This window comes from Streptomyces lavendofoliae (assembly GCF_014649735.1).
GTDB classification, from domain to species: Bacteria; Actinomycetota; Actinomycetes; order Streptomycetales; family Streptomycetaceae; genus Streptomyces; species Streptomyces lavendofoliae.
Genome location: NZ_BMTP01000016.1, coordinates 113,370 through 171,040 on the forward strand (window position 1 = coordinate 113,370; position 57,671 = coordinate 171,040).

Consider the following 57,671-nt stretch of genomic DNA (forward strand, 5'->3'; position numbering starts at 1 on the left):
TCCCCCGCGACCGGGTGCAGCGGGCTGCCGACGCGGACCCGGACCCTCGTTCCGTCCGGCCGAGGCAGCCGGCTGCCACGCGGTATCACCGCATGTGCTCCGCGCAGTGCGACCGGGACGAACGGCACTCCGGCCTCCAGGCAGAGGCGGGCGGCTCCGGTCTTGAAGGGCCCGAGGCTGCCGTCCGGTGAGCGGGTGCCCTCCGGGTACAGCAGGACGTGCCAGCCCTGCCCGAGAAGCAGCTCCGCGTCGCCGCGCCACTGGCGAGCGGCACCCCGCTGCACGGGGAAGGCGTTGAACACCAGTGCCGTGGCGGCCCCCGTCAGGGGCGAGGCGAAGAAGTAGTCCGCCGCCGCTCCGACGGCGACACGGCGGGCGAGGTGCCGGGGCAGGGCACCCAGGATGAGCGGGGTGTCCAGATGGCTGCTGTGGTTGGCGACGAACACCGCGGGGCCGTCGAGCTTCCCGAGGTGTCCGACGCCGTCGACCAGTGGCCGCGCGCATGCCTGGACGCACAGACGGAGAAAGGAGCGCTGCACGGCTTCCCGCACGAGTCGGGCCGTCGGGGTGCGCGCCCACGCCGTGGGAGCGCCCGGACGCCCGACAACAGCAGCGCCGGTACGGGGTTCGCCGCGTTCCGTGCTGCTCACCGCACGTCGGCCATCGTGATCGGTGGCGTGTGCAGGCAGGTGATGCTGGGGCTGGAGCCGACGGTGTCGGCGGCCATCTCCAGGGCCTGGGCGAGGTCCGGTGCGGCACGGAAGCCCATACGGCTCGCCGTGGCCGGGTCGGCGCCGACGAAGATGACGTCACCCAGGTGCTGCATGGCGTGGGCACCCCAGTACCACATGTAGAACGGGTGCACACCGTGGAAGGCGTAGCCGGTCCGGTACTGATGGATGTACCAGGGGTCGGAGGCGAACTTCTCCTCGTACGCGGTCTCCATCGCCTCCGGGTCGGTCGTGGCGCTGAGCACTTCCTCGAAGAAGTCGATATAGCTCGGGTGGTGCACCGGATGGAAGACCTTGGGGAGGGGGTGGAAGAAGATCGCCACTCCGCCCCGTCGCACGATCGGTTTGTTCAGGTAGAAGTTGAAGAGGTAGCCCAGCGCCATGCACATCGCCAGCACCGGGTTCATGATCGAGTTGACGTTGTACGGCCCTACGTAGGGCACGCCGAACACCCCGACGTCCGCCTGGCCGTCGATGCGCGTGACCTGTTGTCGATGCACGTTCTTCAGAGTGTGCGGATGTACGGCCGTGGGTGTGCCCGCGTTGACTCCCGTCACGCCGTACGGCGCCTTGAGGGAGTTCAGCAGGCGGCGTCGAAGCGTGGGTGGCAGGATTCGGTTGCCGTGACGCACACCGAGGAAGCCCGCTCGGTCGACGGCGTTCCACTGCCACTCGTGTTTGTTGAGGAAGGTCATCGCGGTGGGAAAGGAGTCGCCGTTGACCGTCGTCTCGACCGAGAAGATCTTCACCTGCCCGCCGATGACGTCGTGCATGCGATGAAAGGAACGGTGGAGCGCCGAGTTGGGAGGATCGTTGAAGGAGCGGGAGTGGCGCAGCGTGTGCGTGTTGTGGTGGTGGCGCAGACTGCGGTAGCTGGCGAGGCCCACCGACACGGACTTGGGGCCGCCGTTGAGGGCGATCAGGTTGACGTTGACGTACACCAGCAGATCGCTCTCGGCCGCTCGGCGGTTGATCTCGACGTCCTCGTGCGCGCCGGTCAGGCCCAGGTGGACGAGGTTGTCGTGGTCTTCCGCGTCGTGGTTGCGCAGACGCTCGGGGAAGTAGGCACGGAACACGCGCTCGCCCACGACGTGTCGGAGTTCGGAGGGCGTCATTCTGCGGTGCAGGGCGTTCGCCACGATGAGTTCGATGTCCTCCACGCCTCGCCGGGCGGCGAGTTCCAGGACGTGTTCGATGACACGGCCCCGGATGTCCGGCCGGCACATCGAGGGCAGCGGAAGGGACACGTCGTCGAAGACGATGGTCAGCCGCATCCCCGGCTGGAGCAGCTCGGGCAGGGGTTCGATGCCGTGCGGGTGCAGCAGTGCGTGCCGGATCGCGGCGTCCACGTCCTGGATGCCGGGCAGTGAGGCCGGCGGATAGATCACCCGGCTGCCTGGAGGAAGCCGTTGGACGCGGACGTTCTCACCCTCGAACAACAGGGTAGGGGCGGTCCGTTCATCGACGTCGAGGACGAAGCCTGGCTTGCTCACTGCGTATCCTTCGAGGTGGGGGGCGCGGGCCGCCCCGCGGGTGGGGGAGTGCGGTCGCCCGCCGGCGGCACCGCCGCTGCGAGCGCCGTCCAGCGGCCGGCGGTGTGGGCGCCCCAGCGGGCCACCGGCCAGCGGTGGCGTACGGCGTGACGGAGCAGCCGGGCGTCGGGGTCGACCGCGCAGGGCCGGCCCACGCTTTCGAGGAAGGCCCGGTCCGAATAGCTGTCGGCGTATCCGTACGCGCGCGCCAGGTCCAGTCCGTGGTCGGTGGCGTAGCGGTTGAGCCACAGGGCGCGTGCTTCTCCCACCGGAGGAGGAGCGGCCAGGGCGCCCGTCATGACGCCCTCCCGGGTGTGCAGACGGGAGGCCGCCACATCGTCGAACAGCGGGCGCAGCGGTGCGACCAGAGGCTCGGGGGTGCCGGTGACCAGGATCGTGCGGTGACCGGCGGCCCGGTGTTCCCGGATCCGGCGCACGGCCCGGGGCCGGACCCGGTGCAGCAGTGCGTCGCCGACGGTCTTCAGGACCACCTCGCGCAGGACGGCCTCCCCGGTTCCCGCGTAGCGGCGGAGGAAGGCGTGGACGAAGTCGGACCTGCCTCGCCGTTCGGCCATCAGATAGCCCGGCAGGTCGCGCGCCAGCGACATCAGCTCCGCCGGCCAGGCCCGGCGTGGGAGCAGCGCGAGGCGCGTCCACACGTACGACTCCACCAGGTCGGAGGCCAGTACCGTGCCGTCCAGGTCGAAGACGGCACTCGCCCCGTCCGCCCGGGTCAGCGGGCCGGGTCGCACTGAGAGGGCGTCCTTCCGTGCGACCGGCTCGCCGAGGCGCCGCGCCGCCCGTGCCTGACGCACCGCGTCCGGATACGTGCGCCAGTCGATCGAGCGCACGTCGAAGTCGTACAGCCCCGAGGGCGCCGCCGCCTCACGGAGCGCCGTCATCTCCCGGTCGTCGTAACCGACGTGGGACGGTACGTAGACGCCGCGCGGGCCGGGACTCCGGTGCGGCCGGTCGCGCTCCTGTCCCCGCCAGGGCGGAACGGCCGTGCCCGCCCCGAAATGGAAGTAGTGCGGTCTGCCGGGCTTCGGCGCCGTGGCGGCAGCGGCCAGGACCGCGTCGGCCACCAGGTCCGCCGGCACGATGTCCACCACTGCGCCGGGCCCCGACACGGACGCCACCTCCGGCGGGTACGTCATCGCTCGCCCCTCCGACCAGCCGGGGTAGGGGCGGCGCAGGGCGGGGCCGATCAGGGACGGGCGCAGGATCGTCAGCCGGTGTTCCCCCCAGAGCTCCTCGGCGGCTCGTTCGGCCAGCGCGGCGGCCAGTGCCGCGGTGTCGGACATGCCCAGTGCACGAGCCCGGCTCTCGCCCTGCTCACGCAGCCGCCGGTGGACCCAGGCCCGGCGCAGGGACTCAGCCTCCCGCGCCACGATGCGTGGCCCCGCCGTACGGTGGGCGCGTCGGGCCGCGCGCAGGCGCCTCCGGGCCGGCACGGGCCGGTGGGAGGAGCGCTCGGCTTCCTCGCGGGCCGCGCGTGCCAGAGCGAGTTCGGCCCGCCAGTCGGCGTCGTGCTCCCATCGGCTCTCCGGGACCGTGCCGCGTTCGGTGCCGGAATAGGCGGCGAGGGACACGAACAGCAAATGCGGTGGACCGGGCTGTGCGGGCAGGCGATGGTACAGCTCGGGGAGCGGCAGTACATGCCTGGCGAACGCGGTGTCCGGGCAGAAGGGCGGCTCGAGTGCCGGGGCACAGTGGATGATCACGTCCAGCGGGCCGGCGAGGGTCGGTCCGGGTTCCGCCACGCTGACGTGGCAGCCGGGGTGTGCCGTGGACAGGCGCTCCAGGAGGGCGAGTTCGAGCCGCTCGTCCGCGCCGGTCAGCAGGACGCGTGTGCCGTTCAGGTCGCCGACCCGGTAGGTGCGGGGCATCAGAGGACAGGCCCCTCCGTGGACGGTGACGCGGCCAGGGGGTCCGCGGACGACCGGGGAGGGGGCGGACCCGCGATCCGGCCCTCGCGCCAGGACGTCGCCGCCGCCTCGCACACGGTCCGGACGGGCCAGCCGAGGGCGACCGCGGCTCGCTCGGCGTCGGACAGTTCGGGCTGACAGGAGAGCGTCCCGTCCGGCCGCTCGGCGACCTTCACCTGGACGGAATGGCCCCCGCCCGGGGGCCCCACGCTGACGGCGACCGAGTGTCGTGGCAGCACCAGGCGCTGGTGGACGGACCAGCGCACACCGAGGGTGGTGGTGTGGCGGAAGAGGGCGTCGGCGACGGCGTCGCGGAGCGGGCCCGGGCACAGCGCGGTGACCAGACGGCCGGGCCGGCCGTGCCGGGCCACGATCTCGCTGGTCCAGCAGTCCCAGGCGCCCGCCGCACGCAGGGCGCGCAGGACGGACGGCCACAACCGGGGGTCGAGGTCGTCCACGGTGCTCTCCACCACCAGCACCTCGTCGTGGCCGGGACGGGCTTCCTCCGCGGAGGTCTGCCCGATCACGACCCGGGTGACGTTCGGGCGGTCGGGGGTGTCCCGCCGCCCGCCTCCGACCCCCACGGCTCGTACGGTCATGGGGTGAGCCGGCCGCGGCACGGCCAGCGCGCCCAGGAGCGCGGCGCCGGTCGGCGTCGTACGCTCGCCCGCCAGATCGCCGCCGGTGAGCGGCAACCCCGTCTCGGCCGCGATGTGCAGGACCGCGGGGACGGGCACGGGCACGCGTCCGTGCGCGCAGTCGACGCTGCCGCTGCCCGCGGCCAGCGCGGAGCAGGTCACCGTGGCGTCCGGGGCCAGCAGCCCGAGGTCGTCCAGCGCCGCGGCACAGCCGACGGCGTCGGCCAAGGCGTCGTACGCCCCCACCTCGTGGAAGTGCACCCGGTCGGGCGTCGTGCCGTGAGCGGTGGCCTCGGCGCGGGCGAGGAGCTCGAACACGCGGGTGGCGAACGTGACCGCCGCCGGGCCGAGGCCGGTGGCGGCGGTGAGGTGGTCCAGGATGTCGGGCAGGTGCCGGGCGCGGTCCGGTACGGGCGGCCGGGTGACGTGCACGCGCGCACACGCGAATCCCCCGCGCCTGGCCCGCTCCACCGAGATGTCGAGCCCGGGCACACCGAGGGAGCGCACCCCCTCTCCCACGGCCTCGGTGCGCGCGCCCGCGTCGATGAGGGCGCCGAGGAGCATGTCGCCCGCCACGCCGGCGGTGCAGTCGACGTGGGCGACCGCGCGGGCGGGGGCCGTCACCGCTCCGCCCCGCGACCGTGCACCGCGGCGACGATCTTCGCCGCGTGGGAGGCGGCGCCGAAGCCGTTGTCGATGTTGACGACGGTCAGCCCGGGTGCGCACGAGGACAGCATCGACACGGCGGCGGCCAGGCCGCCCGCGGCGACGCCGTATCCGACGCTGGTGGGGACGCCGATCACGGGGGCGCGGACCAGCCCGGTCACCACGCTGGGCAGAGCTCCGTCCATCCCGGCGACGACGATGACGACGTCGGCGTCACGCACCCGGGGCAGCTGTGCGAGCAGCCGGCCCAGGCCCGCCACGCCGACGTCGTCGACGAGGTCGGCCCCGGCTCCGAGCACCGCGAGTGTCGCGAGCACCTCGCGGGCGACCGGCAGGTCGGTCGTGCCGGCGGTGAGGACGGCCACCGTGCCACGAGGTGCGGGAAGGTGGCCCACGGCGACGGTGCGGGCGAGGTGGTCGACATGCACCGGAACTCCGGTGAACCGGCTGGGCGCGGTCTCCAGGACGGCGTCCGGGCAGCGGGTGGCCAGGGCGGGCGAGCCCGGATCACGCTCCCGCAACTCGGCGAGCAGCCGCAGGGTCTGCTCCGGTGACTTGGACTGGGCGAACACCACCTCGGGCACCCCCGTGCGGCGTCGCCGCGAGGCGTCGAGGCGGGCGAAGTCCCCGGTCCGGTGGACCTCGCAGTCCAGCAGGGCGGTGAGGGCGTCGGAGTCGGTCACGGCCGCACCGCCTCCCGCCGGGTCCGGCCGGCGAGGGCGGTGAGGGTGCTCACCGCGCCCGAGCGGTATTCGGCGATGGTGCCGTCACCGGTGCGTGCCATCCGGGCGATCCGGCCGAGCAGGGCGTTCGCCTCGGCCGGACGCCGCTCCAGCCACTGGTGGACGACGGCGTCGACCTCGATCCGGAACCCCTCGGGCAGGAGCCGGACGCGCACGTCGCGGGCCTCCACGAGGCGCCCGTCGAGGAACGTCCGGACGGCCGCCTCCGCGTGCTCGATCAGCGCCAGCCGTTCACGGCTGACCGGTACGCCCACCGCGACCCGGGAGGCCAGGCACGGAGAACCGGGCTTGTCGGCGACCGGCAGACCCCAGGCACGGGCCACCGCCCTGACCCCGGCCTTGCCCAGGCCGGCTGTCACGAGCGGCTCCACGACACCCAGCTCGCCGGCGGCGCGGAGGCCGGGGCGGTGGGCGGAGCGCCGGTCGTCGGCGTGGGTGCCGGTCGCCACGTGGGCGTACCCGCGCTCCGCGGCCAGATCGGCGACACGCGAGAGCACGGTCCGCTTGCAGAAGTAGCAGCGGTCTCCCTGGTTGGCCCGGTAGCCCGGCACCGCGAGCTCGTCCGTGGCGAGGACCGCGAGCTCGGCGCCCAGCTCCGCCGCGGTACGTCGGGCCAGGGCGAGTTCGTCCCTGGCCAGAGCCGGGGAGTCGGCCGTCGCCGCGAGGGTCCGCCGTGGTCCCAGGGCCCGTACGGCCGCGGCGAGGACGACGGTGGAGTCCACCCCACCGGAGAAGGCGACGACCAGACCGTCCAGCCGGCGGACGGCGGTCAGCAGGGCTTCCGCGAGCTGTTCGGGAGGCACTTCTTTTTGAGGCGTGCGGGTCATATCGCGTCGTGCCTTGTCTGTTCAGGACGCCCGGTGCAGGGCGCGGGCGAGACGTTCGGTGAGGCCGTCGATGCTGCGGGCGGCCATGAGTTCCATGAAGGGCAGGTCGTAGCCGGTTCCCCGGTGCAGGGCGACCTTCAGCTCGGTGCCCATCAGCGAGTCGATGCCGAGGTCCGCGAGGTCGGCCGCGCGGTCGACGCGGTCCGGCGTGGTCTGCAGCACCGACGCCACCAGTCCCGCGAGCGTGTCCGAGATCAGCGCGGTTCGTTCCTCGGCGGTGCCGGCCTTGGCCAGCCGGTCCCGGAAGTCCTCGGCGCCGGTTCCCTGCGAGGTCGCCTCCCGATCGGCCAGCTGCGCCGCGAAGCGCGGCGCGCGCAACGCGGGCAGCATCCGCGCCATCCGGTCCCAGTCCGTCAGGCCGACCACGGCCGTTTCCTCACCCCGGGCCAGCACCTGGTCCAGGGCCGCGCACGCCGCTTCCGGCGGGAGCAGGCCCAGTCCCGAACGGGCCATGGTCTCCCCGAGGTTGTTGCGCGCGACGTAGCCCGTTTCCCCGATGCCGCCCCAAGCGACCGCCGTACCGGGCAACCCGGCGGCGCGGCGCGCCCGGACGAGTGACTCCAGGTACAGGTTGGCGGCCGCGTAGGGCGCTTGATGGAGATTGCCGACCAGCCCGGCGACCGAGGAGTAGACGACGAAGAAGTCCAGGTCGCGGTCGCGGGTCAGGGCGTCCAGCACCGAAGCACCGTGGACCTTGGGCGTGAGCACCGCGGCGAACCGCTCCTCCGTCAGTTCGTCGAGCGGGGCGTCGTCCAGGTGCATGGCGCCGTGAACGACCCCCCGCACCGGGCGGCCCGAGGCGTCGGCCTCTTCGAGGACCCGCCGCATGGCGTCCGGGTCGGTGACGTCGACGGCGTACGCCAGGGCATCGACTCCCTGGCCGGCCAGCTCCTCCAGCAGCGCGGGCGCCTGCGGTGAGGCGCCGCCCCGGCGGCCGACCAGGGCGAGGCGGCGGGCTCCGCGCCGGACGAGATGACGGGCGGTGGCCGCGCCGAAACCGCCCAGGCCACCGGTGACGAGGTAGGTCGCCGAGGGATCGAGCGCCGCGAGGGCGTCGGGCTGTTCCACCGGCATCGGCTCGTCCGGGTCGAAGGCGACCACGACCTTGCCCAGATGACGGGAGTGCCGCAGGGTCCGTAGCGCCTCGCCGACGCGGGTGGCGGGGAAGGTCTGGTGCGGCAGGGGTGAGTAGGTGCCGTCACCCACCCGTTCGGTCACCCGCGCGAACGCCGTGGCCGACGCCTGAGGGGCGTCCGCGACCAAGCGGGTGATGTCCACGGCGTAGTAGGCCAGGTTGTTGCGGAACGGTCGCATCAGAAGCGGCTGGTTGGCGTAGATGTCCCGCTTGCCGAGTTCGACGAAACGCCCGCCGGGCCGCAGACACTCCAGTCCACGGGCGATCGCCTCTCCCGCGAGGGAGTTCAGCACCACGTCGACACCCTCTCCGCCGGTGATCTCCTTCACCCTGTCGGCGAAAGCCAGGCTCCGGGAGTCCAGCACGTGGTCGACGCCGAGGGTACGCAGCAGGTCCCGCTTGACCGGCGACCCGGCGGTGGCGATGACACGCGCACCCGCGTTCCGCGCGTACCGCAACGCCGCGAGACCGACACCGCCCGCTCCGCCGTGGACGAGGAGGGTCTCTCCCGCCGCCAGCCCGGCCAGGCGCTCAAGGCTGTGCTGGACGGTGAGGTACACGGCGGGCAGGGTGGCCGCCTCACCGTAGGACATGCCGTCAGGGATGGATCCGCTCTGCTCGACGCGTACGCGGACGTGTGAGGCCATCGTGCCGTGCCCGAAGGCGAACACCCGGTCACCCACGGCACGTCCGGTCACGCCCGGTCCCACGTCGACGACGTCGCCGGCGCACTCCAGCCCCAGCGCCGGGCCTCCCGGCACCGGGGGCTCGGCACCCGGCGGCAGCAGTCCTGCCGCGAGCATCACGTCGCGGTAGTTCAGCGCGGACGCGCGCACCCGAATCACGATCTCACCCGGGCCCGCCGCCATCCGCGGTGCCGGCGCCCAGACGAGGCGGTGCCCGGTACCGGGTGCGCGCAGTCGCAGTGCGCAGGGCCCCTCCGCCGGCCGTACCCGCGGCGTGCAGTCGGCCAGTCGGGGCACGAAGCGGCCACCCGCCGCGAGGACGATCTCGTCCTCGGAGCCGCCGTCGAGGATCTCCGCGGCGAGCCGTCGCGCGTCGGTGGCCACGTCCGGCGAACGGGTGAGGGACAGCCGCCGTACTGCCGATCCGGGCCGTTCGTTGGCCACCACCCGTGCCACCCCCCACAGAGCGGCGTTCGCGGGATCTCCGGCCCGGCCGGGCGCCGGGGACAAGCCCGTGTCCCCGGTCACCAGCCACAGGCCGCGGTCCGCCGCCGCGGCCGCCGCGGCCCGGATCAGCCCCGCCCGGCGGGTGGTGACCGCACCCGTCCCGTCCTCGGCCGGCTCGTCGTCGAACAGCAGGACCACTCCGTCCGGACGGTGGTCCGGGAACCGGACCTCGCCGTACCAGCCGTCGGGGGCCGTGCTCGCCACGGCCTCGGCGGCGCCCGCGGCCGTCAGCGCGTCGCAGAGCGCCGCCCCGAGCCGAGCGGTCCGCCGCTCGCAGACGATGCGCCACCGGGTCCCCGATCCGGTGGCCGGCGGCCGGTCGGCGGAGGTCTGCCCGGACCGGTGGCGCGCGAGCAGCACCGAGTAGTCGCCCCGGGCGACGGGGCACGCGCTGCCGATCTGCGTCACCTCGCCGAACCCGCAGCCCTCGAGCAGCGGGGCCCATTCCTCCCGGGGCAGCAGAGGTGTCGTTCGCACGTCCTCGTCGGTGAAGGACCAGAAGCCGTCCAGGAGCCCGAAGCAGGGACCGACGACCTCGTCGTCGTGACTCTCCAACGCCAACAGGATTCCGCCGTCCGCCAGCAGGGTGCCGACCCGGCCGACGGTGGCCCGCAGATCGCTGGTGGCGTGCAACACGTTCGCCGCCACGACCACGTCGAACTCGCCCCGGGAGAACCCCTGCTCGATCGGATCGCCTTCCAGGTCGAGCGTGCGGTACTCGACGAAGTCATACCCGGCGAACCTGGCCCGGGCGCGCGGGAAGAACGCGGCGGAGACGTCCGTGTAGACGTACCGGCTGAGGTGGGGCGGGAGGACCGGCAGCAGCACGCCGGTGGTACCGCCGGTGCCCGCACCGACCTCCAGGACGCGCAACGGCCTGTCGGCCGGCCAGTGCCGGACCGCCTCGGCCAGCAGGGCACGGGCGTAACGGCCCTGCAGGCGCTGCTGGGGCGTGTCGGTGTAGAACGCCTCCACATGGTGACGATCGGCCTCGGAGAACAACAGCTCACGAGGATCGGCATCACCGCGCAGCACGTCCGTCAGGTGCGTACCGCACCGGTTGTACACCGCGATGGCCGAGATCCACTCCGGGTGGCGCTCCACACAGGTGCGCGTGAGCTCCAGCGGGCGGGGTGTCCCCGTACGCCGTAGGCGCCCGCCGGCGGACTCGACGAGACCCGCCTTCTGCGACAGGTTCAGCAACAGCCTCAGGTAGGGGGCGTACTTCGGTCGCACTCCCGCCGCCAGCAGGGTGGCCACATCGCAGTCGGCCCCATCGGGGACGAGTTCGTCGAAGGCGCGGGCCGCCCAGTGCCCCACCGTCTCCTTGATCAGCGGGACGAACGAGGCGTAGCGGTCGTCGGAGCCCTTTTCCAGAGCCGCTCGCTCCGACCGGGTCGCGGCGACGAGCTCCCCGGGGGCCGGCAGGGGGACGGTGTCGCCGGGGGGCAGGTCACCGGCGCGCGGCGCTGCGCGCAGCACCGGAACGAGTGTCCGCGGCGTGCCGTGGCCGTGGTCCGAGGCCACGCCGTGCAGGCGGCAGCCGGTCAACTCCGCCGTCACCCCGCCGTCCTCGTCCGTGAGGGTGACGTCCACCACGACGTCCTGGGCGGTACGGGAGACCAGGCGGACGTGGATCAGCCCACGCGGGGCGGGGGAGGCCCAGACCCGTACGGCGCCGACGGCCGTGGGCACATAGGCCCTTCGCTCACCCGGCAGGTGCGCGATGAGGGGCGAGGCCGCCTGCAGCGCACCGTCGAGGACGGTGGGGTGTGCTTCGAAAGCCGTCTCCTCCTGGGGGACCGCGTAGGTGTAGTCGGCGAGCACCTCCGCCTCTCCGGCGCGCAGTTCGGTGAGCACCTGGAAGCGCGGTCCGTATGCCAGCCCGGCATCCGCCGCCCGGGCGTAGTGGCGCCGCGCGTCGATCCTCGGCCCGGTGAGCCGCTCACGCACGCCGTCCACGTCGAGTGGGGCGGGCCGGGCGGCGAGCAGGCGGCGTACCCGTCCGCGTGCGTGGATCTGCCAGTCCGGTGCATCGCCGGCGCGGGAGGCGACGCGAACCAGGCCGTCTTCCGCCCCGAGGGAGGTCTGCAGCAGGACCTCGCCGGGCTCGTCGTCCCGGGGGAGGACGAGCGGGCGGACGATGTCGAGGTCGGTGACCTCGGCGGCCGCCGCGTGAACGGCCCGGCCGGCGGCCAGCGCGGCTTCCAGATAGGCGGTTCCGGGCATGACCACCGCGTCGTCGACCGTGTGGTCGTACAGCCAGGGGAGCCGCAGCGCGCCTACGGTCTGGTGCCAGGTCGGTTCGGCGACCGCCGCCCGTCGGCCCAGCAGCGGATGGACCAGGGTCTTGTCCTGGGGTACCTGAGCCCACCAGTCGGGCGACCCGTTCCAGTGGCGTTCCCGCTGCCAGGGGTAGGCGGGCAGTGACACGACCCTTCCGGGGCGGGGGAAGTAGTGGTCGTCGGCGCGGACCCCCATGGCCAGCAGTCGCGCGACCGCCGCGCGCACGGTCTCGGTGCCGTCCCTGCCGCGCCGGCAGGTTCCCACCGGGCTTCCGGCGGGCACCAGCCGGCGCAGGTACGGGGTGAGGACCGTGTGCGGCCCGATCTCGACGAAGACCCCGCAGCCGTCGTCGACGAGAGCCCGCACGGCGTCCGCGAAGAGCACCGGCTCCCGGACGTTGCGCCACCAGTAGTCCGGACCGAGCAGTTCCCCCCGCACCGGACCGCCCGTGACCGTGGAGACGAAAGGGACGCGGTGGGCCGTGGGGGTGAGCCGGCCGAGCGCGGCCCGCAGCGGTTCCTCGGCGCGGTCCATGGCCCTGCTGTGAAAGGCATAGTCGAGGTCGAGTTCGCGGAAGAAGACCTCACGTGCGGACAGCTCATGGCCCAGTCGCGCGAGCGCCCGCGGATCACCGGCGAGCGTCACGTCGGTCGGACTGTTGATACCGGCGACTTCCAGTCGGTCCCCGTAGGCGGCGATCTCCTTCTCCGCGTCCTCGGGTGACAGACCCGCGGCAGCCATCCGGCCCAGGCCGGCCGTGAGCGCCTGTGCCCGGCTGCGTTCGGCGACCACCCGGCAGGCCGCCCCCAGGTCCAGGGCGCCGGAGACATGGGCCGCGGCGATCTCACCGACACTGTGGCCGACGACGGCGTCCGGGCGGACGCCGTGCGACGCCAGCAGGCGGACGAGGCCGACCTGCACGGCGAACAGCAGTGGCTGGGCGACCTCTGTCAGCCGCAACCGGTCCTCGTCACCCGCAAGCTCCCGGACGACGGACCAACCGAGCAAGGGGCCGAGTACGGCGTCGGTCTCCTCCACCGCGGCGCGGAAGACGGGTTCGTGGCGCAGGAGATCCGCCGCCATGCCGTGCCACTGGGAGCCGTTCCCGGAGAACGCGAACGCCACTTTGCCCTGGACCGCCTGGACCGGCGGCTCCTCACCGCCCGCCACCGCGTACAGCCGTTCGGCCGCCTCCGCCCCGTCCGCCGCCAGCACGGCGGCGCGGTACTCGTGGCGCCCGCGCCGCACCGCCGAGGTGTACGCCACGTCGTAGAACTCCCCCGGCTCCGCGAACTCCAGCCGCTCCGCCATCCGGTCGGCCGCCGCGCGCAACGCGTCGGCGGTGCGTGCCGAGACGACGACCGGCACGCGCCCGGTCGGCGTGGCGGGCGCGGCGGGCATGCCGTCCTGCGGCTCGGGGGGAGCCGCCAGGACCACGTGCGCGTTGGCCCCGCCGAAACCGAAGGAGTTGACACCCGCGTACGGCCGGCCGTCGGCGGCCAGCGGCTCGGCCCGTACCACCGGGCGGATGTTCCAGGCATCGAAGTCGATGGCCGGGTTGAGGGGTTCGGCGTGCAGGCTCGCGGGGATGGCGCGGTGCCGGAGCACGAGCATCGCCTTGAGCAGTCCGGCGATGCCGGAGCCGGCCTCCAGGTGACCGATGTTGCTCTTGACCGACCCGACGGGCAGCCCACCCGTCGTACGGGCGACTCCCAGAGCCCGGCCGATCGCCTCGCACTCGATCGGGTCGCCCACCTGGGTGCCCGTGCCGTGTGCCTCCAGGTAGGCCAGCTGGTCGGGTGCGACGCCGCACCGCGCGTACACCTCGCGAAGCAGTGCCTCCTGGGCCGCTGCGCTCGGCAGTGCGAGCCCGGGCGTCCGGCCGTCGTTGTTGGTTCCGGTGCCGGCGATCACCCCGTGGATCCGGTCGCCGTCGGCCAGCGCGTCGGCCAGCCGCTTCAGCAGGACGATGCCGCCGCCCTCCGCTCGTACGAAACCGTCGGCGTCGGCGGAGAAGGCGCGGCAGCGACCGGTCGGCGAGAGCATCGACGCCTGGGAGAAGGCGGCGAACCCCTGCGGATTGATCAGGATGTTGACGCCGCCGGCGAGCGCGGTGCGCGAGCGTCCGGAGAGCAGGTGCTCGTACGCCTGGTGCACGGCGGTCAGGGCGGAGGAGCAGGCGGTGTCCACCACGACGCTCTGCCCGTGCCAGTCGAAGAGGTGGGAGACCCGGTTGGCGACGTTGCAGCCGGCCATGCCGGTGATGGTGTACGGGTTGCCCGACTCCGGTCGGCAGGACTGCAGTTCGCCGTAGTCCCGGCTGGAGCAGCCGACGAAGACGGCGGTGTCCGACCCCCGGGTCCGGCCGGAGTCGACCCCGGCGTCGTCGAGGGCCTCGACGGCCAGCTCCAGCAGCAGGCGCTGCTGGGGGTCCATCCGGGATGCCTCCCGGGGGGAGACACCGGTGAAGTACGAGGTGTCGAACCCGGTGATGTCGTCCAGGAAGCCGCCGGCCACCGTGTAGCTCCTGCCCGGCCGTCGTCGGCGGACATCGGCGAAGTCGGCGGCGGGGAAGCGGTCGTCGGGCACTTCGGTCACTACGTCGCGGCCGACGGCGAGCACGGTCCAGAGGTCTTCCGGAGTGCGGATGCTGCCGGGGAGGCGGCACGAGGCGCCGATGATCGCGACGGAGGATCCGGTCTCGTGGGGCGGCTGGCGGTGCTGACGCAAGTGCGGTCTCCGGTCGAGGTCGGTCAGAGTGCGAGGGTGGTGTGCGGGACGAGAGGCGGATCCGGCACCGGGCCGCCCTGGACGGTGCCGCTGCCCAGCGCACGGACGAGGTACCCGCGGTCCACCGGTGGCGGGTCGGTGAGACCGCCGGTCAGCGCGAGCGTGCCGGTGCGTCCGTAGGTGCGGGTGTGGCGCGAGTAGCTGAGAAAGCCGCTGATCCCCGTCGCGATGGAGCGCTCCGCCGGCGTGGGATCCGGCAGCTCGCCGACGCACGTGATCGACAGTCCGGGATAGCGGTTCTCGACGGCTTCCACGATGAGGCGCATCGGGGTCTCCGACGGGTGCACGATGTGGAAGGTCCGCACGCCGGGGGCGGGATGCGGAGCGTCCTGCCCGATGCGCAGCATCGCCTCCGTGGCGTAGTCGTCCTGCACGATGTTGATCGACGCGTCGGCGGGTACGCACAGACGCAGCCGCATTCCGTCCCGGTGCCGTACCGCCGCTGTGGGCATTCCGGGGCCACCGCCGGCCGCCACGGCGTCCAGCAGCCTTCCGAACACGTCGAGCGGATGGCCCGGAGCGCCTGCGGGCAGCTCGGTGTCGGACGCGACGACACTCGGGCGCAGTACGACCGCGGACCGGTCATGCCGCCGTGCCCATGCCCGGACGAGCACCTCCGCCCGGTATTTGGACTCGTCGTAGTGCGTCTCGAAGCCGTACGCGTCGGTGAGGTCTTCCTCCCCGACATGCCCGGCGTCGCGCCCGCCGGCGACCGCGATGGTGCTCATGTGGATCAATCGGCACGACGGGGCGGTCGCCGCGGCGAACTCCAGTACCTGCGCGGTCCCCCGCACGTTCGTGCGCAGCAGCCGATCGCGTTCTCCGGTGAGCGCGATGTCGCCCGCGCAATGCCACACGGCCTCGGCTTCACACGCGAGACGTCCGTACACGGCCGGGGACAACCCGAGCCAAGGGCGGGTGATGTCGCCGCCGACGCAGCGCAGACGGGCTGCCTCCCGCGGCCCGACATCGCCTCCCGCGACGGCCGCCAGGGCCGCCCGGACGCGGGCGCGGAGCGAGGTGGAGGAGCCCCTGCCGAGGGCGGTCACGTGCTGTTCGCGCCTCAGCAGGGCAAGCAGGAGTCTCGACCCCAGGAAGCCTGTGGCTCCAGTGAGGAGTGTGGTCACGGGGGAAGCATGGACCACGGCACAGCAACCACGCAAATACTCTTTGCATATAATCGGTTACGTTGCGTCGCCGACGTGGTGGTGTGTAGCGTCCCGGGTTCGTGAATCGCACCGCCTTCTCGAACACGACCTCACGCCGGGCTCGTTGGACCGTCGCGGTGCTCGTTCTGCTGGCCTCCGCCCTGTGTCTCCCGCTGACCCTCGCCGCGGGGACTCGCGCCAGCAGCGGTGGATACCTCGACGACGCGAGCGAATCCGCCCGCGCCGAGCGCCTGTTGGAGGACGATTTCCGTACCGGAAGCTCTCAGCTCCTGCTCGTTCTGCACGCCGACCGGAATGCCGGGGACGCCGACGCCCAGAGCGTGGGCCGGCGCCTGACGGCCGAGGTCGCACGCGCGCGCGGAGTCGTGTACGCCCGGTCCTGGTGGGGCACCGGCGACGCGCGCCTCCGCTCGGCCGATGGGCGCACCGCACTGGTCCAGGTCCGGCTGCGCGGTTCCGACGCGCAGGTGGAGCGACGCGCGGGGGAGCTGGCGGACCGCTTCTCCGGAAGCCGTCCCCCCTTCAGGATCACGGCGACAGGGCGCGGGGTCGTCGACGCCGACCTGGCCGAGCGCAGCCGCCGGGAACTCGTGCGCGCCGAGTTGGTCAGCATGCCGTTGCTGGCACTCGTGCTCTACCTGGCCTTCGGCTCCCTCATGGCCGCGGCGATTCCCCTCGCCGTCGGGGTGCTGTGCGTCACCGGCACTCAGGCGGTGCTGTACGGCCTGACCGGCCTGACGCAGGTGTCCGTCTTCGCGCCGAACCTCGCCACCGCCCTCGGACTGGGGCTGGCGATCGACTACAGCATCATCATGATCAGCAGGTTCCGGGAGGAGCGGGAGGCCGGGCTCGCCCCGTCCGACGCCGCCCGGGCCGTCTCCCGGATCACCGGCCGGACCGTGCTGTGTTCGGCGGCCACCGTGGCGCTGTCCCTGTCGGCTCTGCTGCTGGTTCCCCTGCCCTTCCTGCGCTCCCTGGGGGCCGCGTCGGTCGCCGTGGTGGTCCTGGCCTGCGCGGTGGTCCTGACGTTCGTGCCGTTGGTCCTGCGGCTGTTCGGCCGGCACCTCGAATTCGGGCGGTTGCGCCCCCGACGCCACGGCACGGCGGCCGACGGAGCCTGGCACAAGGGCATCGGTACGGTGCTGCGCCGTCCGGCCACGGTGTTCCTCGCGTCCACCGGCGTCCTGGTGCTTCTCGCCCTGCCCTTCCTCCGTGTGCAGTGGGGGCTCATCGACGAACGCTGGCTGCCCGCCGGCGCACCGGTACGGGCCGAAGCCGAGGAGGTGCGCCGGGCGTTTCCGCTGGCGGTGGGCTCCACGCCCCTGGTACTCCTGCCCTCCGTGCGGCCCGGCGCCCCCGAATCCGCCCGTCTGGCCGCGGACCTCTCACGAGACCCGCGCGTGGAGTTCGTATCGGGTCCCGGCGGTACGTACCGCAACGGCTTGCGAGAAGACGGCCGGAACGCGCGGGCAGCCGCATCCGGCACGGACGCCCAGCCCCCACCCCTCGCGCGCACGCCCGCTGTTGCGACCCCGCCGACCCGCGGCACCTGGTTCCAGGTCGTCACGCGCCTCGACCCGAGCAGCCCGGCCGCGCAGGACCTGGTCCGCGACATCCGCTCGCACAAGGCCACCGGACCGCTCATGGTGGCCGGCGAGACCGCGGTCCTGCTCGACATCCTGCACACGCTGCGCGACGCGGCCGTGCGCTCCGCCGTCATCATCTGCGCGGCCACCGGCGTCCTGATCGCCTTCTTCACCCGCAGCCTGTTCATCCCCCTCAAAGCCCTGCTGACGAACCTCCTCAGCATGACCGCGGGTTTCGGGGCCATGGTCTTCCTCTTCCAGGAAGGGCGGCTCGCGCACTGGCTCGGCGGCACCGCGACCGGAGCCACCGATCCGCTGCTTCCCATGCTGATGTTCTGCATCGTCTTCGGCGTCAGCATGGACTACGAGTTGTTCATCGTCGCCCGCATCAGGGAGGAGTACCTCGCTCATGGGGACAATCGCCGGGCCGTGGCAACCGGCCTGGCCCGCACGGGTCGCGTGGTGACGGCCTCCAGCATCGCCCTGGTCGCTGCCATGGCACCGCTGGTCGCCTCCTCCGTGACGGTCATGCAACTCCTCGGCACGGTGCTCGTCATCGGCGTCCTCGTCGACGCGACGGTCGTACGGTGCCTGCTGGTGCCGTCGGCGATGACGCTGGCCGGTCGGGGGAACTGGTGGCTGCCCTTCCGGCCGGACCACCGATCGGCCGCCCGTCCCTCACCAGCCGGTGAGACGGCGTGAACCCGCTATCCGGGAGACTCTGTGCCCCTTGCCCTGGTGACCGGCGCCACCTCCGGTATCGGCCGTGCCTTCGCCGAGCGGCTGGCACGGGACGGGCACGATCTGATCCTCGTCGCCCGGACGCCCGAGGCCCTGGAAGCCCTCGCCGCCGCGCTGCGCCGGCAGGCGAACGTGTCGGTGCACACGCTGGCGGCGGACCTCTCGACCCTGGACGGCTGCCGACGGGTCGAAGAGCACCTCGGCGCCGTCGATCTCCTGGTGAACAACGCGGGAACGATGCCGGCGGGGGCCTTTCTCCGAAACGGGGTCGAAGCCGAGGAGCAGATGCTGGATCTGAACACGCGCGCGGTGCTGCGCCTCACGCACGCCGTGCTGCCGGGCATGATCGAGCGGCGGTCCGGCCGCGTGGTGAACGTCGCCTCCTTCAGCGCCCTGGGCCCCGGGGGCCTGGCCACGACGTATCCCGCCAGCAAGTCATGGGTGCTGGCCTTCACCGAGGCGATCGGCGGATCCGACCAGGTACGGCGATCCGGCGTGCGGATGATGGCGCTCCTGCCCGGCTTCACGAGGACCGGTCTCTTCCGGCGGACGGGAATCGAGACGTCCCCCATGCCACGATGGATCTGGCCCGAGGCTGACCGAGTGGTCGCCGACGCGCTTCGAGACCTCGCGAAAGGACGCGTCGTGTGCGTGCCCAGCTTGCGCTACAAGCTCGCCGTCTGGGGTCTGCGGCACCTTCCGAGGCCCATGCTCAAGCCTCTCTCCTGGGACTTCTCGGCCCCGGGCAAGCGTTGGCCGCCGACCGCCGGCGGGGGGAGGTGACAGTCCCTCCGGGAGTCGTACGGGCGGACGTGCCGGCGTTGGGAGCGCGGCCGGATCGGGCCTCCACCGTCGCCCGCCGTGTGGAGGCCGGACCCGCGCCGCACCCGCCGTCCGGCAGGGCTCCCTCCTCCGCGTCGCGTCCGCGCGCACCGGACCCCGCTCCCTGATCCGGCCTGATCAGAAGGACAGGACCTAGCCGAGCGCCAGCATCGCCTCGGTGATCCGGCCGATCGCCGCCCCGGGGATCGCGGTGGCGGCCTCCTCGAGGACGAGCAGCCGCGCCCCGGGGATCTCGCGCGCGATCGCCTCGCCGTTGCCGACGGGGAAGAACCGGTCGCGGCGGCCGTGCACGACGAGCGTGGGGACCTCGATGGCGGGCAGGCGTTCGCGCCAGCGGGGTCCGCAGTCGAGCCGGGAGAACACCATGCCCAGCTGGTTGGCCATCCGGACCGGTACGGCGGTGCCGGGCGTGCGGTCCCAGACGCGGGCGGCGACCGCGCGCGCGGCGACGGGGTCGTCGCCGAGGATCTCCGCGCCGGCGGCGGCGAACTCCGCGACCGCCTCGCGGTCGGCCCAATCGGGCATCGGACGCGCGAACAGCCGGCTCATCGTCGCCCCGTCATGCCCGGGAAGATCGTCGTCGGGCGGGCCGGGGGCGACCGCCCGGGTGCCGACCAGGGTGAGCGCCGAGAACGCGCCCGGGTGGTCGAGCGCGGCCACCTGGGCGACCATCCCGCCGACGCCGATCCCCGCGAGGTGCGCGGGGCGCCCGCCGAGCGCGTCGGCGAGGGCCGCCGCGTCGGCGGCGAGGTCGCGCAGGGTGTAGGCGGGCGCCTCCGGGTCCGTCGTCGTCGACTCCCCGCTGTCGCGCAGGTCGTAGCGCACCGCACGGCGCCCGCCGGCGGCGAGGCGCTCGCACAGGGCGTCGGGCCAGGAGAGCATCGTCGTCCCGCCCACGAGCAGGACGAGCGGCGCGTCGTCGTCACCGAACGACTCGATGCCCAAGGCGATCCCCCGGACGCTGATCGCGGTCATCGGATCACCTGGAGGACGTCGTGGGCCGGGCGGGCCGAGGTCAGGGCCGGGACGACGGTGCCGGCGTCCGGCCCGGGGCCGGGTGCGGTGACCGAACCGTCGGGAGCGAGGAAGAGGCGAGTGATGAGGCGTGTCATGCCAGGGCAGACCCGATCCGCCGCCCGAACTCATCGCTCACGCGGGGAACGCGCTGCTGAGGCCGGGCGGCGAAGTGCCCGGGGTTTGACGCGCACCGGCAAGGCCAGGGCCGGACACGTAACGCGGAGTCCCTGCCGCCGTGGTGCGGTCGGCGCCGACTTGGGAGCCGACCGCGTGGTTCCATATGATCCGGCGATGATCACAAGAAAACGGCTGGTGGCCGGGGTCTTCGGCCTGCTGGTCGCCTTGACGGGCGGATCGTTCCCCGCGGTGGCCACGGCCGACTCCGAGCCGGCCGGCAAGCCCGCGCCGAAGGTGGAACTGGTGCTGGACGTCAGTGGCTCGATGCGCGCCACCGACATCGACGGCAAGTCCCGGATGGCGGCTGCCAAACAGGCGTTCAACGAGGTGCTGGACGCCGTTCCGCCGGAGGTGCGGCTCGGCATCCGTACCCTCGGCGCCGACTACCCCGGCAAGGACCGAAGGACCGGCTGCAAGGACACCCGTCAGCTCTACCCGGTCGGCCCCCTCGACCGGACCGAGGCGAAGGCGGCGGTGGCGACCCTGGCGCCGACCGGCTGGACGCCGATCGGCCCGGCGCTGCTCGGTGCGGCCGAGGACCTGGAGGGCGGCGACGCCACCCGGCGCATCGTCCTCATCACCGACGGGGAGGACACCTGCGCGCCGCTGGACCCGTGCGAGGTCGCGCGGGAGATCGCCGCGAAGGGCATCCACCTCACCATCGACACGCTCGGGCTGGTGCCCGACGCCAAGACCCGTGCCCAGCTGGTGTGCATCGCCGAGGCCACCGGCGGCACGTACACCTCGGTCCGGCACACGGACGAGCTGTCGGAGCGGGTCAGCCAACTCGTCGACCGCGCGGCCGAACCCACCCTCACGCCGGTCGCCACGCGGGGCGCGGACCGCTGCGAGAAGGCGCCGGCCCTGACGCCGGGTCTGTACACCGACCGGGAGACGTTCGGCGAGCACCGCTGGTACCGCGTGGACGTCCTGCCGGGTCAGGAACTGCGGGCCTCGGTGAGCGTCGCCGCCGACCGCGCGGTCAACCGGGACTACGGCGTGCTGCTGCGCGCGTCGACCGTCCACGGGCGGGAGATCGTACGCGGCGAGGCGGCCGGGGACGGCCGCACGGACGTCCTGTCGACCGGGCTGCGCTACCCCAGTCCGGACATCGACGACGCGGACACCGACGGCTCCGGCAAGCCGGCGGCCGAGACCGTGTGCCTGCGCGTCAGCAACTCGTTCTCCGCGCCCGCCGGGGTCAAGACCACCCCCGGCCTGCCCGTCGAGCTGAGCATCGCGGTCGTCGACGGGCCCGACGAGGCGGGCGACGCCGCCTTCCTCGGCCTCGGGCGCGGCTGGCTGTTCCTCGGCCTGCTGATCGTCGCCGGCTTCGTGACCGGCGTGCTGTGGGGCCGGCTGTCACGCTGGCGCGTTTCCGTGTGGAGGACCAACTGATGCGTACCGTACGGAACCTGACCACGGCCGCGCTGCTGGCCGGCACCGCCCTGCTGGGCCTGCCGGGAGTGGCGGGCGCCGACAGTCCCTCGCCGGACCCCTCCGCCACCGGCGGCGGCGCGGCCGCGCCGACCGAGGCGGGTACGTCGTTCCGGACCGCCACCGCCGTGCGTCCGGGCCGGCACGCGACGGCGCAGGCGTCCACCGGCGACTACCTCTACTGGCAGTTCCCCGCCGACGCCGCCGAGCGGCCGACCGTACGCGCCACCGTGAAGCTGCCCCAGGCGACCGCTCTCCAGGCGGCGTCGACCTGGCGGATCGACGTGTACGACGGGCTGCGGCGCCGGCAGGCGTGCCGTTTCGGCAGCCAGACGCACACCGTCCCGGCCGGTACCTCGTCGGTCGAGCTCACCTGCCACCTCCGTACCGTCCGTGCCTGGGCCGAGCCGTGGTCCGGGGATCCGCTGCCCGGCGCGTACTACGTACGCCTGACGGCGGTACGCCTCGCCGCCACCGACGTCGGGCAACCCCTCGACGCGGCGTTGGACATCGACGTCGAGGACACCGGCGGCGCGTCGGCGGTGGACGGCGGCCTGTCCGCCCCGCTGGTCCAGGGCTCGTCCGCCACGGTCGAGCCGGAGGACGGCTGGGCGTCCGGCTGGTGGTCCACCCGCTGGCTGTGGACGGCGGGCGGCGCGGCCCTCGCCGCACTGGCCGGCATCGGCGGCCACCGCCTCACCCGCGGCAACGGCCGCCCGGCGGTGCCGGGCCGGGTCTGACCGTACGCCCCGCCGCGCCGGGCCGTCCCCCTGCCACGTCCGGCCGGCCGATCCGCCCGCTGTCCGGGCGGGGGCCGGTGACGTGCTCGGGGGCGGGCCGGGACCCGGACCCTGGCCCCTGCCCACCGTTCCCCGACCGGCGCCGGCTCCTGCGGTACGAGCGAACCCCCGCACCGCGACGGACCACCTCGCCGGCTCGTCACACGTCCCAGGTGACCGGGAGGCTCTTCACGCCGTAAATGTCGGCGGTCTCCGGGCGCAGGGGGACGTCCTCGGCCGGAACGGCCAGGCGCAGGGTGGGGAACCGGCGGAGCAGCGCGGAGAACGCGACCCGCATCTCGACGCGGGCCAGCTGCTGGCCCAGGCACAGGTGGACGCCGTGGCCGAAGGCCAGGTGTCCGCCGTCCTGCCTGCGCAGGTCGAGCACGTGGGGATCGGGGAAGCGCTCGGGGTCGTGGTTGGCGGTGTGGTACGACAGCACCACCGTCGTCCCGGCCTCGATGGTCCGGCCGCCCAGCTCGACGTCCACCAGCGCCGTCCTCATGAAGCTCTTGGCGACGCTCAGATACCGCAGCAGCTCCTCCACCGCCCGGTCGGTGAGCGTGGGATCGGCCCGCAGCGCGTCCAGTTGCCCCGGGTGCCGCAGCAGCGCGAAGGTGCCCAGCGCCAGCATGTTCGCGGTGGTGTCGAACCCGGCGGCCAGCAGGATCAGGGCGATCCCCTTCAGCTCCTCGTCGGTCAGGTCGCTGTCGGTGAGTTCGCTGAGCACGTCGTCGGTCGGGTGCGCGCGCTTGGCGGCCACCAGCTCCGCGAGGTACCGCTGGGTCGCGGTGTAGGCCGCCAGCAGGTCCTCGTCGCTCGTCTCCCCGCTCATGAACGTGTCGATCTGTTCCTGGAAGGAGTCCCGGTCCTCGTACGGCACCCCCAGCAGCTCGCAGATGACGATGGTGGGGATGGGCTTGGCGAACGCGGTCACGAGGTCCGCCGGCGGGCCGGTCCGCTCCATGGCGTCCAGGCAGTCGGTGGTGATCTGCTCGATGCGTTCGGTGAGCAGGCGCATCCGCCGTGCGGTGAACCTGCCCACCAGGGGCTTGCGGTAGCGGCTGTGCTGCGGGTCGTCCATGAGGAGGAACTCACCGGGCGGCGCCGGGGGCAGCTCGAAGCCGACGACGTTCAGAAGCTCCTTGCGCGCGCTGAACCGAGGGTCGGCCAGCACCGACCGGACCAGGTCGTAACCGGTGATCAGCCAGCCGGGTTTCCCGCCGGGATGGGTGTAACGGCTGATGGGACCGTGCCGGCGGGCGTCCACCAGCTCTGCCGGCGGGTCGAAGGGGCAGCCGGGCCGACGTTCCGTCGGCAGTGTCGTGACGGTGTGGACGGATTCGCTCATGACCATTCCTCGGCTCGCTGCGCCACCTGATTGACGCATTCGGAAAGCTACGTTGCGTTCACTGCGCCGTCAATCAAAGTGCAGGGGTAATGCCAGCTCAACGGCGGCAAATTGATGCAATGACGGAGCGAGTAAAGGCAACGAGTCGTTGCAATGACTGATGGCGAAGGCAATGCGGCGAGGCTGCGGCGACGGTATGCCGGCGGGCGGTTCGGTGAGGCGGTGGAGGCCGCCGGCGGCGACACCCGGCCGGCCCCGCGTGACGCACCCGCGGACGGCGTGGCAGGCATCGGCCGTGTACGGGCTGATCGGCGCGGGCAGGTGGTGACTCGGTCCGTGGCCGCGCACAGCAGGAAAGGCAGTTGGGGGACATGGAGAACGACAGCGGGTCGGCAGTGCCGGAAGTGGTGGCCAGCCCCGCCCTGCGGGCGCAGCCCACCGGCGGGGTGGCGCGGTGGATGCTGCGCCACCAGGTGCAGCCGGTCGGCCCGGCGGCCGGCGAAGGGCACGGGAAGCCGCACGCCTGGTGGAAGGTCATGTGCCTGACCGGCGTCGACTACTTCTCCAGCCTGGCCTACGTCCCCGCCATCGCGGCACTCGCGGCCGGGGCGGTCTCACCCCTGGCCACGCTGCTGATCGTGGCGCTGACGCTGCTCGGGATGCTGCCGATGTACCGGCGGGTCACACGGGAGAGCCCGAACGGCGCCGGGTCCGTGGCGATGCTGGAGGACCTGCTGCCGTTCTGGTGGGGGAAGCTCTTCGTCCTGGTGCTGCTCGGATTCGTGGCCACGTCGTGGATCATCACGATCACCCTGTCCACGGCGGACGCCTCGGTGCACGTGGTGGAGAACCCCTTCTTCCCCGCCGCCCTGCACGGACACGAGGTGGCGCTCACGGTGGCGCTCCTGCTGGTGCTCGGCGGTGTGTTCCTGCTGGGTTTCAGCGAGGCGGTCGGTGTCGCCATCCCCCTGGTCGCGGTCTTCCTGGCGCTCAACGCGGTCGTCATCGCCGTGGGCATGGCCCACGTGTTCACCACGCCGGGCGCCCTGTCGGCCTGGACCGGTGCCCTCGCCGACGGGGGAGGCGGCTTCGGCGGCCTGATGGGGCCCGCACTGGTGGCGTTCCCCCTCCTCGTCCTCGGCCTGTCGGGCTTCGAGACCGGGGTCAGCATGATGCCGCTGGTGGCCGCCGAGGGCGAGGACGACGAGCAGCGCCTGCGGTCGCGGATCCGCAACACCCGCCGGCTGCTGACCACCGCCGCGCTCATCATGAGCGTCTACCTGCTGTCCGCGAGCTTCGCCACCACCGTCCTCATCCCGGAGCGGGAGTTCCAGCCCGGTGGCGCGGCCAACGGCCGTGCCCTGGCCTGGCTGGCCCACGAGCACGTCGGCGAGGCGTTCGGCACCGTCTACGACATCAGCACCATCCTGATCCTCTGGTTCGCGGGCGCCTCCGCCATGGCGGGTCTGATCAACATCGTCCCCCGCTACCTGCCGGACTACGGCATGGCCCCGGAGTGGGGGAGGGCCGTACGGCCGGTCGTGATCGTCTACACCGCCGTGTCCGTACTGATCACCATCGTCTTCGACGCCGATGTCGACGCCCAGGCCGGCGCCTACGCCACCGGCATCCTGGCCATGATGGTCTCCGGCGCCTTCGCCGTCACCGTCTCCGTCGCACGCCGCCAACGCCGCGCGAGCGCGGCCGGCTTCGGACTGCTCACCGCCATCCTGCTGTACGCCCTGGTGTACAACATCATCGACAAGCCCGACGGCATCGCCATCTCCGGTGTGTTCATCGCCGGCATCATCATCGTCTCGCTCGTCTCCAGGGTCTCCCGTACGACCGAACTGCGTGCGGACCGCCTCGTCTTCGACGCGACGGCACGCCGGTTCATCACCGACACCCTCGCGCACGACGACTCCATCAACATCATCGCCAACCGCCGCCAGGCCGGCGACCGCGCCGAGTACGGCGCCAAGGAACGAGAACAACGCGGCACGAACCCGGTGCCCGCCCCCGCCGACGTCCTGTTCCTCGAGATCGACGTCGTCGACCCCTCCGACTTCAGCGAAACCCTCACCGTCCGCGGTGTCGAGGTCGACGGCTACCGCATCCTGCGCGCCGAGGCCCCGGCCGCCCCCAACGCCATAGCCGCCATCCTGCTCGCCCTGCGCGACTCCACCGGCGTCAGGCCGCACTGCTACTTCGCGTGGGCCGAGGGCAGCCCCCTGAAGCACATGTTCCGCTACTTCCTGCTCGGCCGGGGCGACACCGCCCCGGTCACCCGCGAGATCATCCGCAGCCACGAGCCCGACCCCGGGCTGCGCCCCGGCATCCACGTCGGCGGCTGACCGGGGACCCGCCGGGGGAGCAGCCGGACCGACGGGCCGGGCCGCCGGCCGCCGCGCGCTGGTGCGCGGGTGGGGCCGAACGCCGCGTCAGACGGCGGACCAGCCGTCGTCGACGGGGAGGATCGCGCCGTTGATGTGGCTCGCGGCCTGCGAGGCGAGGAAGAGGATCACCGCCGCCTGCTCCTCCGGTCGCGCCACACGGCCGAGGTTGACGAAGTGCGGGGCGAGCGCCGAGGGACCGTGCGCGGTCGGGTCGGCCGCCACCGCGATGCCCGTCGCGGTGCCGCCCGGACACACGGCGTTGGCGCGGATGCCGTTCCCCCGGTACGTCACCGCCAGCGACCTCGTCAGGCCGACCACGCCGTGCTTGGAGGCCGTGTACGCGGCGCCCGCCGCGCTGCCGCGCAGGGCCGCCTCCGAGGCGGTGTTGACGACGACGCCGTGGCCGGCGGCCAGCATGTGCGGGAGTACGGCACGGGTGAGCAGGAACGGCGCGGTCAGGTTGACCCGGATGACGCGTTCCCACTCGGCGTCGTCGACGTCGCCCAGCGCCGACATGCTGTCCATGATCCCGGCGTTGTTCACCAGGACGTCGACGCCGCCGAAACGCCCCACCGCCGTCGCCGTCACCCGCTCCACGACGGCCTGTTCGCTCAGGTCGCCCGGGACGGCCGTCGCGGTGCCGCCCGCCCGCACCGCCTCGATGACGACCGCGTCCGCCGCCGCCCCGTCGAGGTCCGCCACCACGACCCGGTCACCCTGTGCGGCGAAGGCGAGCGCGGTCGCGCGCCCGATGCCCGATCCCCCTCCGGTGACGATCACGCTGCGTCCATCGGGACCGTCGGTCATGAGTGCTCCGTCCGCCAGGGAGGTGCCGCCGCGGTGGAATCCGCGGTGCGTTCGTCCCGCACGGTCCTGCCCGTACCCGGTGCGCCGGCCGGCCACGCCCGGGGGCCGCCCCGGCCCGGCGTGTCGTGTGCGGCGGACCGGGGGGAGTGCTTCCCGGGGGCCGTCGCCGAACCACCGGGGAGCGCGCGGCGACGCGGCACGCCCGGGTGCCCATCCCGTGACGCCGGCCGCCGGATCGGTGCGCACCCCGGAGCCCACGGACCCCTGCCCGGCCGGACCGCTCCCGCCGGCGGGAACGGGCGCGCACCCGACAGGAACGGGCACAGGATGTCGGGTCGCGGAGGGGGCGCGCTGCCTAGCGTGGTCACCGCGAAGAGGAAGGGAACCACATGCTGGAGCGGCTGAACCGCGCCATGGAGCACATCGAGGGCAACCTCGACCGGACGGTCGACGTGGCCGTGCTCGCGCGCATCGCGGCCACGTCGGAGTACCACCTGCGCCGGATGTTCTCGGCGCTCGCGGGCATGCCGCTGTCGGAGTACGTCCGGCGCCGGCGCCTCACCGTCGCGGGCGCCGAGGTGCTCGCGGGACACGAGACGCTGCTGGACATCGCGGTGCGTCACGGCTACGGCTCGGGCGAGGCGTTCGCACGGGCGTTCCGCGCCATGCACGGCGTCGGCCCGGGGGAGGCCCGGCGCACCGGCGCGGTGCTCGTCTCCCAGCCCCGGTTGGCCTTCCGTCTCACCGTCGAAGGGAGCAGGAGCATGCGCTACCGCACGACCGACCGTCCGGCCTTCACCGTCGTCGGGTACAAGGCCAGGGTGCCCTTGGTGCACACCGGGCCCAACCAGGCGATCATCGACTTCGTCCGGGGGATCGAACCGCCGGCCGTGGAGCGCCTGGTGAAGCTGTCGGACGCGGAACCCCACGGCATCGTCGCGGTCTGCGACGACCTGGACCCGAGCCGCGCCGAGGGCACCGAACTCGACTACTACCACGGGGTGATCACCTCCGCCCCGCCCCCGGAGGGCACCACGGCCCTGTCCGTCCCGGCCGGCACCTGGGCGGTCTTCACCGCCTCCGGACCGGTGCCCCGGGCGATCCAGGAGCTGTGGCGGGACGTGTTCGTGGAATGGTTCCCCTCCAACCCCTATCGCAGCCGCCCCGGTCCGGAGATTTTGCGTACCCGGCTGTCGGCGGACGGGACCGAGGGCGAGGCCGAGCTGTGGCTCCCGGTGGAGGCCGAACGGGGCTGAGCCGCACATCGCGTGACGGGCGGCGGCGCGTGGACGCTCGGGCGTCGCCACCCGGGCCGGCTCGGGCCCGGCCGGCCGAGGCGCGCCCCCGCGCACCCACGCGCCGGGACGTCCGCCCCAGGCCCCCGCGCCGCGTCGCGGCCGGCCTCCCGGGCGCACTCGCCCGCGCGTCGGTGTCGGCCTCCTGTCCGTAATCGCCCCGCCGTGGCGCACTTCGCCGACCGGACACCTGTACGCGCGTCCCCGCACCGTGTACGGTCTCGGGCCGATGGGTTTTGGGAGCGCTCCCATCTCGCTGTGTCCGCTCGCACGAGGAGGAACGCTGTGAAACGCATCTTGGCCGTACTGGCGACCTGCGCGACGGCCCTGGGCCTCACCGCGGTGGCCGGTCCGCAGGCCGTGGCCGGTCCGCAGGAGGCGGCCGCCGCCGGCTGCAAGGTCGACTACACGGTCACCAGCCAGTGGCAGGGCGGTTACCAGGCCGCGGTGAAGGTCACCAACCTGGGCGCCCCGGTCAGCGGGTGGACGCTCGCGTTCGCCCTCCCGGACGCGGGGCAGAGGCTCGTCCAGGGCTGGAACGCCACCTGGGCGCAGTCCGGCTCCACGCTCACCGCCGCCAACGTCGGCTGGAACCGCACGCTGGCCACCGGCGCGGCGACCGACCTGGGCTTCGTGGGCTCCTTCACGGGCGCCAACCCGAAGCCCACGGCGTTCACGCTCAACGGCGTCGCCTGCACGGGGTCCGTCGACGAGGAGCCCCCGCCTCCGGTACCGGGCGGCAGCACCCCCGTCGGTGTCAACGGACAGCTCCACGTCTGCGGCGTCCACCTGTGCAACCAGTACGACCGGCCCATCCAGTTGCGGGGCATGAGCACCCACGGCCTCCAGTGGTTCGCCAAGTGCTACAACGCCGCCTCCGCGGACGCGCTGGCGAAGGACTGGAAGTCCGATCTGCTGCGCATCGCCATGTACGTCCAGGAGGGCGGTTACGAGACCGATCCGGCGGGCTTCACCAGCCGGGTGAACAGCCTGGTCGACCTGGCCGAGGCACGGGGCATGTACGCCATGATCGACTTCCACACCCTGACGCCGGGCGACCCGAACCACAACCTCGACCGCGCCAAGACGTTCTTCGCGTCCGTCGCCGCCCGCAACGCCGCCAAGAAGAACGTGATCTACGAGATCGCCAACGAGCCCAACGGCGTGAGCTGGGCGGCCATCAAGAACTACGCCGAGCAGGTCATCCCGGTCATCCGCGCCGCCGACCCGGACGCCGTCGTCATCGTCGGCACCCGCGGCTGGTCCTCCCTCGGCGTCTCGGACGGCTCCAACGAGAGCGAGGTCGTCAACAACCCGGTCAACGCCGCCAACATCATGTACGCGTTCCACTTCTACGCGGCGAGCCACAAGGACGAGTACCGTGCCGCCGTGAGCCGGGCGGCCTCGCGACTGCCGCTGTTCGTCACCGAGTTCGGCACCGTGACCTACACCGGCGGCGGAGCGGTCGACCGGGCGAGCACCACGGCCTGGCTGGACCTGCTCGATCAGCTGAAGATCGGTTACGCGAACTGGACCTACTCCGACGCCAACGAGGGAAGCGCGGCGTTCAAGCCCGGTACCTGCAACGGCACCGACTACAGCAGCAGCGGTGTGCTGACCGAGTCCGGGGCGCTCCTCAAGAGCCGGATCAGCACTCCCGACGCCTTCCCCACCGGCTGACCCCCGGCCGGTCACCGGCCCATTCCGGACGGGCCGCGGGCCGGCCTCCGGCGGGGCTCCGGGCGCACCGGAGCCCCGCCGCGCCGTTCACCGGCGGAGCGGAAGCGGGAGCCGACAGGTCACGGCCGCAGCCGGGGCATCCGGTGCCGGCTCCGGTCGACGTGCGACCTGCCGGTGACGGAGACCTGCCGCGACCCGCGGGCGGACATCACGGGCGGCGCGCCGCCCACGCGGTGAGTTCGGTGCGGACCGCGAGATCGCCGCGGCGCCCGATGCCGCGCGGGTCCTCGCTGTCGAGCAACCGGTCGAGCGCGGCGAGGTCCTCGGCGGGGAGCGCGCGGGCGGCGGCCCCGCGCAGGCGCCGCAGGCCGCTGAGCGCGTACCGGCCGACCGCCGGGCCGTGGGAGCGGTCGACGTGCACGGTGACGACGCGCTCGCCCACGACGGTGAACCCCGCGGCGGCCAGCCCGGGGCCCCAGTCGGCGCCGCGGTGCGGCACCTGCTCGGCGTGGTGGTCGGCGAGGGCGGTGTGGCAGCGCTCCTCCAGACCGGGCCGGTCCTCGGGGGCGTCCTCGGGCAGGAAGCGCGGGAAGCCGGCCGGCTCGACGAGGGCGAACAGCCCCCCGGGAGCGAGCAGTTCACGGACCCGGCGCAGTACGCGGCCGGGGTCGGCCAGGTGGTGCATCGCCGACGACGCCCAGGCCAGTTCGGGCCGGCCGAGCTCGGGCCGTCCGGCGTCGAGGTCGGCCCGCACGACGCGTACCCGGCCGGCCACACCGAGCGCCTCGGCCCGCTCCCGCAGGCGGTCCAGGTGGACGGCCGACGAGTCCACGGCGGTCACCTCCGCCTCGGGGAAGCGCGCCAGCAGCGCGAAGGTGCCGGCCCCGGTCCCGCACCCGAGGTCGACGATGCGGCGCGGTTCCTCGTCGACGGGCAGCCACGCGGTGAGGGACGCGAGGTGCTCGGCGAGCACCTCCGCTTCGAGGTCGAGCAGCTCGGCCTGGTCGTCGGAGCGGTGCGTGTGCCCGGTGGCCGTGTGCGCGCCACCGGGTGCCGGGCTCGCGGGGCCGGCCGGGTGCGGGGGAGTGGGGGCGACGCCCGCCGGGCGCGGGGGAGTGGGGTTCATGACGGCCACGCTAGGAGGGCCTTGCCGCCAGGGCACCATGCTTCCCGGGATGGGCAAGACGACGGCCGGTTGTGCTGCCGTACGCGCAAACGGCGGCCCGGCGCGCGACCGGCGGCCCGGCGCGCGACCGGCGGCGCGCGCGAACGCCGACCCGGCGCGCGACCGGGGACCCGGCACGGCGCACCGCGCCCGCCCCGCCTCAGTCGTCGTCGCCGCGCTGGTGGCCCCGGCGGGCGTCGCGGTCGAAGATGCCGAGGACGTCGCAGGGCCCGCCCTCGGCGCCGATGGCGTGCGGCAGCATCGTGGGGAACTCCGCCGCCTGGTTCGTCTCGACCCGGATGCGCCGGTTGCCCAGGAGCAGCACCGCGGTGCCGGACAGGACGACGAGCCATTCGCGACCCGGGTGGGCCCGCATGCGCGCGGGGTTGTCGGGTGGCGGGTCCGTGATCCGCTGACGTACGACGCTCAGGCCCGGGTCCGCCCTGACGGGCCAGCGCATCAGCCCGTGGGCCGCGTCGATCATGGGGCTGGTGAGGACGTCGTCGGCCGCCGTCTCGACCAGCTGGTCCAGGGAGGTGTCCAGGGCCCGGGCGAGGGTGACGAGCTGGTCCAGGGCCAGCCGGCGGCGGCCGTTCTCGATGCGGCTGAGCGTGGACTGGCTGACCCGGGCACGGGCGGCCAGTTCCTCGAGCGACCAGCCCTGCGCCACACGCAGGGCCCGGATCCGTTTGCGTACCAGGCTGTCCAGATCGTCATCGTCTTGCGTCATGGGCAACATCGTATGCCCGTCCAGCAAGGCGCGCCTATCGTCGTCGGCACGGGCCCCGGGACCCGCCGGAGGTCCACCGGGGCCACCGCGAAGGAGCGCGATCGAACGTGAGGAAAGGGTGGGACGCATGTCCATGACCACTGCCGTGTACGCGACGGATGAGCTGCCGGGCGGAACCGCCGACGCCGTGGTGATAGGCGGTGGTGCCGCGGGGCTCAACGGCGCGCTGATGCTCGCCCGCTCCCGCCGCTCGGTCGTCGTGATCGACAGCGGTACCCCGCGCAACGCCCCGGCCGAAGGAGTGCACGGCCTGCTCGGCCTGGACGGCACCCCGCCGGCCGAACTGCTGCGAAGGGGCCGCGAAGAGGTGCGCCGGTACGGCGGCCGGGTCGTCACAGGGAAAGTGACCGCCGCCGTGCCGGCCGCCCCTTCCGCCGGAGGGGACCCGCGCTTCACGGTCACCCTCGCGGACGGCGGCACCCTCGAAGCGCGCCGTCTGCTGGTCGCCACCGGACTGCGCGACGTCCTGCCCGAGGTGCCCGGGCTCGCCGGGCACTGGGGGCGCGGAGTGGTGCACTGCCCCTACTGCCACGGATGGGAGGTGCGCGACGAGCCCATCGGGATCCTGGCCGTGGGTCCGGCCTCGGTCCACCACGCCCTGCTGTTCCGCCAGTTGACCGACGACCTCGTCTACCTCACCCGCGGTACGGCGCTCGACGCCGACGCCCGTGAGCGGCTCGCCGCCCGGGGTGTCGAGGTCGTCGACACCCCGGTGGCGGAGGTGGTGACCGGCGAGGACGGCGGCATCGCGGGCGTACGCCTCGATGACGGGCGGGTCGTGGAGCGCCGGGTCCTCGCGGTCGCGACCACCCCGCGGGCCCGTACGGAGGGCCTCGACGGGCTGGGGCTCGCCGTGGAGGAGCTGCCCGGTGGGACGGGGCGCCGCTTCGCCTCCGGAGTGGCGGGGTCGACCGGGGTGCCGGGGGTGTGGGTGGCCGGCAACGCCACCGACCCCACCGCCCAGGTCGGCGCCTCCGCGGCGGCCGGTGCCCTGGCGGGCGCCCGCATGAACGCCGACCTGGCCACCGCCGACACCGACGCGGCCCTCGCCGCCGCACGGCGCGCCGGCGCTCCCGCCTGACACCCCGCACCCGCGCGGGCACTCGCGGGGAAGGGACGCCCAGGGGCGGCGCAGGGGGCGTCGCCCGGGGCGTGCTGTCCGGCGGGAGGCGGCCGAGGGGGCGGCCGGCGACGGCTGCTGCGCGGCCCCCGCCACCCTGCGCGTCGGCCCCGCCCCCGCCGGGCGGTACGGCATGGTTCCCGAGGCGTCCCGGCGGGCCGGTCCCCGTCGGACGCCGGCGGCCGGGCCGGTCGTCGTACGGCAGGGCCCGTCGTCGTACCCTCGGGAGAGTGCTCGGACGGGGAGTGTGACGGCCTCCGCCCGGGCACACTGCCGTCCTCCGGGGGCGCGGACGCCGCCCTCCCGGATACACGCCGCTCTCCCGGACACACGGCCCCTCCCGGACACACGGCGCCTCCGGGGCGCACGGCCCCTCCCGGACACACGGCGCCTCCGGGGCGCACGGCCCCTCCCGGACGCACGGCCCCTCCCGGATACACGCCGCTCTCCCGGACACACGGCCCCTCCCGGACGCGCGGCCCTCTCCCGGAAACACGGCGTACGGCCGGTCGCGTCGAGGCTTCCGGGAACGATCGGGTGGCCGTGGCGCCAGGGCGCCTCTCAGCCAGGGGACACCGGTGCGGACGTCTCCGTCCCGGGCGCCTCGGACGCCCCCGGCGCCGGGAGGCGTACGGCGAGCAGGGCCACGTCGTCGTCGTTGTCGAGCGGACGGGCCCGCTCCATGAGCAGGTCGCTGAACGACTCCAGCGGCCGGTGCGCCAGGGACGCGGCGTGCCGGCGCAGTCGCTCCATCCCGTGGTCGATGGGGTGCCGGGGCGCTTCGACCAGGCCGTCGGTGTAGAGCACCAGGGTGGACCGCGGCGGCAGGACGCTCGTGGCGTTGACCCGGGGAACACCGGCCTCGGTGCCCAGCAGGAGACCGTGGCCGTCGGTGAGGTACCGGGCCTGGCCGTCGCGGGTCACCAGCAGGGGCGGCGGGTGACCCGCGTTCGTCCACTGCCACTGCCACAGGCCGCCGCCGACGCGCTCCAGCCGGCCCAGGATCATGGTGGCCATGCCGACCTCCGCGATGTGCGGCAGGGCGCGGTCGAAGCGGCTGACGATCTCGCCGGGCGGATCCTGCTGGGACCAGGCGTAGGCGCGGAGGATGTTTCGGAGCTGGGCCATGCCCGCCGCGGCGTCCAGGTCGTGTCCCACGACGTCGCCGATCACCAGGGCGAGGGCCCGGTCGGGGAGGTGGAAGGCGTCGTACCAGTCGCCGCCGACCTGCGAGGCGTGCGGCGCGGGCAGATAGCGCGCGGTCATCTGAAGGCCGGGCACGTGGGGCATCTGGGGCAGCAGATGACGTTGCATGGTCTCGGCGACCTTGCGCTGGCGCTGGTAGAGGCGGGCGTTGTCCAGGGCCAGCCCGGCCCGGCGGGTGATGTCCTCCACCAGCGGGATCTCGGCCGTCGTGAAGGCGTCGGGCCGCCGGGATCTGCCGAGGGTCAACGCTCCGAGGACCTCCCGCAGGCCCCGGATGGGGGCGATGACGGCCGACTGGATACCGGTGGCCTCGAACAGGTTGCGCTGCTCCAGGGCGATGCCGGAGTCCGGCGGGCCCTGGTACGTCTGCGGGGTCGCCAGGGTGGACCCGGCGCCCCGCAGGGCCCGGGACAGCGGCAGCGGAGAGGCGGGGAGTACCGGGGGCATGGCTCCCTGGAGGTCGTCGCGGCGGACGATCCGGCCGTCCTCGAAGCAGGCCACGACGGCGCGCGACACCTCGTCGTTGTCGGTGATCAGGTCGATGACGGCCCAGTCCGCGAGCAGGGGCAGCACCAGCCGCACCAGCCGGTCCAGTGCCTCCCCGACGTCCAGGGTGGCGGTGAGCTGGGTGGTGGTCTCGGCCAGCAGCGCCAGCCGCTCCAGCTCCGGGAGCAGCCCGGCCTCGATGTCCGGCACGGCCGGGTGCGCGCCGGCCGGGTCGTACTCGTGGAACGTCACCAGGGCGCCGGTGTCGCCGGGCCGCAGGCGGAGGGGCGCGACCAGCCATGACATGGCCAGCAGCGCCCCGTCCCCGCGCTCGAAGTAGCCCAGGTCCTCCTGCCGCGCCCGGCCGGCGACGAAGGCCTCCATCATCGGGCACCGGCTGCGGGGCATGCCCCTGCCGTGGGCGTCCCGGTGCAGGAGGTCGTGGGCGTCCTGGCCGAGGAGCCCCTCCGCGTCACGGCCGAGCAGCGCCTGCGCCTGGGCGTTCACCGCGACGATGCACCCGTCGGCGTCTACCGCGTACGCGCCGAGGCCCAGCCGGTCCAGCGCATCACTCAGGAGGCGCCGTACGGCGCCGACCCGTTTGGCGGCCTCCGCCGGCCGGGAGGGACCAGTCATCGCCCACACCTCAATCCCACAGCCACACCATTGTGCATGTGTCCGCCCGGCTCCCCCTCTCGAAGGGGGAGCCGGGCGGACAGCGGTCCTACGGAGACCTCCGGGCGGCCGACCTGTCGCTAGACGCCGAGGAGGGAGTCGTCCTCGGGGCGGGCGCCGGGCAGCTGGTGGCGCGCCGCTATGAGCGCGGCGGTGACGTCGCACGTGCCGGTGGAGACGCAGAGCGTGTAGGAGACGTCCTGGAGTCGCTGCTGCACCTCCGGCGTGCTCTCCTCGGCATGGAGGGCGGTCAGCGCCTCGTACTCTTCGATGAGCTTGGCCAGGACAGCCGGGTGAGCCATCAGCACAACGAGTCCCTTCCACGGGTCACATCGGGCGCCACGCACGCCCTTCGCTTCCGCTCGTGCCCCTGTCGCCCCGGTTCATGCCGAACACCCGCGTACGGTGTTCGGCGCGTGGCCGGAACCAGGCGCCGAATCCGCGCCCCGGTGCCGGGGAAGGGTGTTGGTGTGCCGCGATGTCGCGCACCCGGAAGCACGCTCCCGCGGTGCTGCGCGACCCGTGCTCCCTCGTCGTCAGGGACCCGGAAGCGGGCACCGCGGCACGTCTGACGTGTGTCCCGGGGGGACGCGGTCAAACCCGGAGTCGCTCATAGGAGCACCATCAGGCTCAATGGGTAGTCGGTTGCGCGGGTTCCGCGCCAAGAGGAGGGATCGCTCGCATGATCGAAGAACGTCACGTCCGTGAGCTGCTCGAACGGTCCGAGGACGACGCGGCGCTGGTCCTGGTGGAGGGGCGGGCGGAGGTGGTCGCCCCGGCCGGACTCGCGTCGGAGTCGTACCGGGGCGCCGCCGTGCTGCTGACCCGTGCCGACCTCGTGGACCGGCTCGGCACCGCCGAGCCGTCCGAGGACCGGGTGCGCACCCTCGCGGCGACCCTGGCGACCATGGCCGGCGAACTGGGCGCCTGACGCCCGGCCGCATGCGGCCGGGCTTGGGGGGAACTCGTGGCGTCCGGTCCGCGCCGGAGCAGGTGGGCGGCGCGGGAGCAGCGGGACCACCTGCCGTACCCGCCACGAAGGAGGAGTCATGGGAGAGCCCGGACGACGAGACCAGGACAAGTCACCGCTGGAGCGTGTCACCGGCGAGAACGACGTGCACCCCGAGGAGGAGCGCGCGGCGGACGACGCCCGGCGCCGGGCCGGCCGCGAGGCGTCCGGTGGCGGCAAGCCGGAGGCGGCGGACGAGAAGAACCGGCCGCCCAGCTGACCCCGCGGCCCGCCCCGGGGCGGTGCGTGCGGTGCCGGACACCGGCCGCGCCCGCCCGCCCCGTGCGGATTGAACAGGCGCTGCGCGGGAACCTGGCGGCAGCCGAGCAATGACCGCCGGGCGACGACCGGCCGGGCGACGACCGGCCGGGCGACGATGACCGACTACGGGCCGGCTATGGCCCAGCCACGGAGAGGGTGCGCATGGGCGTGCGAGAGGACGAGCAGGTGACCGAGGGCGAGGCCGAGGTCGACGAGCGGCCGATGAGCGGCTACGCGGTGACCCTGGCGACGTACGCCGCGTACGCCGGCGGGTGGGCCGCCCTGATCCGGCGCCACGGCCGGCTGCCCGAGCGGCACGAAGCGAGCGACATCGCCCTGACCGCGATCGCCGCCTTCCGGGTCAGCCGGCTCCTGACGAAGGGGGCGGTCACCAGCCCCCTGCGGAAACCCTTCACGACGTACGAGGGCGCCCAGGGGCCCGCGGAGGTCAGCGAGCGACCGCGCCACGGTCTCCGGCACGCTGCGGGTGAGCTGCTGACCTGCCCGTTCTGCATGAGCATGTGGGTGACCACCGCCCTGACCGCGGGACGCTGCGTGTGGCCCCGGGCGACGCGGACCGCGGTGGCCGTCCTGGCGTCCGTGGCCGGGGCGGACGCCCTGCAACTCGCGTACAGCGGGCTCATGGAGAAGGTGACGCGGGATGAGTGACAGACCGTAGGCGGGCGGAGTCGCGGGCGACCGGGGCGAGACGCGCGAAGAACGAAGAGAGCGGGCGGGAAGGGCATGGAGACCCGGGGGGCGCCGGACTCCCGGCGCCCCCCGGGCCCCGGCGCCTAGCCGTCCTTGCCCATCGCCTTCCGTACGGCGTCCTTCGTACGGTCCATCAGCGCGGCCACCGGCCCCGCCAGGACGTTCGCCGCCGCCGACTCGACTCCCGGGTGCGGCCGGGTCGGTGCCATCGCCTCCGCCGCCTTCACGCCCCTGGCCATGGCGGCCAGCCCCGCGGCATCGGTACTGCGGCGGATGTGGGTGAACTCGTAGCGCTCCTCCGCACGGGCGTGCTCCTGTACGGAGGCCCTCAACGCCAGCAGCCGGGGGAGGAACTTCGGGTCGTCGACGTCCATGTCGTCGAGCATGGCGAGCGTCTCCTTGGCGGCGCGCTCCTCGGCGAGCCGGTCCTCCACCACCTGCTCACCGCCCGGAAGGCTGCGGCGCGCGAAGGGGTGGACGACCTCCTCCTCCGCGGTCTCGTGGACCGCGAGGAGCCGGACCAGCCGGCGGAAGGCGTCCCGCCGCTCGTCGCCCTCGCTGTGCTCGACCTCGTCGAACAGGTTGCGGATGTCGCCGTGCTGGCGCATGAGCAGGGCGACGACGTCGTCGTCCCGGGAGTGGTCGTCACCGGCGGCGGGAGTACGGATCTCGGACACGTCGGACCTCCTACTTCTCACGCATGGCCGGGTCGGGATGCTCACCCTCGGTCTCGACGCGGTACTCGCGCCCGAACATCTCCTCGTGCTGCGCCATGACCCGCTCGCTCGGCGGCTCCTCACCACCGTGGATCTGCGCCTGCAACTGCTCGAAGCGCTCGTGCGCCTCCCGCACGTAACCGGCGCCCAGGGTGGTCAGGTCCATCTGGGTGTCGAGCAGCTCCCGCAGATACGCCTTGTTCGGCTCGAACGTCAGCACGTTCGGCAGCTCGGGCGCCAGCACCGACTCGGGGTCGCGCCCGTCGTGCCGGCGCATCAGGTCGCACGCCAGGTGCAGGTGCTCCAGCTCCATGTTGAGGTGCAGCTCCCAGACGGCCTTCACCTTGGGGTCGCTCTCCTGCTCCATGAAGGAGTAGTACAGGTAGCACTCGTTGTACTCGTGGTTGACGAGCTGCTCCCACCATGTCTCGCCCGGGTCGACCAGGGACTCGTAGTGCGTGACGTGCTCCTCCTCGATGAGACCGATCTCCTGGTAGAGCTGGCGGGCGATCGGCTCCATGTAGGTGGGGCCGGTGTTCATGTAGAAGTTCATCGTCTGCTGCTCCGCCGACATGATCGTCAGCGCGTGCAGCTTCGACAGCGGGTCGGTGGCGTTGCGGTCGTACGCGTCGCGCACGTTGTCGAAGGGGTGGCGGTGGTGGTACTTCGTCGGCCGGCCCGGCATGACCTCGGTGAGGTTGTCGACGATCGACTCGGCCTTGCGGTGCTCGATCATCTCGTACAGGTTCGCGTACCGGTACAGGTGGTCGAAGTCCTCCAGCACGCCGAACTGGTACGCCTGCTTCAGGTAGGGGTCCGGTTCCATCCGGGCCACCCAGGCGGTCAGGTCGACCGCGACCTGCTCGTACGCGATCGTCGTCTCCAGGACCGACGACACGCCGGGCAGCAGCCAGTTCACCACCTTCTGCTGCTGCGCCTCGATGTACCGGGTCTGGGCCAGCTGCCGCTTGACCTCGGGATCGATCGTGTTGCGGGCCAGATTGTGGCTGAACAGGATGGCCTCGACCTCGATGCCGTTCATCGTGATGATGCGGCACCGGGTGTACGGATCGCAGTGGTCGGGGTCGATGGGGCTGACGTCGAGCTCGCGCCAGTTCCTGAGCTGGCGGTCCAGCGGGATGCCACGCTGCTGCAAGGGATTGAACGTCATTCATGCCTCCATGGGGGTGCACGGCTGGGTACCCCCGTTTCCGCCGGAGGAACGGGACAGGGACAGGGGCCTGTTCATCCCTGGCCATTTCCACCGCCGGCATCACGCGGGCCGGCTCGGCGCCACTCCGCCGGCGGTACGCTCCGGCTCACCCGCTCCGGGGCAGCGGCCCCACGTCCGAGTGACGACCGGGCCGGACCGCCACGTGGCCCCGGCCGGGCCCAGGGCCGTCGCCCGCCGCCAGGGCGTTCGCGACGGCGCCGGTCACGAGGGCGTACACCGCCTTGTGCGCGAGGTCCCCCACCAGCTCCTCGCGGGGCCAGGCGGAGGGCGGAGCGCCGGCACCGGTGGCGTTCTCCAGGATCTGGTCGTCGGTGAGGCGGACCACCGCGAAGCGCCGAGGACACCGGCCCGCGCAGCCCGGCCCGCGCCATGACGGAACGCGGCACTCCGAGGGCGGCAGCCTGGCCGAAACGCATCGCCCGGTGGATGGCGACGGGTTGCTTCCCGGGACGTTCGGGCAGGCCGGTCAGGCGCTCCGGCCCCCGGCCCGGCACATGCGGGTCGGGTCGGCCCTGCTCGCCTGCTCGATCTTCTCGCCAAGGGTCGTCACGACGCCTCCGGCGGTTCCCGCCGGCGGGCCCTGCCACAGCACACGCGATCATGGCGTGCCGGGTATTCGCCCCCGGTGCGCTCACCCACCGCGTCGGGCCGCCCGGCCACCCGCCACCACCCCTGGCGGCGACGGCCGGATGCGGGCGGGGGTATGTTGCCGGTACCGACGGGCAAAACCGCGCAGCCGAACGGAGAGACGGTGTGGAGCAGCGTTCACCCTGGGTCGTCTACGCGAACTTCGTCTCCGACGCGGCCCTCGGACTCGAGGCGGGCGCCGTGCTGGAACGGTGGGCGACGCAGGCTCCGCGCAAGGTGTGGCTGCTGGGGCCCGGGGACATCCTCGTGTCGCCGGTGCCCGTGTCCCGGGACTTCATGAGCTACGCGCTCGGTCTGCTGGGCGCCCCGGACGACGCCGTGTCCGTCATCCACGCGCCTCCCCGCCGGGGCGTCGCCATGGCGGAGGCGCTCCGGGACGACGGCCGGCTGGAGGCGCTGAGCCGCCTCGCCGCCGGGCGGGCGGGGATCACCCTGCTGCCGACCGCGCTGGACGCGTCCACGGTCGCCCTGGCCGAGGAACTGGGGATGGCGGTGACCCCGTACCGCTCGGCGCGCGCGGCGGCCGCCGCGCTCGACGTCACGTCCCGGCTGAACACCAAGGCGGGGTTCCGGCAGGTCGCCGCCGAGCTGGGCATCCGCACCCCGGAGGGCCGGACGTGCCGCCGCGACGGACTGCACGACGCGGTGCGCGAGCACCTCGCCGCCCACGGGCGGGTGGTCCTCAAGCCCGACCGGTCGGCGGGCGGCCACGGCATGACGTTCGTGTCACCGGGGGACCGGTGGTGGACCGGGATCCAGGAGGACGGGCTCGGCGGGGCGGACGGCCTGTGGGTCGTGGAGGAGTGGCTGGACGTGGCCCACTCCGTGAGCATCCAGATGGAGGCGGGGCCGCAGGGGGTCCGCCCGGTCTTCAGCGGGGAGATGCGCACCGCGGGCGCGGTGTTCACCGGGTACGTCTCCCCGCTGACCGGCGCCGCCGCGGGCGTCCGGACGGAGCTGGAGCGGTGGGGCGGGGCGCTGGGACGGTACCTGGCGGACCACGGGTACGCCGGGCCCTTCGGCATCGACGCGGTCGTCACACGGGACGGGACGCTGGTGGCCACCGAGAGCAACATCCGCCGCACGGCCACCACCACCCCCCAGGCCATGGTGGCCCGCCTGTCCCGGGCGGCCGGCCTGGAGGAGGACCCCGCGTGGCTCCTGGGACAGCGCCGTGCCGCCACCGTGTTCGGCTTCGCGGAGGCCGTCGACCGGCTGGACGCGGCCGGCATCGACTGGCGGAGCGCCACGGGGGAGGGCGTGGTCCTGTACGCGGACGCGCCCCATGACGGCCGGTCCTGGCGCTACGCCATCACCGCCCCGGAGCACGAGCGGCTGTGGGAACTGGAGGAGCGGCTGACGGACGTCCTGGGCCTCGACGGCCGGCCCGGGAGCCCGCAGCCCGACGGCGCCTGACCGGTCATCGCCCCGGTCCGGGCCCAGGGCGCACACCGCACCTGACCGGTCACCATCCCGGCGTCACCGCGTCGCGGACGCGAGCTCCTCGAGGAAGTAGGCCAGCGTCTCGGCACCCCGCACGAGGGCCTGGACCTCGACCTTCTCGTCATGACCGTGCCACCGGTCGTCCACCAGGCCGGTCCCGAAGAACAGCACCGGCGCGCCGAGCTCGCGGGCCAGCTGGGCCGCCGGCGCCGCCCCGCCGTTGCGCATGCGCAACGGCGGCCGGCCCAGCGCCCGGGACATCGCCCGCTCCAGGGCGGCCGCCGCCGGGTGCTCCGACGGCGTGAGATAGGGATCGGAGATCGTGGACGAGATGGTCAGGTCGTACTCGTAACCGTCCACGCGGTGCTCGTCCACCCACCGGCGCAGCTGCCCGGCGACCTCGTCCGCGGTCTGGTCCGGCACCAGGCGCAACAGCAGATCGGCCCGCGCGACCGGTGGGATCACTCCGCGCGACGGTTGCTCGGCGTCCCCGCCCAGCAGGCTGCTGACCTCGACGGACGGACGGGTCCAGATGCGCTCCAGCGGACTGCGGCCGTGTTCGCCCCGGATGGCGCGGGTGTGCGACTCCCGGAGCCACGTCGCCTCGTCGAAGGGGATGGCGTCGAGTTCGTCCTGTTCGCGCGGCGACAACGGGGCCACGGCGTCGTAGAACCCCGGCAGGGTGACCCTGCCCTTCTCGTCGTGCAGCAACCCCAGCAGGCGGCACAGCTCCGTGCAGGCGTTGGGCGCGACACCGGCGACCGCCCCGCTGTGCACGTCGTCCCGCGCTCCGCGTACCTCCAGCCGCCCGTTGACCGAACCGCGCACACCGGTGCACACCGCCGCGTCGGACAGCGACCACAGCATCGTGTCCGACACCATGACGACGTCCGCCGCGAGCTGCTCCGCGTGCTCCGCGAGCAGATCCGCCATGTGCACCGAGCCGGTCTCCTCCTCGCCCTCGACGAACAGCTTCACGCCCACCGCCGGGGCGGAGCGCCCCGTCGCCGGGTGGGCGCGCAGGGCCCACAGGTGGGCCAGCGCCTGCCCCTTGGCGTCGGACGCCCCCCTCCCGTACATCCGTCCGTCGCGGATCACCGGCGAGAAGGGGGACGTCTCCCGCCACTCCTCCGCCTTCACGGCGTGGACGTCGTGGTGGCTGTAGACGAGCAGGGTCGGCGCCGACGGGTCCTCGGCCGGCCAGTGCGCGTACACGGCCGGCAGGCCCTCGGTCTCCCACTCCTCCACCACCGGAAAGCCGGTGGCCCTCAGGGCGGAGGCCAGCCAGCGGGCCGAGCGGACGACGTCCGGGCGGTGCGCGGGGGCGGCGGACACGGACGGGATGCCCACCCACTCGGCCAGGGCCGCCAGCATCTCCGCCTCCCGGCGGTGCAGCTCCCGTCGTACGCGCGGATCTCGTTCGCCCATCGGTCCTCCTGCCGAGGTCGCCCCGTGCCGGCCGGCCCCCTTCAGCGGTCACCCCATGTCACCGGGCGAGTAACCGCCGTACGGGGAACCATGCCACCGGCCGGACCACCGGGAGCCCCGCCGCCTCCCGCAGGTCCGGCTGAACGCCCGCGCCCCCGCGAATGCCCCGTCCGCGCCCGCGCGCCCACCGGCGTACCCCCGAGCGCCCCGTTCGCGGCATTGCGGCCCCCGGGCGCGGCCCACCAGAGTGGGGGAGCTGTGCAGGACGCCGACAAGATCGAGGGGGCCCCGTGAGGTACGCGCGCCAGAAGACGGTCCGGCCGGTGACGCCGACACGGCGGCGGGCGGCGGTCACGGCGGCCGCGCTCGCCGCCGCGTGTGCGCTGGGGCTGGTGACCGCGCCACCGGCGAGCGCCGAGGTCAAGTCCACGTGCGGCCGCTACATCTGCGTGGCCACCGCCTACCAGGGGCGTGACTACGTCCAGGACATCACGGTCACCACCCGCGACGGCCTCCGGGGGACGCTGCGCGCCTTCGTGGGCGACCACCGGGACAGCAAGGCCGGTGTGTCGCGGTGGAGGTTCGTCGTCAACCGGGAGATCAGGGCCTACCCGCGGCTGGCCGTCTGCGGAGGGCTGGACCGCAGCGGCAGGGTCATCGAGAACCACTGTGTGATGATCCCCTGACACCGGCACCGCCGCTACGCCGCCGTGAGGGCGCGCAGCTCCGGGACCCCGGCCACCGCCTGGTACACGGGCTCCAGGTCCGCCCGGGGGACGGGGCCCGCGACGGACAGGACGCGGCGGACGCGGCGTACCAGCGCGTCGCGGCCCGGGGCGCCGGGTCGCAGCCGCTCCGCGAGGGACCCGGCCTCGTTTCCCAGGACACCGCGGAAACAGTGGGAGGCGCAGAAACCGTCCTCGAACCAGTGGGTCAGCGACTCCAGCACGCCCCGTGGTTCCCCGACGGCCTCCAGCCGGAGCCGGTATGCGGCCCAGAGGTGCTCCCGGGTCTCCTCGTACGCGTCGGTCCACGCGGAGAACACCGAGGTCACAGCCGGTTCGTCGAACAGGTCCACGAGGCCGAGTACGACCCGTACGGTCTCCTCGGCGCCCGGTCCGGCAGTCCCCATCGCCATGTCCGCCCATATCAGGGCGGACTGACGGGTCGTCAGGGAGGTGCCCGGCATCGCAGGGTGCCGCCAGACGCCGTCGGCGCCGCACGTGGCGCCCTGGGCGATGAGCCACCGGCGGGGCTTCCTCGTCGGTGGCGGTGGCGGTGGCGGTGGCGGTGTCTGGGGCGGCGTCGGTGTCTGGGGCGGCGTCGGGGTTGCTGGGGGTGGCCATGAGGGTCCTTTCCGGGGGAGTGATCGCCGTGGACGAGCGATCACCGTAGACGACCGGGCCGTCGCCCCCGCCCGCCCGGATCCCGCCCCCGCCGCGAGGGAGGCACCCGGGCGCGAGGGGTAGCGTGTGCGCCGGCCGCGTGCACTCCCGCCGGTCCGCCGCTCGCGCCCCGTGTGCGAGCCGTGCCCGGAGCGGGCGGCACGATCGGGAACCGGCCACGGCTCGTTCGTGTCCCAGGGGGTGAAGACCCGCGGCAGGGGGGACGGAAAGATGAAGGCGTGGGTGGTCCCCGGCTACACGGAGACCGCAGAACTCGGCTCGGGCGCCAGCGGCCGGGTGGTACTGGCGGTGCACGACGGAACCGGCACTCCCGTCGCGGTGAAGTACCTCGGCGACCGCCTGCGCCGGGACCCGGCGTTCGTGGGGCAGTTCCGGGCCGAGGCCCGGCTGCTCGGCGCACTGCGGTCGCCCTACGTCGTCCAGCTGTACGAGTACGTGGAGGCGCCCGACGGCGCCGCCATCGTGATGGAGCTGGTGGACGGCCTGGCCCTGCGCGCGGTGCTCAAGCAGTCGGGACACACCGACCCCGAGGCCGCCCTCGTCGTGCTCAAGGGCTCGCTGCTGGGCCTGGCCGCCGCCCACCGGGCAGGCGTCGTGCACCGCGACTACAAGCCGGAGAACGTGCTGGTCGCGGCGGACGGCTCGTCCAAGCTGGTGGACTTCGGCATCGCCGCCGACCACGGCACCACACCCGGCGTGGCCGGGACGCCCGCGTACATGGCCCCCGAGCAGTGGCAGGGGCGCCCCGCCTCGCCCGCGGCCGACGTGTACGCGGCGACCGCCACGTTCTACGAGTGCCTGACCGGACGCAAGCCGTTCACCGGGCAGAACCTCGCGGAGCTGGCCCTCCAGCACATCGAGGCCCCCGTACCCGAGGCCGAGGCCCCCGAACCGGTGCGTCCGCTCATCCGCCGGGGCCTCGCGAAGCGGCCCGAGGAGCGCCCGGAGGACGCCGAGGCGTTCGTGGCCGAGCTGGAGGTCCTGGCCCGCACCGCGTACGGGCCGGACTGGGAGGAACGCGGACAGCGCAAGCTCGCGGCACTCGCCGCGCTGCTGCCGCTGCTGTTCCCCTCGGCGGGCGGCTCGCCGGCATCGACCACGGCCTTCGCCACGACCTCGCTGTGGGCACCCGGGCGGAGCGGCTGGCTGGGCGCCGGCGCGGCGCTCGCCCTGGGCCTGCTGCTGATCCTCACGCAGGCAGGGGCGTCGGAGCGGACGGGCGAGGTGGCGGCGGGCAGCGTGTCGGCGACGACCACCGCCGTCCCGCTCGCGGACGGTCCGGGCCGGGCCGCGCCGCCCTCACCGGGCTCGTCGGCCTCGTCGTCGGCCGCGTCCTCGCCGTCACCGTCACCGTCGGCTTCGGAGCCGGGCTCCCCCGCCCCCTCCACGCCGGCCGGTACGTCGTCCCCGCCGGCGTCCGCGCCCACCTCGGCCGGGCCTCCGGGCTCCCTCCCCGGTACCCCGACGGCCCCGACGACCGTGACGCCGCCGGACACCGGGGCGACGACGGCACCGCCTCCCACCACCGCGCCGCCACCCTCCCCGCCGGCGAGCGTGGAGGCGGTGACCGTGACCTCGTTCCGGCAGACCGGCTTCACGACGGCCCAGGTGACGCTGTCCGTCGACGCCTCCGGCCCGGCGACCGTCCTGCTGGAGTGGTTCAGCGGCGACGCGCGGGGCACGCTCGGCGCGCCCGAGGGCTCCATGACCTTCCCCTCCGGTACGGCGGCGACCGCCCGGACCCTGACGTTCTCGGGCCAGGGGTGCTACTGGGGCGTACGCGCCACGACCACCCCGGCGGCGGGCAACGGAGCCGCGAGTCGGCAGATCCTCATCAGGCGGTGCGAGATCCGGTGAACGACGACGACTACAGCGCCACCGCCCTCGGCAGCGAGTGGATCAGCGGGCCGCCCGGACCGTCCGGCCCGGCCGGGCGGACCCTCGTCGCGCCCGACCGGGCCGACGGCTCCGTGCTGCGTTTCGGGCCGGGCGTCACCGCCGCCGCCGTGGCACCCTTCCCGGTCGTCCCGGGACCGCCCGCTCGGCGGCGCGGCCTGCGCCGGTACGCCCTCGCGGCGGTCGTCCTGGTCCTGGTCCTCGGCTACCTCGCGTGGCAGCGTCACGGGCCCGGCGTCGAGGTCCGGGAGGTGGCCGTGACCGCCGACCCGGACGGGCCGGCCTGTGGGGCGGTGGCCGACGTGGTGGCCGTCGTCCGGACGAACGGCCGCCCCGGAACCCTCGCCTACCGGTGGGTCCGCAGCGACGGCACCCGCTCCGAGCGGCTGGCCGAGCGGATGCCGCAGGGCCGGCGGGAGGCCACCCTGCACCTGTTGTGGACCTTCCAGGGCCCGGGGCACTACCGGGCCGAGGCCCGGCTGGAGTTGCTGGAGCCCGTCGAGCGCACGGCGTCCGCCCGGTTCACCTACGACTGCGCGCCCTAGCGGGGGACTCGGCCCGACCCGGACTCCGCGCCCGACCCCGACCCGGACTCCGCGTCCGACCCGGGCCCGGACTCCGCGTCCGACCCGGGCCCGGACTCCGCGTCCGACCCGGGCCCCGGCTCCGCATCCGATTCCGACCCGGACTCCGACCCCGACACCGGATCCGCGGAGGGGCTGCCGGGCCGGCCCGGGTGGTGCCCCGGCCGGGTCGGCGGACCGGCCAGGGGAGTGGGCGACAGGTCGGCCGGTTCCTCGCCGGGCTCCAGGAGGGTGTCGGCGGCCCCGACGATCAGCGGATCGGGGTCGCCGACGGCCGCCACGTCCTTGTTGTCGTAGTCGATGCGCCACAGCAGGCTGCGTATCGCCTCCAGACGGGCGCGCCGCTTGTCGTTGCTCTTCACCACCGTCCACGGCGCGTGCTCCGTGTCGGTCGCCCGGAACATCGTGACCTTGGCGGCCGTGTACGCGTCCCACAGGTCGAGCGACGCCAGGTCGGTCGGCGACAGCTTCCACTGCCGTACCGGATCGACCTGCCGGATCGCGAAACGGGTGCGCTGCTCGGCGCGCGACACCGAGAACCAGAACTTCACCAGCAGGATCCCGTCCTGGACGAGCATCGACTCGAAGATCGGGCACTGGCGCAGGAACCGTTCGTACTGCTCGTCGGTGCAGAAGCCCATGACCTTCTCCACGCCCGCCCGGTTGTACCAGGAGCGGTCGAAGAAGACGATCTCGCCGGCGGCCGGCAGGTGGGCGACGTACCGCTGGAAGTACCACTGGCCGGCCTCCCGCTCGGTCGGCTTGTCCAGTGCGACGATCCGCGCGCCACGGGGGTTGAGCCGCTCGGTGAACCGCTGGATCGTGCCGCCCTTGCCCGCCGCGTCCCTGCCCTCGCAGATCACCACCAGCCGGGCTCCCGTGTCCTTCACCCAGCGCTGAAGTTTCAGCAGCTCGATCTGGAGGATGCGCTTGGTCCGCTCGTACTCCGCCCGCCGGATCTTCCGGTCGTACGGATAGTTCTCGCGCCACGTACGGATCGGCGCGCCGGCCGAGTCCAGCAGCACCGGCTGCTCCGGCCGGCTGTCGTCCACACTCAGGCCCGCCAGGAGATCCCGCGGCCGCCCCGGGTCGTTGTCCACCATGTCCCACGCGTACCCGGACCGGCCCGGATCACCGCACCCTCCCGGGGTGCAGCGGAGCGGCGGAGGGCGGAGCATGAACGTGAGTGAAGTGACCGACGCCGGAACGGGACCCAGGAGGGTGCCATGCCCGTCCGGGACGACGCCAAGGACGCCAGGGACGACGGCCGGTACGCCGACGCGCTCGTCGTACTGAGGAACGTCGACAAGCATTTCGGTGCGCTGCACGTGCTCCGGTCCATCGACCTGACCGTCGGCCGCGGCGAGGTCGTCGTGGTGATCGGACCGTCCGGGGGCGGCAAGTCGACCCTGTGCCGCGCCATCAACCGGCTGGAGACCGTGGACTCCGGCGAGATCCTCATCGACGGAAGGCCCCTGCCCGCCGAGGGGCGGGAGCTGGCCGCCCTGCGCGCCGACGTCGGCATGGTCTTCCAGTCGTTCAACCTGTTCGCCCACAAGACGGTGCTGGAGAACGTCACCCTCGGTCAGGTCAAGGTACGCAAGAAGGACAAGCGGGCCGCCGAGCGGCGGGCCCGCGAGCTGCTCGACCGGGTGGGCGTCGCCTCCCAGGCCGACAAGTACCCGGCACAGCTCTCGGGCGGCCAGCAACAGCGTGTGGCCATCGCCCGGGCGCTGGCCATGGAGCCGAAGGTGATGCTCTTCGACGAGCCGACCTCCGCACTCGACCCCGAGATGATCAACGAGGTCCTGGAGGTCATGCAGCAACTCGCCCGGGAGGGGATGACCATGGTGGTCGTCACCCACGAGATGGGCTTCGCCCGCTCCGCCGCGCACCGCGTGGTGTTCATGGCGGACGGCAGGATCGTGGAGGAGACCACACCCGACCAGTTCTTCAGCAATCCGCGCAGCGACCGGGCCAAGGACTTCCTGTCCAAGATCCTGCACCACTGACCCCGCGCCCCACCGCGCACTCCACCTCCAGGGGTGATCACCATGAACCCGCACCAGCGCAAGCTCAGCAGGGCCGGAGTGGCCGTGGCCGCCGCGCTCGCCCTCTCCCTCTCCGCCGCCGCGTGCGGCGACGGCGGGGACGGCGGATCGGACGGGGACGGCGACAAGATCAACGTCGGCATCAAGTTCGACCAGCCCGGCGTCGGCCTGAAGACCCCGGACGGGTCGTACACCGGATTCGACGTCGACGTGGCGACCTACGTCGCCCGGCAGCTCGGCCACGAACCCGGCGACATCGTCTGGAAGGAGGCGAAGAGCGCCGACCGCGAGACCATGCTCCAGCGCGGCGACGTCGACTTCATCGCCGCCTCCTACTCCATCAACGACGAGCGGGCGAAGAAGGTCGACTTCGCCGGTCCCTACCTGCTGGCGCACCAGGACGTCCTGATCCGCGCCGACGACAAGTCCATCACCAAGCCCTCCGACCTGAACAACAAGAAGCTCTGCTCGGTCACCGGCTCCACGTCCGCGCAGAACGTCAAGACGAAGCTCGCCCCCGACGCCCAGCTCCAGGAGTACGGCGGCTACTCCGAGTGCCTGACCGGCCTGGAGAACGGCGTGATCGACGCCGTCACCACCGACGACTCGATCCTCGCGGGCTACGCCGCGCAGGACCAGTTCCGGGGCAAGTTCAAGCTCGGCGGCTTCAAGATGAGCAACGAGAACTACGGCATCGGTGTCCAGAAGGGCAGCGAACTGAAGGCGCGGATCAACAGCGCCCTGGAGAAGATGGTCTCGGACGGTTCCTGGGACAAGGCCGTGCAGAAGAACTTCGGCCCGGCCGGCTACCGGAACGAGCCCGCCCCGAAGATCGGCACGATCGCCAAGTGAGTGGGCCGACGTGTTCGACTTCCTCACGGGGTACGACCTGCTGGGAGCCTTCTGGGTGACGGTGCAGCTCACCGTCTACTCCGCGATCGGCTCCCTGGTCTGGGGGACGCTGCTGGCCGCCATGCGCGTCAGCCCCGTCCCCCTGATGCGGGGCTTCGGCACCGCCTACGTCAACATCGTCCGGAACATCCCACTGACCGTGATCATCGTCTTCACCTCGCTCGGACTGTTCCAGACGCTCAGCATCAGCCTCGGCGCCAAGGACTTCACCACGATCAACTTCCGGCTCGCCGTGCTCGGACTGATCACCTACACCGCCGCCTTCGTCTGCGAGGCGCTCAGGTCCGGCATCAACACCGTCCCGGCCGGCCAGGTCGAGGCGGCCCGCGCCATCGGGCTGAGCTTCCCGCAGGTGCTGCGGCTGATCGTGCTGCCCCAGGCGTTCCGGTCGGTCGTCGGGCCGCTGGCCAACGTCCTCATTGCGCTCACCAAGAACACCACCGTCGCCGCCACGATCGGCGTCGCCGAGGCCGCCCTCCTGATGCGCGAGATGATCGAGAACGAGGCCCAGCTGATCCTGATCTCCGTGATCTTCGCGTTCGGCTTCATCTGCCTCACCCTCCCGACCGGCCTCCTGCTCGGATGGGTGAGCAAGAAGGTCGCGGTGAGGCGATGAAGAGCCGGCCGTCCGCCCTGTACGACGTCCCGGGCCCGCGGGCGCGGCGCCGCAACGTGCTCTACACCGTGCTGTTCCTGCTCGCCCTCGCCCTGCTGATCTGGTGGGTGGCCCGGAGCCTCGCGGACAAGAACCAGCTGGAGTGGTCCAAGTGGGACCCGTTCTTCACGGACGCCCGGACGTGGACCACGTACATCCTCCCCGGCCTCAAGAACACGGTGATCGCCGCGGCCCTCGCCATGGCGATCGCCCTGCCCCTCGGCGCGCTCCTCGGCATCGGCCGGCTCTCCGACCACGCGTGGGTGCGCGGCGCGGCCGGCGCGGTGGTGGAGTTCTTCCGCGCCATCCCGGTCCTCATCCTGATGCTCTTCGCCAACGCCGCCTACGCCGAGTTCACCGACATCAGCCCGGAGACCCGCCCCTTGTACGCGGTCGTCACCGGACTCGTCCTGTACAACGCCTCCGTCCTGGCCGAGGTGGTACGGGCCGGCATCCTCGCCCTGCCCAGGGGGCAGACCGACGCGGCCAAGGCGATCGGCATGCGCAAGGGCCAGACCATGACCCACGTACTTCTCCCGCAGTCCGTCACGGCCATGCTCCCGGCGCTGGTCAGCCAGCTCGTCGTCATCGTGAAGGACACCGCGCTCGGCGGCGCGCTGCTCAACTTCTCGGAGCTGCTCGCCTCCGTCCGGCCGATGAGCGCGAACTACGGCGCGAACACCATCGCCAGCTTCACCGTCGTGGCCGTCGTCTTCGTCGCCCTCAACTTCGCGCTCACCACCTTCGCGGCCTGGCTCGAACGCAGACTGCGGCGCGCCAAGAAGTCGACCGGCGCGGTGGTCCGCGTCGACGCGGTCGAGGACCTCGCCACGCCGGGCGAGCACGCGGGGCCGGCGGACGTACGGGCCGACGGGCGGGCGGACGACAGGAACTGACGGGCGCGGGTAGGATGTGCTCCTACGCTCAGACGCAGCCGGGGCCCGTACCGCACTCAGGTACGGGCCCCGGCCCATTCCGGCGCCGGCCCGCGCGGGCGCAGGATCGAGGAAGGTTCCCCATGAACGCGACGCCATCAGCCCCCGGCCGTCCCGGTGCGGGCAGGACCGGACGTGACCGGGCGCCGCGGGGCGAACTCTCGGTGCCCGACACGGTGACCCCGGGCCTGCCGCCCGCCGCTTCCTTCGCCGAGCTCGGCCTGCCGGACGAGCTGCTGGCGGCCATGACCGGCCTCTCGGTGCGCGAACCCTTCCCCATCCAGGCCGCCACCCTGCCGGACGCCCTGGCGGGGCGCGACGTCCTGGGCCGCGCGCGGACCGGGTCCGGCAAGACGCTGGCGTTCGGGCTCGCCCTGCTCACCCGCACGGCGGGCCGGCGGGCCGAGTCCAAGCGGCCCCTGGCCCTGGTCCTCGTACCGACCCGGGAACTCGCGCAGCAGGTGAGCGACGCGCTGGCGCCCTACGCGCGGGTGCTGGGGGTGCGGCTGGCGACCGTGGTCGGCGGGTTGTCGATCGGGAAGCAGGCGGCGTCCGTCAAGGCCGGCGCCGAGGTCGTCGTCGCCACCCCCGGCCGGCTGGCCGACCTGGTCGCCCGGCGGGACTGCCTCCTGAACCACGTGCGGATCACGGTGCTGGACGAGGCGGACCAGATGTGTGACCTGGGGTTCCTGCCCCAGGTCTCCGAGATCCTGGACCACACCCCCGCGGAAGGGCAGCGGATGCTGTTCTCCGCCACGCTCGACCGCAACGTCGACCACCTGGTCCGGCACTACCTGCACGACCCGGTGTTCGCCTCCGTCGACCAGGTGCGGAGCGCGGTCACGACGATGGAGCACCACGTGCTGCACGTCCACCCGGCCGACAAGTACGCCACCGCCACCGAGATCGCCGCCCGGGACGGGCGGGTCCTGATGTTCCTCGACACCAAGCTGGGCGTGGACCGGTTCGCCCGCCACCTGCGGGACAGCGGTGTACGGGCCGCCGCCCTGCACAGCGGGAAGTCGCAGCCGCAGCGCACGCACACCCTGGCGCAGTTCCGGGAGGGGGCGGTCACGGTCCTGGTGGCGACCGACGTCGCCGCCCGAGGCATCCACGTCGACGACCTCGACCTGGTCGTCAACGTCGACCCGCCCGCCGACTCCAAGGACTACCTCCACCGCGGCGGGCGCACCGCGCGGGCGGGGGAGTCGGGTCGCGTGGTCACCCTGGTCACACCGGGCCAGCGGCGGGACGTGAGCCGCATGCTGTCGGACGCCGGGGTCAGGGCGACGGTCACCCAGGTGCGGTCCGGCGAGGAGGCGCTGACCCGCATCACCGGGGCGAAGCGGCCCCCGGCCGGGAACAAGGCGAAGACCGCGAGCGCCCCCTTCCAGGGCATGGGCACCCGGACGGGCCGCCCCCCGAAGGAAACCCGCAAGTCCGCCGAGGCCCGCAAGCTGGCCGAGGCCCGCCGGGCCGCCCAGGCCCGCAAGGCCCGCTGACGGAAACCCCACCGGCCGGACCGGCCGACCCGCGAGCCGCGATCCACCCGTGCCGGGCCCCGCGCGGCGCCCTCCCGGCCCCTGCCCGCTCGCTCCGGCGTCCGACCGGCAGGCGCAAGGGAGGGCGACCGGGCGCCGCCCCGTTCCGGGGGGCCCGGCCGGCCCGCGACCCGGCTCGCGACGGCCGCCGGGCCGTGCGCAGGGCCGAGTCACGGGCTCTTCGGACGGACGGGACTCGCCGCCCCGCCGCCCGCCGGATCAGCGGCGCTCGGGCAGGTCCGCCTCGGCCGGCAGCGTCGCTGCGCTCCGCGCGGTGCGCGCCGACGCCGTCGCGGCCGGCTTCTTCCCGCAGAACGCGGCCTCCAGCGTCCCGCCGAGCGCCGTGTTCGCCGCGCCCCGGTTGGAGGTGTTCGCCATCGCCGAGAGGCTGCGGCGGCCGTCGCGGGTCGCGAAGGCGTAGGTGTAGAAGCCCTGCACGGTGCCGGTGTGCCCGTACACCCGGGTGCCGCACGTCAGGTCGTACCGGCGCAGGCCGAGCCCGTAGAAGCGGGTGTTCGTGGCGTCCGTCGGCGTGACCGAGGTCATGGCCTCCAGCATCCGCGGCGACAGCAGCCTGCCGGTCATCAGGGCGGTCATGAAGGTGTTCAGGTCCGCCGGGTCGGAGATGATCGCTCCGGCCGACTGCGCCCAGGAGACCGTCTGCTCCGTGGAGTCGACCAGCGGCGCGCCGGCCTCGTCGGGGTGCAGGTAGCCGCGCACGTGCGTGCCCTTGATGCGGGTGTCGGGGTGCACGTACGACGTGTGGCGCAGCCGCAGCGGCTCGATGATGCGGCGCTCGTACTCGCGGCCGACCGCCTTGCCGGTGACCTTCTCGATGAGCATGCCGACCACCACGAAGTTGGTGTTCGAGTACTTGTACGCGGCGCCGGGCTCGGTGGTGCGGGGCTCGGCGAGCGAGAGGTCGAGGAGTTCCCGGTAGCCGAACACCCGGTTGCGCACCGCCTCGAAGCCGGGCACGGTCTGGGCGAACATCTTGTCGGTGTAGTCCGCCAGCCCGCTGCGATGCGTCAGGAGGTGGCGCACGGTGATCCGGTCGTCCGGCAGCAGGCCGGGCAGATAGCGGTTCACCGGGGCGTCGAGCTCCAGCGCGCCCTCGTCCACGAGCTGGAGCAGCACCACGGAGGAGAAGGTCTTGCTGACGCTGCCGACGCGGAACCGCGCCCGGGTGTCCATGGCCGCGCCCGACACGCGGTCCCTGACACCGACCGCCCGCGTCCGCACCCCGTCGGGGCCGGTGAGGCGGGCCATCGCACCGGGCGCGCCGTTGGCCATGGCGGCCTTCAGCGCCGCGGTCACGCCCTCCATGTCCGGAGCGGGATCGGCGGTGGGGGCGGCGGCGGAGGCGGGAGCGAAAGGCACGGCGGGCTTGGCGGGCGCGGCGTGGGCGGCGGTGGCGGGAGCCATCGCGCCCACGATCGCGGCGATCAGGGTGGCGCTTACCGCCAGGCGTCGGTGCGGTGACACGGTCACGTCAGGTCCTCAACTCGATCGGTACGGCACGCGTGATGCGTGCGCGGGGAAACCGCGGGAGCACCGGCGCTCTGCACGCGCCGCCTCCCTTACCCATGGACCATGAGTCCCTGGGCGTCCGGTCGGTTCCCGACACGAGCGGTGCCGCGGCACCTTTTTGACCTGTGGTCAGCTCTCGCGCCGGCGCGGCGGCGTGGAGACGGCTGCCGAGGTGCCGTCCGCCGCGTCCCTCGCCGCGTCCGCCCGCCCGGGGAGCGGACTCTCGGCACATCCTCCCAGTGATTCGCATCTGCCATGGAGAAAGCCTCAGACAATTGCAGATGCGGCCCACAGGGGCCTAGCGTGGCGCACATGCAGTCCTACACTATTGGCCAGGCCGCACGGCTTCTGGGCGTCAGCCCGGACACCGCGCGGCGCTGGGCGGATGCCGGCCGGGTCGCGACCCACCGGGACGAAGCGGGCCGCCGTCTCATCGACGGGCGGGACCTCGCCGCCTTCTCGATCGAGGTCGCCCAGGGCGGCACCGGGGAGGAGGACGGTTCGTACACCTCCGCCCGCAACGCCTTCCCCGGCATCGTCACCGCCGTCAAGCTCGGCGATGTCGCGGCCCAGGTCGAGATCCAGGCCGGGCCGCACCGACTCGTCTCCCTGCTCACCCGCGAGGCCGTCGAGGAACTGGGGCTGGAAGTCGGCATGCGGGCCACCGCCCGCGTGAAGTCCACCAGCGTGCACATCGACCGCGTCTGACCCCCGCTTCCCCCGGACCCGTTCGGTCCCCCCGCCGCGGTGCCGGACCCGCATCCGGCGCGGCGGCCGGTCCACACCGGGCCGCGGGCACCGCCCGCCCCGCGCATCCCACCCAGGAGCCGACCCCATGCCCCGCACCACCACCCGCCGCGCCGTGACCGCCGTCCTCACCGCCGCCCTGCTGGCCCCCCTGGCGGCCTGCGCCGGCCAGGACGGGGGGAAGGACACCCCGGCGCCGGCCGGAGGCGACTCCGCGACCCCGAGGACGACGCACCTCACCGTCCTGGCCGCAGCGTCGCTCACCAACGTCTTCAAGACCGCGGGCGCCGCGTACGAGAAGTCCCACCCGGGCACGACGCTCACCTTCTCCTTCGCCGGCTCGCAGGAACTGATCGCCCAGGTCAGGCAGGGCGCCCCGGCCGACGCGCTGGTCACCGCCGACACCCGGAGCATGGACGGTGTGAGGGGCGAGGTCGAAGCCCCCACCGTCATCGCGAAGAACCGGCTCGTCATCGCCACCGCCGAAGGGAACCCCCGGAAGGTCGCCACGCTCAAGGACCTGGGTGACCCCCGGCTCAAGGTGGTGCTGGCAGCCCCCGGGGTACCGGCCGGCAAGTACAGCGCGAAGATCCTCGAAGCGCAGGGCGTGACGGTGAAGCCGGTGTCCCAGGAGCCCAGCGTCCGCGCCGTCCTCAGCAAGGTCGAACTGGGCGAGGCGGACGCGGGACTGGTCTACAGGACCGACGCGGACACCGTTCCGGGCAAGGTCGACGCCGTCCCGATCCCCGACGCGCAGAACGCCATCGCCGAGTACCCCGCCGCCGCGCTGAAGGACTCCCCGAACGCCGAGGCCGCCGCCGCGTTCGTCGCCTGGCTCTCCGGCCCCGAGGCGCGGAAGATCCTCGGGGAGGCGGGCTTCCAGCAGCCGTAGCCCCGCCCCCGACGCGTGGGGGCCGCCCCCCCGAGGGGGAGCGGGCGGCCCCGCACCCGCCGGCCTCGGGTCCGCTGCACCCTCCGCACTCGCACCCCCCGCACTCGCACCCCCGGCGCCCCGGCCCACACCCACCCCAGGACACCGATGAGACGTCTCACCCCGCGTACGCCCGTCGCCCTGGCGCTGCCCGCGCTCGCGGCCGTCGCCCTCCTGTCGCTGCCCCTGGTCGGCATCCTCGCCCGCACCTCGTGGAGCGAGCTGGGCGCGCACCTGGGCAGCCCCGAGGCCGTCGAGGCATTGCGACTCTCCCTCGTCGTGTCCCTCTGGTCCCTGGGCCTGTCGCTGCTGCTGGGCGTGCCCCTCGCCTGGCTGCTGGCCCGGGTGTCCTTCCCCGGCAAGGCACTGGTCCGGTCACTGGTGCTGCTGCCCATGGTGCTGCCCCCGACCGTGGGCGGGGTCGCGCTGCTGCTCGCCTTCGGCCGCCGGGGCGTGCTGGGACCGTGGCTGGAGGACTGGTTCGGCATCACCCTGCCGTTCCACACGTCCGGCGCGGTCGTCGCCGCCACGTTCGTCTCCATGCCGTTCCTCGTGATCAGCCTGGAGGGCGCGCTCGCCGGGCTCGACCGGCGGTACGAGGAGACCGCGGCCTCCCTCGGCGCGCCCCCGCTGCGCGTCTTCCGCACCGTGACCTTGCCGATCGTCGCCCCCGGGCTGGCGGCGGGCGCCGCCCTGACGTGGGCGCGGGCCCTCGGGGAGTTCGGCGCCACCATCACCTTCGCGGGCAACCTGCCCGGCAGCACCCAGACGCTGCCCCTCCAGGTGTACCTCCTCCTCCAGGACCGGCCCGAGGCCGCGACATCCGTCTCGCTGCTGCTGCTCGCCATCGCGATGGCCGTCCTCGTCGCCCTGCGCGGCCGGTGGTCCACCGCCCCGCGCCGCTTCGCCCCGGCGGCCACCGTCGACGGCCCCGACGGCGACGACCGTGCCGCCCCGCGTCGGCCGGACCCGGGGTGCGCGGCGGACGCCCCGGCGCACCCCGGGTCCTGGGCCCTGCACGCCGAGATCACCGGCTTCACCGACCTCGTGCTGGACGCCCCGCCCGGCACCACCGTCGCCGTCGTCGGCCCCAACGGCGCCGGCAAGTCGACGTTCCTGCGCGCCCTGCTCGCCCTGACCGACCGGGCCCACGCCCGGCTGACGCTCGGCGACACCGACGTCACCGGCCTTCCGGCGCACCGGCGCGGCGTCGCCTGGGTCCCCCAGGACGGCGCCCTGTTCCCGCACCTGACCGCGCTGGCCAACACCGCGTACGGGCTGCGCGCCCGTGGCGTACCCCGCGCCGAGGCGCGCGCAACCGCCCAGCGGTGGCTGGACCGCCTCGGCGTCGGCCACCTCGCCCACCGCCGCCCAGCCCAGCTGTCCGGCGGCCAGGCCCAGCGCGTCGCCCTGGCCCGCGCGCTCGCCGCACGCCCCCGGCTGCTGCTCCTCGACGAACCGCTCGCCGCCCTCGACCAGACCACCCGCGCCCATGTCCGCCACACCCTGCGCCGCCACCTCGACGGCTTCGGCGGCGTCTGCCTGATCGTCACCCACGACCCGGTGGAGGCCGTCTCGCTCGCCGACCGCGTCCTCGTCCTGGAGGACGGCCGGGCACTCCAGGACGCCACCCCGGCCGAGGTGACCCGGCACCCGCGCTCGCCCTGGGTCGCCCGCATGCTCGGCCGCAACGCCTGGCCCGGCAGTGCCACCGCCGACGGTCTGGCGCCCGTGGGCGGGACCACCACCGTCGTGGCCGCGGAACCGCTCCCCGAGGGCACCGA

45 protein-coding genes and 1 pseudogene (2 of these 46 cut by a window edge) are annotated in these 57,671 nt (G+C 73.6%); 23 read left to right on the forward strand and 23 right to left on the reverse strand.

From position 1 onward, the window contains the following. The 8 genes from IE109_RS26690 to IE109_RS26725 all read right to left on the reverse strand — a co-directional run. Positions 1-539, reverse strand: the 5' portion of a protein-coding gene (locus IE109_RS26690; protein WP_229891576.1) for a lysophospholipid acyltransferase family protein. Its footprint begins 64 nt before the window's first position; 539 of the gene's 603 nt are visible here — the first part of the coding sequence; the start codon lies at positions 537-539; the stop codon falls past the left edge of the window. Positions 540-646: 107 nt separating this feature from the next. Continuing rightward, positions 647-2,224: an NPN-dependent hydroxyacid isomerase, LarAH14/15/16 family gene (gene larAH / locus IE109_RS26695; RefSeq protein ID WP_189553905.1), complete on the reverse strand. Its 1,578-nt coding sequence runs from the start codon at positions 2,222-2,224 to the stop codon at positions 647-649. Beyond that, positions 2,221-4,152, reverse strand: a complete 1,932-nt coding sequence (locus IE109_RS26700) for an HAD family hydrolase (RefSeq protein ID WP_189553906.1) — start codon at positions 4,150-4,152, stop codon at positions 2,221-2,223. The genes larAH and IE109_RS26700 overlap by 4 nt, the downstream gene beginning before the upstream one ends. After that, positions 4,152-5,453, reverse strand: a complete 1,302-nt coding sequence (gene larC, locus IE109_RS26705) for a nickel pincer cofactor biosynthesis protein LarC (protein ID WP_229891577.1) — start codon at positions 5,451-5,453, stop codon at positions 4,152-4,154. The genes IE109_RS26700 and larC overlap by 1 nt, the downstream gene beginning before the upstream one ends. Beyond that, on the reverse strand, positions 5,450-6,178 hold the full coding sequence (larB, locus tag IE109_RS26710) for a nickel pincer cofactor biosynthesis protein LarB (RefSeq protein ID WP_189553907.1): 729 nt from the start codon (positions 6,176-6,178) through the stop codon (positions 5,450-5,452). Before larB ends, larC begins: the two co-directional genes overlap by 4 nt. Next, positions 6,175-7,041 carry an ATP-dependent sacrificial sulfur transferase LarE gene (gene larE, locus IE109_RS26715; RefSeq protein ID WP_229891579.1) on the reverse strand — a complete coding sequence of 289 codons (867 nt, stop codon included), beginning with the start codon at positions 7,039-7,041 and terminating at the stop codon, positions 6,175-6,177. The genes larB and larE overlap by 4 nt, the downstream gene beginning before the upstream one ends. Before the next feature lie 45 nt (positions 7,042-7,086). Then, the gene (locus tag IE109_RS26720; RefSeq protein WP_189553909.1) at positions 7,087-14,469 is read right to left on the reverse strand and encodes a type I polyketide synthase; all 7,383 of its coding nucleotides are present in this window, start codon (positions 14,467-14,469) and stop codon (positions 7,087-7,089) included. 23 nt (positions 14,470-14,492) lie between these two features. Continuing rightward, on the reverse strand, positions 14,493-15,656 hold the full coding sequence (locus IE109_RS26725; protein WP_189553910.1) for an SDR family oxidoreductase: 1,164 nt from the start codon (positions 15,654-15,656) through the stop codon (positions 14,493-14,495). A gap of 158 nt (positions 15,657-15,814) precedes the next feature. Here IE109_RS26725 and IE109_RS26730 point away from each other — a divergent pair, with 158 nt between their 5' ends. Continuing rightward, positions 15,815-17,986, forward strand: coding sequence for an MMPL family transporter (locus tag IE109_RS26730; protein WP_189553911.1), 2,172 nt, complete (start codon positions 15,815-15,817; stop codon positions 17,984-17,986). A gap of 21 nt (positions 17,987-18,007) precedes the next feature. After that, positions 18,008-18,808 (forward strand): SDR family NAD(P)-dependent oxidoreductase, encoded by an 801-nt coding sequence (locus IE109_RS26735; protein WP_189553912.1) that lies wholly within the window; start codon positions 18,008-18,010, stop codon positions 18,806-18,808. 192 nt (positions 18,809-19,000) lie between these two features. Here the strand turns inward: IE109_RS26735 and IE109_RS26740 are convergent, their stop codons facing one another. Continuing rightward, complete coding sequence (locus tag IE109_RS26740; protein WP_189553913.1) at positions 19,001-19,843, reverse strand: alpha/beta fold hydrolase; 843 nt, start codon at positions 19,841-19,843, stop codon at positions 19,001-19,003. Further along, positions 19,840-19,980 carry a hypothetical protein gene (locus tag IE109_RS26745; protein ID WP_189553914.1) on the reverse strand — a complete coding sequence of 47 codons (141 nt, stop codon included), beginning with the start codon at positions 19,978-19,980 and terminating at the stop codon, positions 19,840-19,842. The genes IE109_RS26740 and IE109_RS26745 overlap by 4 nt, the downstream gene beginning before the upstream one ends. Before the next feature lie 196 nt (positions 19,981-20,176). On the opposite strand from IE109_RS26745, the gene IE109_RS26750 reads away from it, so the two are divergent. Both IE109_RS26750 and IE109_RS26755 read left to right on the forward strand, forming a co-directional pair. Further along, positions 20,177-21,460 carry a VWA domain-containing protein gene (locus IE109_RS26750; RefSeq protein WP_189553915.1) on the forward strand — a complete coding sequence of 428 codons (1,284 nt, stop codon included), beginning with the start codon at positions 20,177-20,179 and terminating at the stop codon, positions 21,458-21,460. Continuing rightward, positions 21,460-22,239: a hypothetical protein gene (locus IE109_RS26755; protein ID WP_189553916.1), complete on the forward strand. Its 780-nt coding sequence runs from the start codon at positions 21,460-21,462 to the stop codon at positions 22,237-22,239. Before IE109_RS26750 ends, IE109_RS26755 begins: the two co-directional genes overlap by 1 nt. 199 nt (positions 22,240-22,438) lie before the next feature. Here the strand turns inward: IE109_RS26755 and IE109_RS26760 are convergent, their stop codons facing one another. Continuing rightward, the gene (locus tag IE109_RS26760) at positions 22,439-23,629 is read right to left on the reverse strand and encodes a cytochrome P450 (RefSeq protein WP_189553917.1); all 1,191 of its coding nucleotides are present in this window, start codon (positions 23,627-23,629) and stop codon (positions 22,439-22,441) included. A 371-nt stretch (positions 23,630-24,000) separates the two neighbouring features. On the opposite strand from IE109_RS26760, the gene IE109_RS26765 reads away from it, so the two are divergent. Then, entirely contained in the window at positions 24,001-25,983 is a 1,983-nt protein-coding gene (locus IE109_RS26765) for an APC family permease (RefSeq protein ID WP_189553918.1), read from the forward strand. Positions 25,984-26,070: 87 nt separating this feature from the next. On the opposite strand, the gene IE109_RS26770 is transcribed toward IE109_RS26765, so the two are convergent. Beyond that, the gene (locus IE109_RS26770) at positions 26,071-26,832 is read right to left on the reverse strand and encodes an SDR family NAD(P)-dependent oxidoreductase (RefSeq protein WP_189553919.1); all 762 of its coding nucleotides are present in this window, start codon (positions 26,830-26,832) and stop codon (positions 26,071-26,073) included. Between the two features lie 389 nt (positions 26,833-27,221). On the opposite strand from IE109_RS26770, the gene IE109_RS26775 reads away from it, so the two are divergent. Continuing rightward, a complete protein-coding gene (locus IE109_RS26775) occupies positions 27,222-28,088 on the forward strand; it encodes an AraC family transcriptional regulator (protein WP_189553920.1) in 867 nt (288 codons plus the stop codon). A 324-nt stretch (positions 28,089-28,412) separates the two neighbouring features. After that, entirely contained in the window at positions 28,413-29,807 is a 1,395-nt protein-coding gene (locus IE109_RS26780) for a cellulase family glycosylhydrolase (protein ID WP_189553921.1), read from the forward strand. Between the two features lie 208 nt (positions 29,808-30,015). Here the strand turns inward: IE109_RS26780 and IE109_RS26785 are convergent, their stop codons facing one another. Continuing rightward, the gene (locus IE109_RS26785) at positions 30,016-30,933 is read right to left on the reverse strand and encodes a class I SAM-dependent methyltransferase (protein ID WP_189553922.1); all 918 of its coding nucleotides are present in this window, start codon (positions 30,931-30,933) and stop codon (positions 30,016-30,018) included. Between the two features lie 199 nt (positions 30,934-31,132). After that, positions 31,133-31,702 (reverse strand): XRE family transcriptional regulator, encoded by a 570-nt coding sequence (locus tag IE109_RS26790; protein WP_189553923.1) that lies wholly within the window; start codon positions 31,700-31,702, stop codon positions 31,133-31,135. A gap of 127 nt (positions 31,703-31,829) precedes the next feature. Here IE109_RS26790 and IE109_RS26795 point away from each other — a divergent pair, with 127 nt between their 5' ends. Continuing rightward, positions 31,830-32,843, forward strand: coding sequence for an NAD(P)/FAD-dependent oxidoreductase (locus IE109_RS26795; protein ID WP_189553924.1), 1,014 nt, complete (start codon positions 31,830-31,832; stop codon positions 32,841-32,843). Between the two features lie 600 nt (positions 32,844-33,443). Here IE109_RS26795 and IE109_RS26800 read toward each other — a convergent pair. Both IE109_RS26800 and IE109_RS26805 read right to left on the reverse strand, forming a co-directional pair. Continuing rightward, entirely contained in the window at positions 33,444-35,210 is a 1,767-nt protein-coding gene (locus tag IE109_RS26800) for a SpoIIE family protein phosphatase (protein WP_189553925.1), read from the reverse strand. Between the two features lie 119 nt (positions 35,211-35,329). After that, positions 35,330-35,557 (reverse strand): DUF5133 domain-containing protein, encoded by a 228-nt coding sequence (locus IE109_RS26805; RefSeq protein WP_189553926.1) that lies wholly within the window; start codon positions 35,555-35,557, stop codon positions 35,330-35,332. A 374-nt stretch (positions 35,558-35,931) separates the two neighbouring features. Here IE109_RS26805 and IE109_RS26810 point away from each other — a divergent pair, with 374 nt between their 5' ends. From IE109_RS26810 to IE109_RS26820, 3 genes are all read left to right on the forward strand, one after another. Continuing rightward, positions 35,932-36,180, forward strand: a complete 249-nt coding sequence (locus IE109_RS26810) for a hypothetical protein (RefSeq protein ID WP_189553927.1) — start codon at positions 35,932-35,934, stop codon at positions 36,178-36,180. A 118-nt stretch (positions 36,181-36,298) separates the two neighbouring features. Then, positions 36,299-36,478, forward strand: coding sequence for a hypothetical protein (locus IE109_RS26815; RefSeq protein ID WP_189553928.1), 180 nt, complete (start codon positions 36,299-36,301; stop codon positions 36,476-36,478). A 203-nt stretch (positions 36,479-36,681) separates the two neighbouring features. Then, positions 36,682-37,188: a DUF1360 domain-containing protein gene (locus IE109_RS26820; RefSeq protein WP_229891582.1), complete on the forward strand. Its 507-nt coding sequence runs from the start codon at positions 36,682-36,684 to the stop codon at positions 37,186-37,188. Positions 37,189-37,313: 125 nt separating this feature from the next. Here IE109_RS26820 and IE109_RS26825 read toward each other — a convergent pair whose 3' ends face one another. From IE109_RS26825 to IE109_RS33375, 3 genes are all read right to left on the reverse strand, one after another. Then, entirely contained in the window at positions 37,314-37,907 is a 594-nt protein-coding gene (locus IE109_RS26825) for a hemerythrin domain-containing protein (RefSeq protein WP_189553929.1), read from the reverse strand. Between the two features lie 10 nt (positions 37,908-37,917). Then, positions 37,918-39,117 carry a hypothetical protein gene (locus IE109_RS26830; protein WP_189553930.1) on the reverse strand — a complete coding sequence of 400 codons (1,200 nt, stop codon included), beginning with the start codon at positions 39,115-39,117 and terminating at the stop codon, positions 37,918-37,920. 148 nt (positions 39,118-39,265) lie between these two features. Then, complete coding sequence (locus IE109_RS33375; RefSeq protein ID WP_229891584.1) at positions 39,266-39,505, reverse strand: hypothetical protein; 240 nt, start codon at positions 39,503-39,505, stop codon at positions 39,266-39,268. Between the two features lie 428 nt (positions 39,506-39,933). On the opposite strand from IE109_RS33375, the gene IE109_RS26840 reads away from it, so the two are divergent. After that, the gene (locus IE109_RS26840; RefSeq protein WP_189553931.1) at positions 39,934-41,244 is read left to right on the forward strand and encodes a preATP grasp domain-containing protein; all 1,311 of its coding nucleotides are present in this window, start codon (positions 39,934-39,936) and stop codon (positions 41,242-41,244) included. Between the two features lie 63 nt (positions 41,245-41,307). Here IE109_RS26840 and IE109_RS26845 read toward each other — a convergent pair whose 3' ends face one another. Then, positions 41,308-42,699 carry a M20/M25/M40 family metallo-hydrolase gene (locus tag IE109_RS26845; RefSeq protein WP_189553932.1) on the reverse strand — a complete coding sequence of 464 codons (1,392 nt, stop codon included), beginning with the start codon at positions 42,697-42,699 and terminating at the stop codon, positions 41,308-41,310. 290 nt (positions 42,700-42,989) lie between these two features. Between IE109_RS26845 and IE109_RS26850 the strand changes: the two genes are divergently transcribed. Next, entirely contained in the window at positions 42,990-43,385 is a 396-nt protein-coding gene (locus IE109_RS26850; RefSeq protein ID WP_229891586.1) for a hypothetical protein, read from the forward strand. 14 nt (positions 43,386-43,399) lie between these two features. Here the strand turns inward: IE109_RS26850 and IE109_RS26855 are convergent, their stop codons facing one another. Continuing rightward, positions 43,400-43,837 carry a hypothetical protein gene (locus IE109_RS26855; RefSeq protein WP_189553933.1) on the reverse strand — a complete coding sequence of 146 codons (438 nt, stop codon included), beginning with the start codon at positions 43,835-43,837 and terminating at the stop codon, positions 43,400-43,402. A gap of 478 nt (positions 43,838-44,315) precedes the next feature. On the opposite strand from IE109_RS26855, the gene IE109_RS26860 reads away from it, so the two are divergent. Further along, positions 44,316-45,962, forward strand: a complete 1,647-nt coding sequence (locus IE109_RS26860; protein ID WP_189553934.1) for a serine/threonine-protein kinase — start codon at positions 44,316-44,318, stop codon at positions 45,960-45,962. Then, on the forward strand, positions 45,947-46,546 hold the full coding sequence (locus tag IE109_RS26865; protein ID WP_189553935.1) for a hypothetical protein: 600 nt from the start codon (positions 45,947-45,949) through the stop codon (positions 46,544-46,546). The genes IE109_RS26860 and IE109_RS26865 overlap by 16 nt, the downstream gene beginning before the upstream one ends. A 188-nt stretch (positions 46,547-46,734) precedes the next feature. Here IE109_RS26865 and ppk2 read toward each other — a convergent pair. After that, a pseudogene (gene ppk2, locus IE109_RS26870) lies at positions 46,735-47,688 on the reverse strand (polyphosphate kinase 2); the annotation flags it as partial. A 123-nt stretch (positions 47,689-47,811) separates the two neighbouring features. On the opposite strand from ppk2, the gene IE109_RS26875 reads away from it, so the two are divergent. From IE109_RS26875 to IE109_RS26895, 5 genes are all read left to right on the forward strand, one after another. Then, entirely contained in the window at positions 47,812-48,597 is a 786-nt protein-coding gene (locus IE109_RS26875) for an amino acid ABC transporter ATP-binding protein (RefSeq protein ID WP_189553937.1), read from the forward strand. A gap of 42 nt (positions 48,598-48,639) precedes the next feature. After that, on the forward strand, positions 48,640-49,488 hold the full coding sequence (locus IE109_RS26880) for a glutamate ABC transporter substrate-binding protein (protein WP_189553938.1): 849 nt from the start codon (positions 48,640-48,642) through the stop codon (positions 49,486-49,488). Between the two features lie 10 nt (positions 49,489-49,498). Continuing rightward, a complete protein-coding gene (locus tag IE109_RS26885) occupies positions 49,499-50,164 on the forward strand; it encodes an amino acid ABC transporter permease (RefSeq protein ID WP_189553939.1) in 666 nt (221 codons plus the stop codon). After that, positions 50,161-51,099 (forward strand): amino acid ABC transporter permease, encoded by a 939-nt coding sequence (locus IE109_RS26890; protein ID WP_189553940.1) that lies wholly within the window; start codon positions 50,161-50,163, stop codon positions 51,097-51,099. The genes IE109_RS26885 and IE109_RS26890 overlap by 4 nt, the downstream gene beginning before the upstream one ends. 122 nt (positions 51,100-51,221) lie before the next feature. Then, entirely contained in the window at positions 51,222-52,640 is a 1,419-nt protein-coding gene (locus tag IE109_RS26895) for a DEAD/DEAH box helicase (RefSeq protein WP_189553941.1), read from the forward strand. Between the two features lie 258 nt (positions 52,641-52,898). On the opposite strand, the gene IE109_RS26900 is transcribed toward IE109_RS26895, so the two are convergent. Further along, entirely contained in the window at positions 52,899-54,104 is a 1,206-nt protein-coding gene (locus tag IE109_RS26900) for a serine hydrolase domain-containing protein (protein ID WP_189553951.1), read from the reverse strand. Positions 54,105-54,521: 417 nt separating this feature from the next. On the opposite strand from IE109_RS26900, the gene IE109_RS26905 reads away from it, so the two are divergent. From IE109_RS26905 to IE109_RS26915, 3 genes are all read left to right on the forward strand, one after another. Beyond that, positions 54,522-54,917 carry a TOBE domain-containing protein gene (locus tag IE109_RS26905; protein WP_189553942.1) on the forward strand — a complete coding sequence of 132 codons (396 nt, stop codon included), beginning with the start codon at positions 54,522-54,524 and terminating at the stop codon, positions 54,915-54,917. Positions 54,918-55,044: 127 nt separating this feature from the next. Next, the gene (gene modA / locus IE109_RS26910; protein ID WP_189553943.1) at positions 55,045-55,848 is read left to right on the forward strand and encodes a molybdate ABC transporter substrate-binding protein; all 804 of its coding nucleotides are present in this window, start codon (positions 55,045-55,047) and stop codon (positions 55,846-55,848) included. 147 nt (positions 55,849-55,995) lie between these two features. After that, a protein-coding gene (locus IE109_RS26915) for an ABC transporter permease (protein WP_189553944.1) crosses the window boundary here: on the forward strand, positions 55,996-57,671 show its 5' portion. The gene runs 259 nt beyond the window's last position; 1,676 of the gene's 1,935 nt are visible here — the first part of the coding sequence; its start codon is at positions 55,996-55,998; the stop codon falls past the right edge of the window.

Bases quoted from the DNA above. Each gene is read 5' to 3' on its own strand.
- IE109_RS26795 (WP_189553924.1), top strand. From the start codon at position 31,830: ATGTCCATGACCACTGCCGTGTACGCGACGGATGAGCTGCCGGGCGGA.
- IE109_RS26875 (WP_189553937.1), top strand. From the start codon at position 47,812: ATGCCCGTCCGGGACGACGCCAAGGACGCCAGGGACGACGGCCGGTAC.
- IE109_RS26890 (WP_189553940.1), top strand. From the start codon at position 50,161: ATGAAGAGCCGGCCGTCCGCCCTGTACGACGTCCCGGGCCCGCGGGCG.
- IE109_RS26785 (WP_189553922.1), bottom strand. From the start codon at position 30,933: ATGAACCCCACTCCCCCGCGCCCGGCGGGCGTCGCCCCCACTCCCCCG.
- IE109_RS26760 (WP_189553917.1), bottom strand. From the start codon at position 23,629: ATGAGCGAATCCGTCCACACCGTCACGACACTGCCGACGGAACGTCGG.
- IE109_RS26750 (WP_189553915.1), top strand. From the start codon at position 20,177: ATGATCACAAGAAAACGGCTGGTGGCCGGGGTCTTCGGCCTGCTGGTC.
- IE109_RS26755 (WP_189553916.1), top strand. From the start codon at position 21,460: ATGCGTACCGTACGGAACCTGACCACGGCCGCGCTGCTGGCCGGCACC.
- IE109_RS26900 (WP_189553951.1), bottom strand. From the start codon at position 54,104: ATGGCTCCCGCCACCGCCGCCCACGCCGCGCCCGCCAAGCCCGCCGTG.
- IE109_RS26800 (WP_189553925.1), bottom strand. From the start codon at position 35,210: ATGACTGGTCCCTCCCGGCCGGCGGAGGCCGCCAAACGGGTCGGCGCC.
- IE109_RS26855 (WP_189553933.1), bottom strand. From the start codon at position 43,837: ATGGCGATGGGGACTGCCGGACCGGGCGCCGAGGAGACCGTACGGGTC.
- IE109_RS26845 (WP_189553932.1), bottom strand. From the start codon at position 42,699: ATGGGCGAACGAGATCCGCGCGTACGACGGGAGCTGCACCGCCGGGAG.
- modA (WP_189553943.1), top strand. From the start codon at position 55,045: ATGCCCCGCACCACCACCCGCCGCGCCGTGACCGCCGTCCTCACCGCC.
- IE109_RS26905 (WP_189553942.1), top strand. From the start codon at position 54,522: ATGCAGTCCTACACTATTGGCCAGGCCGCACGGCTTCTGGGCGTCAGC.
- IE109_RS26880 (WP_189553938.1), top strand. From the start codon at position 48,640: ATGAACCCGCACCAGCGCAAGCTCAGCAGGGCCGGAGTGGCCGTGGCC.
- IE109_RS26775 (WP_189553920.1), top strand. From the start codon at position 27,222: ATGCTGGAGCGGCTGAACCGCGCCATGGAGCACATCGAGGGCAACCTC.
- IE109_RS26815 (WP_189553928.1), top strand. From the start codon at position 36,299: ATGGGAGAGCCCGGACGACGAGACCAGGACAAGTCACCGCTGGAGCGT.
- IE109_RS26765 (WP_189553918.1), top strand. From the start codon at position 24,001: ATGGAGAACGACAGCGGGTCGGCAGTGCCGGAAGTGGTGGCCAGCCCC.
- IE109_RS26895 (WP_189553941.1), top strand. From the start codon at position 51,222: ATGAACGCGACGCCATCAGCCCCCGGCCGTCCCGGTGCGGGCAGGACC.
- IE109_RS26820 (WP_229891582.1), top strand. From the start codon at position 36,682: ATGGGCGTGCGAGAGGACGAGCAGGTGACCGAGGGCGAGGCCGAGGTC.
- IE109_RS26810 (WP_189553927.1), top strand. From the start codon at position 35,932: ATGATCGAAGAACGTCACGTCCGTGAGCTGCTCGAACGGTCCGAGGAC.
- IE109_RS26830 (WP_189553930.1), bottom strand. From the start codon at position 39,117: ATGACGTTCAATCCCTTGCAGCAGCGTGGCATCCCGCTGGACCGCCAG.
- IE109_RS26790 (WP_189553923.1), bottom strand. From the start codon at position 31,702: ATGACGCAAGACGATGACGATCTGGACAGCCTGGTACGCAAACGGATC.
- IE109_RS26860 (WP_189553934.1), top strand. From the start codon at position 44,316: ATGAAGGCGTGGGTGGTCCCCGGCTACACGGAGACCGCAGAACTCGGC.
- IE109_RS26740 (WP_189553913.1), bottom strand. From the start codon at position 19,843: ATGACCGCGATCAGCGTCCGGGGGATCGCCTTGGGCATCGAGTCGTTC.
- IE109_RS26700 (WP_189553906.1), bottom strand. From the start codon at position 4,152: ATGCCCCGCACCTACCGGGTCGGCGACCTGAACGGCACACGCGTCCTG.
- IE109_RS26745 (WP_189553914.1), bottom strand. From the start codon at position 19,980: ATGACACGCCTCATCACTCGCCTCTTCCTCGCTCCCGACGGTTCGGTC.
- IE109_RS26770 (WP_189553919.1), bottom strand. From the start codon at position 26,832: ATGACCGACGGTCCCGATGGACGCAGCGTGATCGTCACCGGAGGGGGA.